We start from the raw sequence: 56,736 nt of genomic DNA on the forward strand, positions 1-56,736 counted from the left end.
TCCGGTCGACCTGTCGCGGGAAGGAAGGATCACGGACCGGGTGGGGGCCCTCGGCGACCGGGAACCCGAGGTGGCCCAGGCGCTCGCCCGGCTGGCCGATGAACACGGACTTCAGCTGTTCGTGGTGTACGTGCGCGACTTCTCCGGCCGCCACCCACAGCAGTGGGCGAATCAGACGGCTCTGAGGAACGGGTTCGGCGCCGACGACGCGTTGCTCGCCGTCGCCACCGGCGCCCGGCAGTACTCCTACTACGTCGACGCCGCCTCCCCGCTGACGCGACAGGAGCTCGCCGAGGTCGACACCACGGCCGTCGCCCCGGCGCTCCGGCAGAACGACTGGGCGGGAGCGGCGATCGGCGCGGCCCGCGGATACGGCGCGGTGCTCTCGGGTCAGCCCGTGCCCACGGTGGCCGTGACGCCCGGGGAGGCGGACCCGGGGCAAGGCGAGGGGACGGGTCTCGCCGGAGGCGGCTGGCTCTTCCTGCTGCTGATACCGGCTGCGCTGGCCCTGTTCGCGTACGCCCTGATCAGGCGTAAGGCGCGCAGGGCGGAGCCAGGGGACGGCGAGGACGGCTGGGGCGGTCCGGCCCCGGACGCGGCGACGGAACTCGACGCCCGGGCGCGGCAGGCCCTGGTGCAGACCGACAACGCGGTACGCACCAGCCAGGAGGAGCTGGGCTTCGCCGCCGCACAGTTCGGCGAGGAAGCCACACGGCCCTTCACCGAAGCCGTCGAAACGGCGAAGCGGGAGCTGACCGCGGCGTTCCGGCTGCGACAGCGACTTGACGACGCCTACCCGGAGGACGAGCAGACGCGCCTGCAGATGATCCAGGACATTCTGACTCGCTGCGCCAGGGCCAATCGGGTGCTGGACGAAAAGGCGGAGGACTTCGACCGCTTGCGTGCCCTGGAACGCAACGCGCCCCAGGCCCTGGCCGCGGCGCAGACCGCTGCCGACACCGCCGGTGGCCGGCTGGCCGACGCGCGGGCCGCATCGGATGCCATGCGTGAGCGGTACGCCGCCTCGGCCACCGCACCGATCGTCACGGACGTCGAGCAGGCGGGCAGCCGGCTGGACTTCGCGCAGGACAGCCTGCGGCAGGCCCGGCACGCGGTGCACAGCGGCGACAACGGCGCGGCCGCGATCCGGGTCCGGGCCGCCGAGGCGGCAGTAGCCCAGGCCGACCGGCTGATCGACGCCGTCGATCGGCGGGCGCGGGAACTGGCGGACGCCGCCGACGCGTTGCCGGGCGCGCTGACCGAGACGAACGCGGACCTGGCGGAGGCGCATGGCCTGCTGCAAGGGGCCCGGGAGCTTCCGACCGCCGCCCTGCAGGGGCGGATCGCCCGCGCCGAGACCGTCGCGAGCGAGGTACGCGAAGCCGTGGAGACAGGCCGTTACGACCCCATCGACGCGCTGCGCAGGGTGGAGGAGGCCGATGCCGGACTCGACGAGGCACTGATGGGGGCGCAGGAGAGCGAACAGGGCGCGCGGCGTGCCGGGGCGCTGCTGGAGCGGGCGATGCTCAGCGCGCGAGCGAGCATCGGCGCGGCCGTGGACTACGTCGTCACGCACAGGGGAGCCGTCGGCAGCGAGGCCCGCACACGGCTGGCGGAGGCACAGCGCAGGCTCGAGCAGGCCGAGACGCTCTCTCGCCGGGACGTCACGGGGAACCCGCACCAGGCCCTCACCGAGGCGCAGCAGGCCGACGTCCTGGCGCAAGATGCTCTGCTCCTGGCCCAGGAGGACGTCGAGGGATTCGGGACAGCCATGGAGCCCGGTGCGTACGCGGTCGGGGCCACCGGGAGCGGACTGGCGGGCGCCATGCTGGGCGGCATCCTGCTCGGTGGCGTGTTCGGCGGCGGCTACGGCCCCAGCCCCGCCAGCTTCGGGGGCGGTGCAACACGCGGCCGGATGGGAGGTGGATATTTCTGACATCGACGGCGACGGCGACGATGTGTCCCACAGCGGTGCGACGGGAGAGATGCCATGGCCAAGCAGACCATCCTGGGACGGGTCACACAGCTGGCGCGTGCCAACATCAACGCGCTCCTCGACCAGGCAGAGGATCCTCAGCTGATGCTGGACCAGCTGATCCGCGACTACACCAACAACATCAACGAGGCGGAGCAGGCGGTGGCCACCACCATCGGCAATCTGCGTCTGATGGAACAGGACTACAGGGAGGACAAGGAGGCCGCCGCCGAGTGGGGCCGCAAGGCACTCGCAGCCAGCAAGAAGGCGGACGAACTGCGAGCCGGCGGGCACACTCCGGAGGCCGACAGGTTCGACGCCCTGGCCAAGGTCGCCCTGAGCAGGCAACTGCAGACCGAAAGGGAGGCCACCGCGGCGGAGCCGACGATCGCCTCCCACACGGCCGTTGTGGACAAACTCAAAGCCGGCCTCGACCAGATGCAGCTCAAGCTCGGAGAACTGCAAGGCAAGCGCGACCAGCTCGTCGCGCGGTCGAAGTCCGCCGAGGCGCAGAACCGCATGCTCGACGCCGTCAAGAGCATCGACGTACTCGATCCGACAAGCGAGATCAGCCGGTTCGAGAACAAGGTGCGCCGAGAAGAGGCCCGGGCCACGGGCAAGGAAGAACTCGCCGCCTCCTCCCTGGACGCGCAGTTCGAACAGCTCGAAGGACTCGGCGACGCGACAGAGATCGAAGCGCGCCTGGCCGCCCTCAAAGCCGCATAGACACCCGTACAGGAAAGGAACGGTTGGTCATGACGCAGGTAGAGCAGCCGCTGACCGACGCGGGCATCAAGGTTCGCCAAGTCAACCACTATCAGTTCAGCTGGGTAGCCGGAGAACCGGGCCGGCGCGGCACCTTCACCCTGCAGCTGGTCCTGGACGAAGGTGCCGGGGAAGAAGTCCTCACGGTCGACGCCGACGACGCCGACGTGCTGAAGGACCTGCTGGAACACAACCAGACCGTCCAATACGACGTCCCCCGCCACACCCTCATGTTCGGCGTGACACCCGCCGGCAGCTGACGCCGAGCAGTCCACCGTCCGGTCGTCGGCTACGCGGGCGGTCCCTCAGGGCGGTCCGGAAGCCTCCGCGGCCTGTGGTCCGGAGGCTTCGTCGTCCCTGGCCTTCGGGGTGATAGGCCCGGCACCGGTCAGGCTCGTCAGGCAAGGGGGGATCGATGGACGGAGCTGCCCCAAACGCCGGCCCGGGGCCGGCGGGGGCCTTGCGCGTGCGGCCCTGACCGGGCACGGCGGCGTCGGGCCCGCCCCCGCTCACGGCTGCGCCAGCACCACGCACGACTCCCCGGGCACCCGCAGGACCCCCTGAGCGTCCGGGACCTCCACCGGCTCCCATGCCGCGAGGATCTCGGCCGGACGGGTGCCCAGGGGGATCGCCGCCGGCTCCGCGGACAGGTTCACGGCCACGCACACGTCGCCGCGCCGGAAGGCGAGCCAGCGGGCCTGCTCGTCGTAGGCCACCTTGATGTCCGAGAGGTCGGGGTCGGTGAGGTCGGGCTGCTGGTGGCGCAGGGCGATGAGGCGGCGGTACCAGGCGAGCACGCGCGCGTGCGGCTCGCGTTCCGGCTCCGACCAGTCCAGGCACGAGCGCTCCCGGGTCGCCGGGTCCTGCGGGTCCGGGACGTCCTCCTCGGCCCACCCGTGCGCGGCGAACTCCCGCCGCCTGCCCCGCCGTACCGCCTCGCCCAGCTCGGGATCGGTGTGGTCGGTGAAGAACTGCCAGGGCGTGCCCGCCGCCCACTCCTCGCCCATGAACAGCATCGGCGTGAACGGCCCGGTCAGCGTCAGCGCGGCGGCGCAGGCCAGCAGCCCGGGGGAGACGAGGGAGGCCAGCCGGTCGCCCTGGGCCCGGTTGCCGACCTGGTCGTGGGTCTGGCTGTAGCCGAGCAGCCGGTGCGCGGCCACCCGGGTGCGGTCCAGCGGACGCCCGTGCCGCCGGCCGCGGAAACTGGAGTACGTGCCGTCGTGGAAGTACCCGCCCGTGAGCGTCTTGGCGAGCGCCTGCATGGGGGCGCGCGCGAAGTCCGCGTAGTAGCCCTGCGACTCACCGGTCAGCGCCGCGTGCACGGCGTGGTGGAAGTCGTCGTTCCACTGCGCCTGCAACCCGAAACCGCCCTCCGCGCGCGCGGTGACCAGCCGGGGATCGTTCAGATCGGACTCCGCGATCAGGAACAGCGGCCGGCCCAGATCGGCCGCCAGGCCGTCCACCGCGGTCGACAGCTCCTCCAGGAAGTGGTACGCGCGCGTGTCCACCAGCGCGTGCACCGCGTCCAGCCGCAGCCCGTCGATCCGGTAGTCCCGCAGCCACGCCAGCGCGCTGCCGATCAGATACGCGCGCACCTCGTCCGAGCCCGGCGCGTCCAGGTTCACCGCGGCGCCCCACGGTGTGTGGTGCGTCTCCGTGAAGTACGGCCCGAACAGCGGAAGGTAGTTGCCCGACGGGCCCAGATGGTTGTGGACGACGTCCAGGACCACGCCGAGGCCCAGTTCATGGGCCCGGTCGACAAAGCGTTTCAGCGCCTCGGGGCCGCCGTACGGCTCGTGCACCGCCCACAGCGACACCCCCTCGTACCCCCAGCCGTGCCGCCCGGGAAACGGGCACAGCGGCATCAACTCCACGTGCGTCACGCCCAGTTCGGCGAGGTGTTCCAGCCGCCCGGCCGCCGCGTCCAGAGTGCCCTCCGGCGTGTACGTGCCCACGTGCAGCTCGTACAGGACCGCCCCCGGCAGCGGACGCCCCGCCCACTCCGTACGCCACGCGTACCGGCCCTGGTCGACGACCGCGCTCAGCCCGTCCGGGCCGTCCGGCTGCCGGCGCGAGCGCGGATCGGGCCGGACGGGGCCGTCGTCCACCGCGAAGCCGTACCGGGTGCCGTCCCGCGCCTCCGCCTCGGCGATCCACCACCCCGCGCGTTCGGGATCGCGCTCCATCGCGCGCGTGACTCCCTCGCAGTGGAGCGTCACTCGGCCGGCCTGCGGTGCCCACACCTCGAACTGCACGGACGGTTCCCCTTCGTCTGCCCACAGTGACGTAGTCCGTCCATGGTGCGTCAAAAGAGATCAATCCGCTTTTGAATCTTCCCTTTTGCGGCGGGTGTCGTCGGATACGCGCGCGGGACGGCCGGTTCCGCGTTTTCTGGACACCCGGAGTTCACTGACCGACAATCACCAGCGTGACGTCGTCTTTCGAGTTCCCGGCCTCTCTGCCGCGCCCTTCGGACGCGGAGCGCGATCAGGCGCTGAAGGTCCTGCGTGACGGCGTCGCCATGGGCCGTCTGTCCCACGACACGTTCATCCGGCGCATGGAGCTGGCCCTGGCCGCCCGCCGCTCCGACGAGCTGGCCGCGCTCACCGCCGACCTGCCCACCGAGAGCCGCTTCTCCCGGGTCGTGTTCGGCACCGTCGAGGCCGTGTCCGGGTTCACCGAGCGGCTGCGCCGGGCCTGGCAGGCCGAGCGGCTGCCGAAGCTGCTGCTGCCGCACCCGTCGGCGGGCAGCTCGCTGCGCATAGGCCGCGACCCCGCGAACGGCCTCAGACTGACCCACGAGACGGTTTCCCGCGTGCACGCCGAACTCAGCCGCCAGGGCGGCATGTGGATCCTCCGTGACCTCGGCTCCACCAACGGCACCACCGTCAACGGCCGCCGCGTCATCGGCGCCACCGTCGTCCGCGAGGGCGACCAGGTGTCCTTCGGACAGGTCGGGTTCCGGCTCGCCACGCACTGAGACGACGGTCAAGTCACGGCTCCTGCGACGGTGTTGACGTACACCTGAAGTCGTGACTGACTGTGCGTACACCACATACGTCAGGTGAACCGACGGCACCACGGAGGTGTGCTCTGCCGCCCCTCCTCCGCTACCCGACCGTCGACGAGCTGGGCGCCCGGGCCGCCGCCCTCGTCGCCCGCCACCCCCGGGACGCCCGGCTGCGCCGCGTCGGCACCTCCCGCGCGGGCACGCCCCTGTGGCTGCTCTCCGTCGGCCACGGCGCCCGTCAGGCGCTCGTCGTGGCCGGACCGCACGCCAACGAGCCCGTCGGCGGGGCCACCGTGCTGCGGCTGGCCGAGCGCGCCATCGCGGATCCACGCCTCACCGAGGGCGCCGACGCCACCTGGAACCTGCTGCTCTGCCTCGACCCGGACGGGCTGCGCCACAACGAGGGCTGGCTGACCGGCCCATACCACCTCGGGCGCTACTTCCGGCACTTCTTCCGCCCCGGCTTCCTCGAACAGCCCGAGTGGCTGCCCGACGGCGCGGCCGGTGCCCGGCTGCCGGAAACCCGCGCCCTGCTCGCCCTCCAGGATGAGCTGAAACCTTTCTTCCAGTGTTCCCTGCACGGCGTCGACGTCGGCGGCGGCTTCGTCGAACTCACCCGTGACCTGCCCGGTCTCGCCCCGCGCGTCGCCGACATCGCCGCCCGGCTGCGCATTCCGCGCGAGCTGGGTCCCTACGACGCCCTGTACTGGCCGAACCTCGGCCCCGCCGTCTACCGCATCCCGCCGCCCCGCCGCGGCGACCGGGCCGCGGCCATCACCGAGGCCGCCGTCGAGTCCACCTGGTTCCACCCGCACCGGTACGGCACCGTCACGGCCGTCGTCGAGGCGCCGATGTGGGGCGTGGCGGCCGTGGAGGACGGCTCCCGGCCCGCCGACCCGGAGGCGCGGCTGCGCGCCGTCAGCCGCACCCTGCGGCACGACACACGGCTGCTGAGGGAGCTGCTGGCCCGCCTGGTCCCGTACGCCGCGGACGCGCCGGACGCGGACCGGCTGCTGGCCCCGGTCGACGACTACCTGCTCGTCGGCCCCGGTCTCGCCGACGCCTGGGACCCCGACAGCGCCGTCCGGACCCGGCCCCTGCCGCCGCGGGACGCCGCCCACCTGACCGCCCTGCGCATCGCCGGACGCCGGCTCGCCCTGCGCACGGGCGGGCTGCTGCACCAGCTCGTCACCCGGGCCGGCCGCGACCCGGCGGGCGTGCTGCCCGAGCTGGACCGGCTCCTCGACGCCTGGTGCGCCGAATACCGCGACGGCTGCGGCGCCGAGTGGATCCCGGTGTCCCGGCAGACCGAGTACCAGTCCCGCGTGGTGCTCGCCGCGTTCGAACTGGCCGCGCGGCAGTCGCCCGCGCGGTTCCGTTCGGGTGAGCCGGACTGGGGTTCCGAGCCCGTCGTGCCGATGCACCGGGAATGACGCACACCATCACAGCGAAGGCCGTACGCCGCAGGCTGCGGGGTACGGCCGCGACGACGGCCGTGTCGACGGCCGCCCTGTTCGCCGTCCTCGCCGCCACGGCGGCACCCGCGCGGGCGATGGCCGAGCCGGTCGGGAACATCGGCCCGAGCACCTGGCTCCAGCTCACCGTCACCCGGGGCGACGTCCTCCCCCCGGGCCTGGGCTTCTCCCTCCGGCCCGGGCCGGGGCCCTTCGGCGACACGCGCGGCACCCTGCTCCTGTGCGACCCGCCCCAGGGCCACACCCGGGCCGCCGAGGCCTGCGCCCAGCTCGACGCCGCGGCCGGCGACATCCGCCGCTTCCCGCTGAGGGACGTCTCCTGCCCGATGGTCTACGCCCCGGTGACCGCGGAGGCGCGCGGGGAGTGGCAGGGCCGCGCCGTCGCCTACCGGGAGACCTTCTCGAACACGTGCGCAATGGAGGCGGTGACGGGGGCGCTGTTCAGCTTCGACGCGTGACGCCCGCCCGCGCGGGCGCGTGCTGACCGCGGTGCCGGACCAGCCGTCCGCGCGGGGCGTGCCGACCGCGGTGCCGGACCAACCGTCCGCGCGGGCTCCAGTTCTGCGCGGTGTCGAACCAGCCGTCCGCGCGGGCGTGTGCCGACCGTGACGTCGGACCAGCAGCCCGCGCGGGCGCCTGTTCCCAGCGATAGCCGACCAGCTGTCCGCGCGGGTGCCTGCTCTCAGCGAAAGCTGACCAGCGGTCCGCGCGGGCGCGCGTTCTCCGCGACGCCTGGCCGCCGCCGCCCGTCCGCGCGGGAGCCCGTCAGGCGGCTCGGTCGCGGGCGTGCAGGGCCGCTGCGACGACCGTGCGGGACTGGTGCTCGACCTGGTGCTCCAGGGGGACCCAGCGGGCGCGGAAGCGGTCCGCGAAGGCCTCGCTCCAGGTGGTCACGAGCCGTTCCAGACGCGGCACCGCGCGGTCGTCGGCCTCGCGGAGCACCCGCAGCAGCATCGCCGCGGCGCGCAGCGGCAACCGCCGGGCGAAGGCGTCCACGCTGCCGACGTACGCCATGGTGTGGTCGGCGGGTGGCGTGTGGATCCAGTCCGCGGCCAGGCCCGGCACCAGCTCCAGCGCCCACCGGGTGGCCCGCAGCAGGGGGCCGTCGAGGCCGTCCAGGCGGGGCAGGGCCTCGGTGAGAACGTCCTCGACCTGCCGCGCGTCCCGCAGCAGCCGGCCCGCCAGCCGCCGCAGCGCCGCCGCCGGGGCGGGATGCGGCGCTGGATCGTCCACCAGGTCGCTCGCCCACATCGGCACCTCAACCACCGCGGTGAGCCCGCCGTACCGGTGCGCGTGGTACCAGGTGCTGTGCCGGGCGTCGTCCGGCATGCTCGGATACGCGATCGAGCCGGGCGCGGGCATCACATGTACCCCGGGGCCGGAGGCGGGCCAGCCGGCGGCGTCCGAGGCGCCCGTCTCGACCGGGATGTGCAGCTCCGCCGCCGACTTGGCGAACGGCTCCGCCAGCCCCGGTATGTCCCGGGTCAACTGCACCCAGCTGCCGCCCAGATCGGTCCCGTGCAGGGTCACCTGGAGGTAGGGGCGCAGCTCGTCGATCACCCCGGTCAGCGCGCGGGTCTCGGGCGGCAGCCGGTCCGGGGGCAGCACCGCCGGCGACCACTCCGGCTGCTCGGGCCCGGCGGGCCGGAAGAAGCCGTGGTGGTAGTCGAGCAGGCTGCGCGGCGCCGGCGTCACATGCAGGCTCGCCCCGTCCGGGTCCGCGCACAGCAGGAAGTGCCAGGACGTCCCCGACCGCAGCGGCTGCTCGGCCACCACCCGCTCGGCGAGCGCGAGGAGCGTCGAACCGCCGGTCGGCTCGTTGGCGTGGGCGCCCGCGACGACGAGCACCGCGCGGCGCGCACGGCCGACGGAGAGCACGTGCAGCGGGCGCCCCGCGCGGGAGGTGCCCACCTCGCGCAGGGAGCACAAGCCGGGGTGCGAAGCGGCCAACGCGCGCGCGGAGGCGACCAGTTCCGCAACAGTGGGATAGCGCAGCTCCGGCAGGTGACTCACCCCCGTTCGTCCGCCCGGCTCGCACCGGCAGTACCGCATGGTCCGGGGGCGGTGTCAAGGACATGGCGGGGGAGCCTCCCGGGGGCGCCCGAGTGCACACCCGGCCTGTGCGCGGGGGCGTGCGCCCCGGTGGTCACTGCTGGTGCAACCCCCGCCCGGCAAGGGTCAGGAACGCCTCGCCGACCGCCTCCGACAGCGTCGGGTGCGCGTGCACGTGCCGGGCGACGTCGGCGGGCTCCGCGTCCCAGCCGACGATCAGCTGGCTCTCGGCGATCATCTCGGACACATGGGGGCCGACCAGGTGGACGCCCAGCACCCGTCCGCCGCCCGCCTCGGCGACGACCTTCACCGTCCCGCCCTGCCCGTGCACCATCCCCTTGGCCACGGCGGTCAGCGGCATCGTGTTGACCTCCACCTCGTGCCCCCGCGCGTGCCTCCGCCTCGCTCAGGCCGACCGCCGCGCTCTGCGGCGACGAGTACGTCACGCGGGGCACCGCCGCGTAGTCCACCGGCGCGGACGCCAGCCCCGCCAGCGTCTCCGCCACCAGCAGGCCCTCGGCGAAGGAGACGTGGGCCAGCCCGAGGGACGGTGGGGGCAGCAGGTCGCCCACGACGTGCACCCCGGGCACGGCCGTCTCCAGCCGGCTCCAGTCCGCCGGTACGACGAATCCCCGCTCGTCCGTCGCCAGGCCCGCGGCGGCCAGGTCCAGGCCGTCGGTGACCGGGACCCGGCCGACGGCCAACAGCAGCCGCTCGGCCTCCACCGCGCGGACCTCCCCGCGGTCGGTGCGCACCCGCGCGCGGACACCGTCCGCCAGCACGTCCGCGTCCAGCAGCCGGGCGCCCGTCCGCACGTCGATACCGCGCTTCTTCAGACCGCGCGTCACATGCCGCGAGACATCGGCGTCCTCCAGCGGCAGGATCCGGTCGGCGGCCTCCACGAGAGTGACCCGCGCGCCCATGCGCCGCCCATGCGCCGCCCGCGCGACCGCCGGCGCGGAGGGCGGCGAGCTGCACGTCGCGGCCGTCCACGCGCTCGCGGTCGGCGTCCTGCCGGAGGTGTTCGCCCACTGGCGCGCCGCCCACCCGGACATCCTGCTGCGCCTGCACGAGTACGCCGAGACCGCGTCCCTGAGGGACGCCGTCGAACGCGGCACGGCCGACCTCGCCATCGGCCCGTCCCCCGCCGACTGGCCCGGCAGCCTGGTGCCCCTCGGGGACGAGGAGATCGTCCTCGTCGTCCCGTTCGACGACCCCTTCGCGGGCCGTACGACGGTCTCGCTGCCCGAACTGGCGGACCGCCCCTGGGTCCGCTGCGCCATGGAACCCGTCGTCCACGGCGAGCGCGTCCTCGACTGGGCCTGCCGCCGGGCCGGCTTCACGCCCCGTACCGCGGTGTGGACCGAACACAGCTCCACGGCGGTGCGGATGGCCGCCGCCGGGGTGGGCGTGTGCGCCGTGCCCTCGCACGTCGTACGCGGCGCCGTCGGCGGGGACTGCGTGGTGCTCTCCCACGAGCGGCCCTGGAAGCGACCGCTGAGCCTGTTCTCACGCGTTCCCCCGACCGGGGTCACGGAGGTCTTCGTCGACCTCCTGCGCACCCACCTCCCGCCCGAGGCGTCCGCGGCACCGACGGCGCCGACACCGGCCGCCCCGGCACCAACGCCCCACACACCGACCGCACAGACCTCCCCGGCGCCGCTCAGCCCCCGTCGCCCACCCGCTCCAGCAGCGCCACCGGAAGGGGCTCGAACAGCTCCTCCACGCGCGCGTGCCCGCTGAACTCCCGCCCCGGGGTGAGCGTGTCGGCCCAGCGGCCCGGCGGCAGTGCCAGCCGGGTGCCGCGCCAGCCGCCCGCCTCGGCCAGCCGGAGCGACAGCCGGGTGACCGCGGTGACCACCTCCCCGGAGCGTGAGAAGGCCAGCACATGGTCCGCCGCGGACCCCTCGGCGGCCAGCGGAGCGTACGTCGCCGCCTCCCCGAACACCTCCGGCCGCCGGGCCCGCAGCCGCAGCGCCGCGGCCGTCACCGCGCCCTTGTCGCCGGGGTCCTCGGGCGGGAACCGCACCGGCCGCCGGTTGTCCGGGTCGACCAGGGTCCGGCACTCGGCCTCCGTGCCCTGGTACACGTCCGGCACGCCGGGCATCGTCAGATGCACGAGCGCCACCCCCAGCAGGTTCGCCCGGATGTGCGGCTCCAGCTCGCGGCGCAGAGCGGCCATCCGCTCGCCCGGCGCCCCGCAGGGCCCCGCCGCCACGAAGGCCGCCACGGCGTCCTCGTACGGCGGCTCCTGCTCGGTCCAGCTGGTGTACATCCCGGCCTCGCGCACATGCTTCAGCAGCGCGGCCCGCACCCGCTCGGGGTCCGCCGGGCCGAGCCCGAAGACCGTCTGCCAGGCCGCCCAGGCGAGCTGCCCGTCCGGTGCGCCCGTATCGGCCCGGCTCACCTCGCCCAGCACCTCCGACCATCGCTCCGGGCACTCGGTGAGCACCGTCAGCGCCGCTCGCACGTCCGCGCTGCGCTTGGTGTCGTGCGTCGACACGACGGTCCCGGTGACGGGCCAGTCGCGCTGCACGCGCGCGCAGTACGCGTGGAACTCCTCCGGGGACAGCGCGGGCCGCCCCGGGTTGCCGCCCACCTCGGTGGCCGACAGCAGCGGGACGTACCGGTAGAACGCCGTGTCCTCCACCGACTTCGCGCGCAGCGCCGACGCCGTCTGCGCGAACCGGGTCCGGAACTCCAGCCGGTCCGGCCCGTCGCCGTACTCCCCGAGCAGCAGCCCACGGACGACGTCGACAGCTCCGGCCTCCTCCGGCACGGTGAAGGCCTGCCGGGCCCCCGCCGCGTGCTCCTCGGTGACGACCAGGGCGGCGTCCTCGGACTCGTAGGGCCGGTACACCTCCAGCCGGACCAGGAGTTCCCGCAGCGCCGTGCGCAGCGCCCAGGGCGCCCGGTCGCGCAGCGCCGGGTCCGGGGAGGCGGCGCACAGCCGGCTCACCACGCGGGTCAGCCGGTCCAGCTCGGTGGCCAGCTCGTGGTCCAGTACCAGGTAGGCCGCGCGCCGCGCGGTGGCCTCCCAGCGGCCGCCCCGGTCCGTCTGCGGGGCCGCGAACCGCCGGTACCGGGAGAGCAGTTCGGCGGCGCCCGCGGGGTCCGTGAACACGCCGTCGACGTGCCGCAGGGCGTCGTAGCCCGTGGTGCCCGCGACCGGCCAGGCGGCCGGCAGCCTTTCGCCGTCCGAGAGGATCTTCTCGACGACCGTCCAGCGCCCGTCGGTCGCCTCGTGGAGCCGCCGGAGGTAGCCGTCGGGGTCGGCGAGTCCGTCGGGGTGGTCCACGCGCAGCCCGTCCACGACCCCCTCGTGCAGCAGCCGCAGCAGCGTCGCGTGCGTGGCGTCGAACACCTCCGGGTCCTCCACGCGGACCCCGATCAGCTCGGAGATGCTGAAGAACCGCCGGTAGTTCAGCTCCGTCCGGGCCAGCCGCCACCACACGGGCCGGTACCACTGGGCGTCCAGCAGTTGCGGCAGCGGCAGGTCCTCGGTGCCCTCGCGCAGCGGGAACTCCTGGTCGTAGTAGCGCAGCACCTCACCGTCGACCGACAGGTGCGCCAGCTCCGTGCCGAGCGGATGCCCGAGCACCGGCAGCAGCACCTGGCCGCCCTGCGCGTCCCAGTCGATGTCGAACCACCGCGCGTACGGCGATTTGGGGCCCTCCCGCAGTACCTCCCACAGGGCGCGGTTGTGCCGCGGGGCCATCGCCATGTGGTTCGGGACGATGTCCACCACCAGACCGAGACCGTGCTCCCGCGCGGTGCGGGACAGCGCGCGCAGCCCGTCCTCGCCGCCCAGCTCGCCGCGCACGCGCGCGTGGTCGACCACGTCGTAGCCGTGCTGCGAGCCCGGGACGGCCTCCAGCACGGGGGACAGGTGGAGGTGCGAGACGCCGAGCGAGGCCAGGTACGGCACGGCCGCCGCCGCGGCGGCGAACGGGAACTCGGGCGTCAGCTGGAGCCGGTACGTGGCCGTGGGCACCGTGGGGTGCGGTCGCTCAGGGGTCATGCAGAGCTACGTACCCGCCCCGCCGGGTTTCGTGTCATCGTCCCCCGGCCGGCGGCGAGGACGTGGGCCGGACGGGGGTACGGCGCGCGGGGCGGCGTACCCCGAACGCGCCGTACCCGAAACCTCGGGCCGGGGCCCTCCCGCCCTGGCCCGCAGACCCGAGCCCTCGGGCCAGAGCCCCGGCCCGCAGAGACCCGAGTGCTCAGACGTCAGACCCGAACCCGCAGGCCCGGACCCTCAGGCCGGCCGCTGCAACACCGTCAGGCTCCGGTCGACGAGCCGCAGCCGCTCCCCGGCCGCCACCTTCGCGCCGGTGCCCGGCGGCACCCCGTCCGGGCGGGCGGTGTCGACGACGACCTGCCACTGGCGGCCGTGGTTGACCGGCACCAGGAAGTCCAGTGCCTTGGGGGAGGCGTTGAACATCAGCAGGAAGGAGTCGTCGGTGATGCGCTCCCCGCGCGGACCCGGCTCGGAGATGGCGTTGCCGTTGAGGAACACCGTCAGGGCCGAGGCCTGCGCCGACTCCCAGTCCCGCTGGGTCATCTCCCGGCCGTCGGGGGTGAACCAGGCGATGTCGGACAGGTCGTCGTGGGTGCCCTCCACCGACCGACCGTGGAAGAAGCGCCGCCGGCGGAAGACGGGGTGGTCCTTGCGCAGCCACACCATCGCCCGGGTGAACTCCAGCATCTCCCGGGGCAGGCCCTCGCCGTCCGGCCATTCCACCCAGGACAGCTCGCCGTCCTGGCAGTAGGCGTTGTTGTTGCCGCGCTGGGTGCGGGCGAACTCGTCGCCGTGGCTGATCATCGGCACGCCCTGGGACAGCATCAGCGTGGCGATGAAGTTGCGCATCTGCCGGGCGCGCAGCTCCAGTACGGCCGGGTCGTCGGTCTCGCCCTCGACCCCGCAGTTCCACGACCGGTTGTGGCTCTCGCCGTCCCGGTTGTCCTCGCCGTTGGCCTCGTTGTGCTTGTGGTTGTACGACACCAGGTCGTGCAGGGTGAAGCCGTCGTGGCAGGTGACGAAGTTGATCGAGGCCAGCGGGCGCCGCCCGTCGTCCTGGTACAGATCGGACGAGCCGGTCAGCCGGGAGGCGAACTCCGCGAGGGTGCGCGGCTCGCCCCGCCACAGGTCACGCACGGTGTCCCGGTACTTGCCGTTCCACTCGGTCCACAGCGGTGGGAAGTTCCCCACCTGGTAGCCGCCCTCGCCCACGTCCCACGGCTCGGCGATCAGCTTGACCTGGGAGACGACCGGGTCCTGTTGCACCAGGTCGAAGAACGACGACAGCCGGTCCACCTCGTGGAACTGCCGGGCGAGGGTCGCGGCGAGGTCGAAGCGGAAGCCGTCGACGTGCATCTCGGTGACCCAGTACCGCAGCGAGTCCATGATCAGCTGGAGCACGTGCGGGGAGCGCATCAGCAGGGAGTTGCCGGTCCCCGTGGTGTCCATGTAGTAGCGGGGATCGTCCGCGAGCCGGTAGTACTGCGGGTTGTCCAGCCCCCGGAAGGACAGTGTCGGGCCCAGGTGGTTGCCCTCGGCGGTGTGGTTGTAGACCACGTCGAGGATGACCTCGATGCCCGCCTCGTGCAGCGCGCGCACCGCCGACTTGAACTCCAGCACCTGCTGACCGCGGTCGCCCCAGGAGGCGTACGCGTTGTGCGGGGCGAAGAAGCCGATCGTGTTGTAGCCCCAGTAGTTGTTGAGCCCCATGTCCACCAGACGGTGGTCGTTCACGAACTGGTGTACGGGCATCAGCTCCAGGGCCGTCACGCCCAGTTCGGTCAGGTGCTCGATCAGTGCGGGGTGGGCCAGTGCGGCGTAGGTGCCGCGCAGCTCCTCCGGCAGCCCCGGGTGGCGCATGGTCAGGCCCTTCACATGCGCTTCGTAGATCACCGTCTTGTGGTACTCGGTGCGGGGCCGCCGGTCGTCGCCCCAGTCGAAGTACGGGTTCACCACGACCGACGTCATGGTGTGCGGGGCGGAGTCCAGGTCGTTGCGCCGGTCGGGGGCCCCGAAGTGATAGCCGTACACCTCCTCGCCCCAGTCGATCGTCCCGCTGATCGCACGCGCGTACGGGTCGAGCAGCAGCTTCGCGGAATTGCAGCGCAGCCCGCGCTCCGGGGCGTACGGGCCGTGCACGCGGAAGCCGTACCGCTGCCCCGGCATCACGCCCGGTACGTACGCGTGCCGCACGAACGCGTCACTCTCCCGTAGTTCCACCGCCGTCTCCGAGCCGTCGTCGTGCAGCAGACACAGCTCTACTCGGTCCGCGGCCTCCGTGAAGACCGCGAAGTTCGTGCCGGCGCCGTCGTAGGTGGCGCCGAGTGGATACGCCTCTCCAGGCCAGACCTGCATGGATACGACTCTTCCAGGTGTGCCGCGCCGCGGGGGTTGCCTTGGCTCCGAGTCTCCTTCGAAAGTGAGGGAACCTTCCCTGCCCTCTTTCCCTCTTACCGGGCGACCAGTGCATACGCGTATGCACGACAAACGGGGCACCAACGTACGTACTCCCAGGTACAGCGGGGGAGTAGGGGGACGATGTGCGCGAGTTAGCGCGCCGCCACCTGGGGAAGGTGGTGGCCGGAACGGGGATCGCGGTCGCGGCGACCGCGCTGATGGTGGGGATCACCCTGCCGGGGACGGCCGGGGCGGAGGACTCGGCCGGGGGGCCGGGATCCGGCCGTACGACCGGACAAGTGGCCGACGGGCAGGTGCCGGGCGGTCGGGGAGAGCAGGCGGCGGTCGCACCGGGCGTCGTCCAGGAGGCGCCGCCCGGGGGCGAGAAGGGCACGGGCCGGGACCCGCTCACCGACGACGAGATCGAACGGGTCGGGAAGCTCGCCCTCAGCCGGCAGCTGCGCGACTCCAGCGAGGACGTCGAGGGCGAACGCGGCCCGCAGACCCTCGCCATCGAGCTCGCCGAGCCGGAGACCGACGAACTGGACGCCGCGGACGCGCCCCGGCGCGCCGACGTCACGTTCTACGACTACCGGGACGACACCGTCGTCACCAGGACGGTGAACCTGGACACCGGGAAGGTGGAGCGGACCGAGACCCGGCACGGCGTCCAGCCGCCGCTGAGCCGCGCCGAGGAGACCGAGGCCGCGCGGGTCCTGCTCGCCGACGCGCTCAGCGCGGGCCTCAAGGCCGACCACAAGGACGCCACCGGCAGGGAGCTGACCTCTCCGGACCAGCTGGTGCTGACCTCCATGGTCTACCGGTCGGTCCCGGGCGCCCAGCCCGCCGTGCTCGACAAGTGCGGCGAACACCGCTGCGCGCGGCTGTTCCCGAAGGTGGTCAACGGACCGTGGATCGACACCCGGCACCTGGTGATCGACCTGAGCGCCCGAAAGGTCGTCGAAATCGACCGCTGACCGCGCGGCCGGACAGCACGCCACCGATTCGGATCAGTCCACTTTTCCAACTTGCTCCTGACGCAAGGGAGTCACTCCGTCATGCGCATGAACAGAATGAGCCGTGCCCGCGCGCGTACGGCCCTGGCCCTCGCCGTGGCCGGGCTCGCGGCGGGCGCCACGGCCGGAGCGGGACCGGCCGCCGCCCAGCCGAAGGCGGCCCCCGCCCCGCCCGCCGACTGCAGCGCGGCCCACCGCATCGAGCAGAAACTCGCGAACGGCACCACCTGGCGGATGTGCTGGCGCCACAGCGGCATGGCCGGGATCGTCCTGGAGGACGTCTCCTACCAGCCGCCCGGCGAGGCCCGCCCGATCACGGTCCTCAACAGCGCGAAGCTCGCCCAGATCCACGTGCCGTACGACGACGGCATCGAGGAGTACGCGGACCTGACGGACCAGTACTTCGGTGACGGTCTGCTGAACCTGACACCGGGCGAGTGTCCCGGCGGCACCATTCGGACCGTCAGGGTCCCCGATGCCCGGCACTCCGACTCCACCGACGTCAAGGGTCTGTGCACCACGACCCGCGCGCGGGGACACGCGTACCACCTGCAGAGCCTGAAGCCCGACATGAGCCTCGGCAAGCTCTACCAGAAGCAGGGCAAGGACCTGCTCGTCTACGCCGTCAACAAGGTCGCCTGGTACGAGTACATCACCGAGTGGCGCTTCCAGGACGACGGCACCATCCACATGAACGTCGGTGCCACCGGCAGCCTCGCGCCCCAGAGCTACGACGCGGGCGACGGCCAGGGCTGGCCCATCGGCAAGGGGGCCAAGGCCAAGGCCCTCAGCCACAGCCACAACGTCTTCTGGCGGCTCAACTTCGGCCTCGACGGCTCCTCCAAGGGCCGGATCGAGCAGTACGACTCCAAGGTCTCCCCGCCCGCCCCGGGGAAGCCGGCGCCCAGCAACAAGACCACCCGCACCAAGGTGACCAAGGAGCTCGCGGGCGACGCCAAGAACATGCGCTGGTGGCGCGTGGTCAGCGCGACCGGCAAGAACAAGGACGGGCACCCCCGGTCGTACGAACTGGTGCCCGGCCCCACCGCCAAGTACCCGGGCCGCGGCTTCACCAAGCACGACGTGTACTTCACCCAGTACAACAAGTGCGAGCAGTACGCGAGCGGCAACCCGCACTGCCCCGACGGCCACCCCACGACCGTGGACAAGTGGGTGAACGGCCAGACCCTGACCAACCCGGTGGTCTGGGTGAACATCGGCTTCCACCACATCGCCCGGGACGAGGACCAGCAGCCCATGCCGGTCCACTGGCAGGGCTTCTCAATCGCCCCGCGCGACGTCACGGCTATGAATCCGCTCACTCCCAAGGAGCTGGCGGGCACGAACGGCCAACTGGACGAGGGAGGTTGAGTAAAGGACCCTGTCCATCAGGCTGCACCGCCGACCGCTCCCGGAGTACCCTTCCTTGATCGTTGACACGGAAGTGGCCGGAAGTGGAAGGCGGTGCGCGGGTGGGCTCGGGAGGGCTGGAGCTGCCCCCTGGTGACGAGGCTGGTCACGAGGGGAACTCCACAGACGTCCCGCCCGGCACGGTGTCCCTGGCCCGACCGATGGAGACCAACTCCATCGGCCCGGAGCTGGACTGGGACGCCGACGCCTGGCGCGAGGTGCGCACCCGCGCCCAGCGGGCGGGCCGGGCGTACATCTGGCTGAACCTGGTGGAACAGCGGATGCGCGCGGTGGTCGCCGCCGTGCTGCGCCCCATCTACGAACCCGTCCACGGCGACGACTGGGTGGTCGCCGCCGCCGGACCGGCCGGCCAGGAGTGGGTCCAGCGCGCGGTCGCGGTCCGCGAGGTCAGCCGCCGCAAGGGCTATCTGCTCGACCCGGCCGACGACAACGTGCTCAGCTTCCTCACCCTGCCGCAGCTGCGCGAGCTGATGGTGCAGCACTGGCCGTGCTTCGAGCCGTACATCGACGAGCGCCGCGACGTCGAACTCGCCCTCGACGAACTGGAGGTGACCCGCAACGTCGTCTCCCGCAACCGGGCCCTGTCCGAGGCCGTGCTGCACCAGGCCGAGCGGGCCTCGGCGCGGCTGCTGGAGATCCTGGGCGCGGGCGGCGACGTGCCGTCGGCGCGCCGGCTGCCCGTCGACGCGGTCGAGGACCTGGTCGGCGACCGGTACGCCGACGTCGTCGCCGTCCACCCCGACCGGGTGCGGCTGCTGCGCCAGTTCCCCGCGGAGGACATCTTCGGCCGGGCCCGCCGCCTCGACGCCATCGGCATCGGCCTCAACCTGCTCGTGCAGAACTTCTCCGGGCGGCGGCTGGTCCGCCTCGCCGAGGCCGGCTGCCGGGTGCGGCTGCTGTTCCTCAACCCGGCCTCCAGCGCCGTCAAGCGGCGCGAGCGCGAACTGGGCATCAAGCGCGGCGAACTGAGCCGGGCCGTCGAGATGAACATCCTGCACATGCGCCGGGTGCGGGCCCGGTTGCGCGACCCCGGCGCCTTCGAGATCCAGGTCTTCGACGAGACGCCGCGCTTCACCGCCTACCTCGTCGACGGCGACGGCTCCGACGGGATCGCCGTCGTGCAGTCCTATCTGCGCCGGACGCGCGGCATGGAGGCGCCGGTGCTGGTGCTGCGCGGCGGCAGCCGGGTGGTCAGGGCGGACGACGCGGACGGGTCGCTCGACGGCGGTCTCTTCTCCACCTACCGCGAGGAGTTCGAGGTGGCCTGGGCGGATTCGCGCCCTGTGTCGTGAATCGCCCTCTGTGCCGGGAAGCGCGGCCCGTGGTGCGGCGGTAAGCGGAAGGCGGTCCGCCGATTGTCAGTGGCGCGTGCGAGGGTGGAGACCACTGGGGGAACGCACCACCGAGGAGGGGGACCGCCCATGGGCTGGCACCGGGAGCTGCTGATCGGCTTCGACCTGGAGACGACGGGGACGGATCCGCACACGGCACGCATCGTCACGGCCGCCGTCATCGAGGTCAGGGACGGACAGCCCCTGGGCCGCAAGGAATGGCTGGCGGACCCGGGAGTCGAGATCCCGGCCGACGCGGTCGCCGTGCACGGCATCAGCAACGAACGCGCGGCGTCCGACGGCCTGCCCGCCGACCGGGTCGCCGACACCGTCGCGGACGTCCTCGCGGGGTACTGGAAGGCGGGCGTCCCGGTCGTCGCCTACAACGCCTCCTTCGACCTGACCCTGCTCTCCGCCGAACTGCGGCGGTACGGCCTGCCGTCCCTGCGCGACCGCCTCGCCGGCCAGGACCCAGCCCCCGTCATCGACCCGTACACCATCGACCGTCGCGCGGACCGCTACCGCCGCGGCAAGCGCACCCTCGAAGCCGTCTGCACGGAGTACGGCGTGGACCTCGACTCGGCCCACGACGCCTCCGCCGACGCCCTCGCCGCCGCCCGGCTGGCCTGTGCGATAGCCGGCCGCCACCCCAAGATCGCGGCCCTCGGCCCGGCGGAGCTGCACCGCCGCCAGATCGAGTGGTACGCCGAGTGGGCGGCGGACTTCCAGGACTTCCTGCGCCGCAAGGGCAACGCGGCGGCGGTGGTGGACGGGGCCTGGCCGGTGCGGGAACCGACCACGGCGACGGCGGGCTGAACGGCCGCTGCGGGAACCGACCACGGCGACGGCGGGCTGAACGGCCGCTGCGGGGGATCCTCGGAGCGCCGGCGCTTCCGGGGCCCTCGAAGCGTGGCCGTCGGCGGAGGCCGCGGAGCGCTGCCGTCGTCGGGACCCTCGGAGCGCTGCCGTCACCAGGGACTCAGAAGGGATACCAGCGCACCGTCGGGTCCCCGTCCCGCAGGGACGCCACCCGCCGCTCGAACTCGGCCAGCGCCTTGGGATTGCCCGGCGCGTGCTGGGCCACCCAGGCGCAGCTCGCGGTCTCCCGGGCGCCGCGCAGCACGGCGCAGCCCTCCCACTCGCGCACATCCCAGCCGTAGGCCTCGGTGAAGGAGTCGTACGCCTCGGCCGGCAGGCCGTAGCGGTCGTGGGAGAGGGCCATCACCACCAGGTCGTGCTCGCGCAGATCGGCGGCGAAGGTCTCCAGGTCCACCAGGACCGGGCCGTCGGGACCGATGTGCACATTGCGGGGCAGCGCGTCGCCGTGGATCGGCCCCCGCGGCAGCCGCGGGCTGAGGGCCGCCGCGGCCGCCGCGAATCCGTCCCGCCGCTCGCGCAGATACGCCGCGTCCGCGGGGTCGATCGCCTCGCCGGCCAGACGCAGCCAGCGCTCCACACCGCCCAGCAGGTCGCGGGGCGGCAGATCGAAGGAGGGAGAAGGCAGTGCGTGGACGATCCGCAGCAGTGCGGCCAGATCCCGCGGCTCCGCGGGCCGTACGGGCTCGGGCAGTCGGTGCCACACCGTCACCGGGTGGCCCGCCGCGAGCAGCGGTTCCGGCTCGGCCGCCCGCACCGCGGGGACACCGGCTTCTTCCAGCCACTCCGCGATGGCCAGCTCCCGGCGGGCCCGGTCCAGCAGCTCGGCGTCGCGGCCCACCTTGACGACCAGGTCACCGGAGGCGAACACGGCGTTCTCGCCCAGGGCGAGCAGCCGGGCGTCCCGCGCCGGGCCGGGCAGCACTCCCGCCCTGGCCAGTACGTCCCGCGCCTGAGCCTCGTCCATCGTCCCGCCTCCGTCTGCCGCCGTCTTCCGCCGTCTTCGTCATCGAGCCGGGGTGGCCGGTTCTCGCCATCCCCCGGTCAGTCTCGCATCCGCACAGGTCGGACCGTGTGCGCGGTGCCTTGACGGCGTATCACGGCTTCACGACCATGACGGAGGCCCGCCGCCGGGCCCAGGCCGTCACGACCCGCGCGAAGGAGCCGATGACGTGACTTTGGTGACCGAGGCGAGGCGCACGGCGAAAAGCCCGCCGAGCCGGGGCCGCCCGAGCCGGGGCGCCGGCCACGGTGCCTGGTTCCTGGTGCTGCCCGCCCTCATCCCGATCCTGGTGCTGAGCGTCGGACCGCTGCTCTACGGCGTCCTGCTGGCCTTCACCGACGCCCAGTCGGGCCGCACGGAGCCCACCCAGTGGATCGGCGGGCTGAACTTCACGGACCTCGCCCGCGACACCCTGTTCTGGGAGTCCTTCCGGATCGGCCTGGTGTGGGCGGTCGGGGTGACGGTGCCGCAGTTCCTGCTGGCGCTCGGCCTCGCCCTGCTGCTGAACCAGGACCTGCGGCTGAGATGGCTCGCCCGCGCGCTGGCGATCGTCCCGTGGGCGATGCCCGAGGTGGTCGTCGGCATCATGTGGCGGCTGGTCTACAACCCGGACGCGGGCATCCTCAACGAGACCCTGCGCGACCTCGGTCTCGGCGACGGCCGCGACTGGCTCAGCGGGCTCGGCACCGCCCTGCCCGCGGTGATCGTCGTCGGTGTCTGGGCCGGTATGCCGCAGACCACGGTCGCCCTGCTCGCCGGACTGCAGAACACCCCGCGCGAGCTGCACGAGGCGGCGGCCCTCGACGGCGCGGGCGCCTGGCGCCGCTTCCGCACGGTGACCTGGCCCGCCCTGCGCCCGGTCGCGCTCGCCATCACCGCCCTGAACTTCATCTGGAACTTCAACGCCTTCGCGCTGGTCTACGTGCTCACCAACGGCGACCCAGGCGGCCGCACCCGCCTTCCCATGCTCTTCGCCTACGAAGAGGCCTTCCGCTACGGCCAGTTCGGGTACGCGGCGGCCATGGGCTGCGTCATGGTCGCGGTGATCTCGGTACTGCTCGCCCTGTTCCTGGCCGGCCGGCTCGAGGGAGGTGACGACGCGTGAGGACCCGTACGGGAGCCCGGATCGGACAGTACGCGGCGCTGCTCGCGTATCTGCTCTTCCTCGCCCTCCCCTTCCTCTGGCTGCTCTCCACGGCCTTCAAACCGCCGCGCGAGCTGGGCAGTCTGCACCCCACCTGGATCCCCGACAACCCCACCCTGGCCAACTTCCGGCAGGCCTTCGACGAGCAGCCACTGCTCCAGGCGGCGCTCAACTCGCTGCTCGCCGCGGCCGGGGCGGCGGTCGTCGCGGTACTGATCGCCACGCCGATGGCCTACGTCATGGCCCGCCACCGCACCCGATTGGCGCGGGCCGCGACCGGGTGGGTCGTGGTCAGCCAGGCGTTCCCGTTCGTGCTGGTGATCATCCCGTTGTTCCTGGTCCTGAAGAACCTGCGGCTGATCAACTCCCTGGCGGGGCTGGTGCTGGTGTACGTGGTGTGGGCGCTGCCGTTCGCGCTGTGGATGCTCGCCGGATACGTCCGGGCGGTGCCCACCGAGCTGGAGGAGGCCGCCGCGGTCGACGGGGCCGGGCGGCTGCGGACGCTGGTGTCGGTGACCGCGCCGCTGCTGGCACCGGGCATCGTGGCGACGGCGCTGTTCGCGTTCATCACCGCGTGGAACGAGTTCTTCTTCGCGCTGGTCCTGCTCAAGTCCCCGGAGAAACAGACCCTGCCCGTGATCCTCACCCACTTCATCGGCGCGGAGGGCGTCGCCGACCTCGGCCCCCTCGCCGCCGCCGCGTTCCTCGCCACCCTGCCCTCGCTGGTCGTCTTCGCGGTCATCCAGCGGCGGATCACGGGCGGCATGCTCGCCGGGGCGGTGAAGAGCTGATGCGCGTCAGGTGCACGGCCGCACTCCTCGCGGTCCTCCTGCTGCTCGCGGGCTGCTCCGGTGACGGCGGGGGCGACGAGGGCCGGGACGGCCGGATCACCCTCCGCTTCCAGTCCCTGGCCTGGCAGCAGGAGTCCGTCGAGGTCAACAAGGAGCTGGTGGCCGAGTGGAACGCGGCGCACCCGGACGTCCGGGTGGAGTACGTCCAGGGCAGCTGGGACAGCGTCCACGACCAGCTCCTCACCTCCTTCGAGGGCGGTGAGGCCCCGGACATCATCCACGACGCCTCCGACGACCTCGCGGACTTCGCGTACGGCGGCTATCTCGCCGACCTGACCGAGCTGCTGCCGCGGCGGCTCAAGGCCGACATCCCGCAGCGCACCTGGGACACGGCGACCTTCGGGGACGGCGTCTACGGCGTGCCGTTCCTCCAGGAGCCCAGGGTCCTCATCGCCAACGCGACCTGGCTGAAGGAGGCGGGCGTCCGCATTCCGACCCCCGAGGACCCGTGGACGTGGGCGGAGTTCCGCGCGGTCACCCGGCAGTTGTCGGGGGACGGGAAGTACGGCGTGGCCTGGCCGCTGAAGGAGCCCGTCTCCGCCACGCTCAACCTGTCCCTGTCGGCGGGCGGGCGGCTGTTCCACCGGGGCGCGGACGGCAAGGTCACCGTCCGTTTCGAGGAGGCCGACGCGGTGATGCCGCGCACGGTCCACGACCAGGTCACCACCGACCGCAGCGCCTCGCCCACCACCCTGGGCAGCGGCGGCTCCGACACCCTGCCCGGCTTCTTCGGCAGCAGATACGCGATGGTCCCGCTGGGCTTCTCCTACCGTCAGCAGATCGTCCAGCAGGCCCCGGAGGGCTTCGACTGGCAGGTGCTGCCCGCCCCGGCCGGCGCGCATGGACTCGCGCAGGGCGTCAGCCCGCAGACGCTGTCCATCGCCGAGGACAGCCCGTACAAGGAGGAGGCCGCCGCGTTCGTCGACTTCCTGCTCCGGCCGGAGAACATGGTGCGGCTCGCCCTCGGCGACTGGATGCTGCCCACCGGCACCGAGGCACTGAAGGATCCGGCCCTGCACACCGCCGAGCACGACTGGGCCACCGGCACCGCCCTCGCCGCCCATCTCCGCTCGGCGCCCGCCCAGGCGGTGCGGGGCTATCCGGAGTGGAAGGACAAGGTGGCGACCCCGGCGTTCCAGGAGTACTACAGCGGCGCGATCGGCCTCGAGGAGCTGCGCGACCGCCTGGAGGAGGACGGCAACCTGGTGCTGGCCCGCTACCAGCGCTGAGCACCGTAAGGACACCGGCGCCGCGCCCTCGCTCCCGCCGACCTTCCTCGCCCGGCTCACCGTGCGGTTCGGATGCCGCCATCACGGTTGCACGAGACGTCTCGTCTCGTCTAGGGTTGCGGGCATGACCTCTCGCGCCCATATCGCCATGTTCTCCATCGCCGCCCACGGCCATGTGAACCCCAGCCTGGAGGTGATCCGGGAACTCGTCGCCCGCGGGCACCGGGTCACCTACGCCATCCCGCCGGTCTTCGCGGACAAGGTCCGGGAGACCGGCGCCGAACCGAAGCTCTGGAACTCCACGCTGCCCGGCCCCGACGCCGACCCGTCGGCCTGGGGCTCCACCCTGCTCGACAACGTCGAGCCCTTCCTGGACGACGCCATCCAGGCCCTGCCCCAGCTGGCCGAGGCCTACGAGGACGACGAACCCGACCTCGTGCTGCACGACACGGCCGCCTACCCGGCGAGGGTCCTCGCCCACCGCTGGGGCGTCCCCGCGATCTCCCTGGCGCCGCACATGGTCGCCTGGGAGGGGTACGAGGAGGAGGTCGCCGCCCCCATGTGGGAGGAGCCGAAGAAGACCGAGCGCGGCCGGGCCTACTACGCCCGCTTCCACGCCTGGCTGGAGGAGAACGGGATCGGCCTCCATCCCGACGACTTCGTCGTCCGCCCCGCCCGCTCGCTCGTCCTCATCCCGAAGGTGCTCCAGTGGAACGCCGACCGGGTCGACGAGAGCGTGTACACCTTCGTCGGTGCCTGCCAGGGCGACCGCACCGCCGAGGGCGACTGGCAGCGGCCCGCCGGCGCCGAGAAGGTGGTCCTCGTCTCGCTGGGCTCGGCCTTCACCAAGCAGCCGGAGTTCTACCGCAACTGTGTGAAGGCCTTCGGCGACCTCCCCGGCTGGCACGTGGTGCTCCAGATCGGCCGGCACGTCGACCCGGCCGAGCTGGGCGACGTACCGGCGAACGTGGAGGTCCACTCCTGGGTGCCGCAGCTCGCCGTCCTGAAGAAGGCCGACCTGTTCGTCACGCACGCCGGGGCGGGCGGCAGCCAGGAGGGCCTGGCCACCGTCACGCCGATGATCGCCGTACCGCAGGCCGTCGACCAGTTCGGCAACGCGGACGTGCTCCAGAGCCTCGGTGTCGCCCGGCACCTGCCCACCGAGGAGGCCACCCCCGAAGCCCTGCGCACCGCCGCCCTCGCCCTCGTCGACGACCCCGAGGCCGCCCGCCGTCTGAAGGACATCCAGGCGGAGATGGCCGAGGAAGGCGGTACGTCCCGCGCGGCCGACCTCATCGAGGCCGAACTGCCCACCGCGCGGCGGCAGTCGTGACCGTCAGGCGTACGCCGTGAAGTCCGCCGGGCGTACCGCCGCAGGCCTCACGGCGGCAGTCGTGACCGTCAGGCGTACGCCGTGAAGTCCGCCGGGCGTACCGCCGCAGGCCTCCGTCAGGCGTACGCCGTGGTGTCCAGACGGGCCTTGTAGATGATCGCGCCCTCCCGCGCCCTTGCCACCCCGCTGACGTTGAAGTGGACGTACTTCGTGCCGAAGACGTTGCCGTCCTCGACCGCGCCCGTCCACATCTGCTCGCCGGAGGAGTGGCGCACGTACGACTTCACGTACCGGCGCGAGTGCAGCCGGGTCTTGGTCATCGACGCCTTGTCGACGGCGTACACCCCATAGGTGTCGGTGACCAGCAGGCGGCCCGGGCGCTGGTGGTCGGGCTGGAGGTCGTGGGCGCGGGTGAAGGCGTCCAGACGGCGCGCGGTGTCCTCCACCAGCTTCGCCGAGTTCGCCGTCGTCACGATCCGGTAGGCGGTCAGCCGCTTGCCCCCGCTCACCCACATCCGCTCCAGGTGCGGGTCCCACAGCAGACCGTGCGCCTGGTGGAACGGGATCGGGCTGCCCGCCCGCACCAGCGAACTCGCATGGCTGTTCGTCGGGCGGAACACATGCAGGCTGCCGCCGGTCGCCGCGCCGGCCCCGCTGCCGTAGCTGCGGCCCGCGACGACGACCACGCCGGTGCCGCGGGCGCGTTCGATGCAGTGCGGGTAGTTCCTCACGTCCGACACCGACCACAGCAGCTTCTTGTCGCGGCGCCGGTAGACGCTCGCCGTGCCGGTGGTGGCGGTGCCGGTCACCGCGAGCAGGATCTCACCGTCCCCGTCGGTGGCGCGGAAGCGGTGCTCCATCGGGTGGCCCGAACCGGCCGGATTCAGCTGCCACTTGATGTCGCGGTCGGTGAACGGCTTGTTCCGGTCGAACAGGAAGATCCTCCCGGAGTTCACATCCCCGACGAGCACGTTGAACGCGGCCGGCGCGGCGCTCGCCTCCGGCGCGGTCAGCAGTCCCGCCGCCGGTACGGTCACGGCCCCGGCGAGCGCGCCCTTCACCAGGCTTCGTCTGTCCACGAGTCGTCCTCCCCCTGGTCGACGACCGGTCGTCGCTCGGTCAGCCAGACGGAAGTGAGGGCCCGTCGGTTCCCCCGTGACCGACGGGCCCTCTGACCAAGGTGCGGGAATCAGACCCTCCGCAGGCCCGCCTCGGACCGGCCATCCGCCCGCCTCGGACCGGCCGTCCGCCCGCCTCGGACCGGGCTCAGACCTTCAGCGGCTCGGGGTCGCCGTCCTCGTCCCGCGCCGGCCGCGCCGTGATCGCCTCGGGCGCCTCGTCGTGGGTGAGGTCGGGCAGCCGGTTCAGCCACCGCGGCAGGTACCAGTTGCGCTCGCCCAGCAGCGCCATCACCGCGGGCAGCAGCACACCCCGGATGATCGTCGCGTCGATCAGCACCGCCGCCGCGAGGCCCACGCCCATCTGCTTCATGGACTGCATGGACAGCGTGCCGAAGATCGCGAAGACGGCGACCATGATGACCGCGGCGCTGGTGACCACCCCGGCCGTGGTGACCACGCCGTGGGTGATCGCCTCCTTGGTGGTCCGGCCGCGCAGCCGCGCCTCGCGGATCCGCGACACCACGAACACGTGGTAGTCCATCGACAGACCGAAGAGGATCACGAACAGGAACAGCGGGAGCCAGCTCACGATCGCGCCGACGCCCTCCGCGCCCACCAGGGAGGCGCCCCAGCCGTGCTGGAAGACGGCGACCAGGATGCCGTAGGCGGCCCCCACCGACAGCAGGTTCAGCACGATCGAGGTGACCGCCACGGTCAGTGACCGGAACGACAGCAGCATCAGCACGAACGCGAAGAGCACCACGAAGACGAACACCGGCACGACCGAGCCGACGAGCTGGTCGTTGAAGTCCTTCGACCCCGCGACCTGCCCGGTGATCGGCGCCTCGACGCCGTCGACCTCGCCGAGCGTGGCCGGGCGGACCTCGTCGCGCAGCTTGTCCAGGCTGGCGCCCGCCTTGTCCAGGTCGGAGCCGCCGACCAGCGGGACGTAGACGAAGGCGATGTTCCGCTCGTCGTGCAGCTTGATCTCGACCGGGCCGCGCGAGGCACCCGAACTCACCGCGCGCTCCCGGAACGCGGCGAGCGCGTCGCGCACCTCGGGCGCGTTGATGTCGTCCGCCTTGACGACCACCTCGGCCGGGTCGGAGCCGCCCGGGAAGGCCTCGTTGACCCGGTTGTACGTCTGCACGATGGGCAGCGAGTCACCGAACTCCTGGTCCAGGGTGAGGTTCTGCGTCTTCATGCCGAGCGCCGGGGCCGCGACCGCCAGCAGCGCACCGCACGCCACCACCACGGACACCACGGGCCGCGCGAGCACGCCCTTCAGTACGGCGGTCCAGAACCGGCTCCCGTCGGAGCCGCCCCCGTCGCGGCGCCGACGGGACAGGAACGGGATCCGGCCCTTGTCGACCCGCTCGCCCAGCAGCGACAGCAGCGCCGGCAGCACGGTCACCGACCCGACCATCGCGACGGCCACCACCATCAGCGACGCCAGGCCCATCGCCTCGAACTCGGCGATACCGGTGAACAGCATGCCCGCCATCGCCACGCACACCGTCACACCGGAGACGACGATCGCCCGGCCACTGGTCGCGGCGGCGATCCGCAGCGCCGTCTGCGCGTCCCGCCCGGCGGCCCGCTCCTCGCGCTCACGGCGCAGATAGAACAGGCAGTAGTCGACCCCGACGGCCATGCCCACCAGCAGCATCACCGAGTTGGCGGTGTCGCTCATCGGCATCACATGACTGACAAGCCCCATCAGACCCATCGTCGCCATGATCGCGGTGATGGCCAGCAGCACCGGCAGCAGCGCCGCCACCACCGCGCCGAACGCGATCAGCAGGATGCCGAGGGCGACCGGGACGGCGGAGTACTCGGCCTTCTTGAAGTCGTCGCCGAACGCGTCGTCGAACGTCTTCATCATGCTCGCGCCGCCGATCTGCTCGATCCGCAGCGCTTCGTGGCCCTCCTGGACCTTCTCGACGGCCTTCAGCACGGGCTCGACGCGCTCGCCCGCGGTGTCCGCGTCGCCGCGCATGTCGAACTGCACCAGCGCGCTGCGGCCGTCCGCCGAGATCGTCTTCGTGTCGTACGGCGAGCTGATGTCGGTGACCCGGCCGGTCGCGTCGACCGCCCGCACCACGGCGTCGACGGCGGCGCGGAACTCCGCGTCGGTCGCCTTCAGCCGGCCGTCCTTCGACTGGATGAGGACCGTCTCACCGGCCGGTTCCTCGATCCCCGCGTCTTCGATGATCTTCGCCGCGGTGTGCGTCTCGCCCTTGATCTGGTCGCTGTCCTTGACATCGACCCGGCCCGCGGCCGAGCCGAGCCCCATCGCCAGGACGACGAACAGCACCCATATGCCGATCGCCGCCCAGCGGTGGCGGGCGCTCCAGCCGCCCGCACGGGCGGCGAACCCCCGTACCCGTGTCTCTCCGTTGGACATGACGGTCCCCCTGCCGGTCTTCATGCCGGGCTGCCCCTCGTGTGCGGCGACGGCCCCCTGCCGCCCCCTGTCGCTACCGACCGTAGGGGCCGGACGAAGCCATCTCGTCGTGCTGCCCGGTGAAGCGCGGCGCCCCCGTGTCCTCCCCTCGGCCCCCCGCCTCTCACCACTGAGGAGGACACCGGCCCCTTACATCTATCGGGACATCCCCGAACCGACGGCCGGTCGGCGCACCCCTGTTGTGGATTACGCAACCTTGTTGAATAAGTCACAGAGGCGTGTAGCTGTTGATCCACACCCCGTGTTTCGGCCAGAGTTTCGCGCAACCCCCACCCCGAGACGGCGGCCGTCGTGCCCGCCCCCACGGGGCACGACGGCCGCTTAGGGTGGGGGCGTGACGACGTATGCGGCGCTGCTGCGCGGAATCAACGTGGGTGGCAGCAAGAAGATCCCGATGGCCGATCTGCGCACCCTGATGGAGGGCCTCGGCCACGACGGCGTACGCACCTACCTCCAGAGCGGCCAGGCCGCCTTCACCACCGGCCGCGGCGACGAGGACTCCCTGGCCGCGGAACTCACCCGGGCGATCGAGCAGCGCTACGGCTTCACCGTGGACGTCATCGTGCGCGACCACGCCTATCTGAAGGCGATCGCCGACGCCTGCCCGTTCCCCGCCGCCCACCTGGAGCCCAAGCAGCTCCACGTCACCTACTTCTCCGCCCCCGTCGACGAGGACCGCTTCGCCGAGATCGACCGCGAAGCCCATCTCCCGGAGGAGTTCCGCCTCGGCGACCGCGCCCTCTACCTGTACGCCCCGAACGGCCTCGGCCGCTCCAAACTCGCCGAGGCCCTCTCCCGGCCCCGCCTGACCAAGGGCGTCATCGCCACCACCCGGAACTGGAACACCGTGCTGAAGCTGGTGGAACTCACCGCGCCGCGGTGACCGGAACTTCCGGGAGCGCGTCGGCGTCCTCACAGGTGGCAGGCCGGCCACCCCGGACGGCGTGACGGAAGCGAGGGGCGATGCGGACCGACGACCCGACCAAGCTGGAGACGACGCTGGCCGACGGACGGCGTGTCACGCTGTCGCTCCCGCCGACCGACGCGCCCTGGGCCGCGGACGGCATCCGCGGCCTGCGTCCCGTGCTCCCCACCCACACCGGCCACGGCGAGGAACCCCCGCCGCTCCCGTCCCGCCCCGCACTGCCTCTGGAGGTGGCTCTGCTGGGGCTGGGCGCCTGAACCCGACCGGCCGTTCCCGGCTGCCCCCGGTGTGGGCGGCGGCAACGGCCGGACAGGCCGGGGCGGTTCACGCCCGGGCGCAGGTGTGGGTGGTCATCCCGCCGGGCTCGATGTGGCGGATGCGCAGGACGCCGCTCTTCTTGTCGTAGTTCACATCGAGCCGCTGCTCGTCGTCCAGGCCAGCGAGCCCCGGGGCCTGCCAGGGCAGGAAGAGCGAGACGGAGTCGCCGACCGTCGCCGGGACGTTCTCGGCGGCGGCCTCCTCGGTCTGTCCGTCGGCGAGGTCGCCGCCCGCGAACCGCTCGGGTACGCCCAGCACCAGCCGGCCGCCCTGGAGCGCCCAGGTGCCCGCTCGGTCGCGCCCTGGCCGAAGTCCAGTGTCCAGACGCCGTCGCCGACGGTCGCGGTGTAGGTGAAGCGTTCGTCGTTCGTCGACTCGCTGGTGATCTTCCAGGAGCCCCGGACGAAGGCCGCGAACGACTGGGCGGCCACGCCACCGGTCCCGGTGCCGCCGTTGCCGCCGCTGCCGCCAGTGCCGTGGTCGCCCCCGCCGCCTGCGGCGTCGCTTCCCCCGTCTCTCTTCCCGGGCTTCGACTCGTCGCCGCCCTTGCAGGCCGCCAGCAGGGAGGCTCCGACGCCGACGGCGAGGCAGCGCAGGGCCGTACGACGGCCGACCAGGCGGGATGCGGCCCGCAGCGCTTCAAAACTCACGATTCCCCCGTCATGCCACGTTGGTGATCAACGGGCAGCCTACCGGGACCGGTTGGCCGGGGGACGGCCCTCCGGGGAGGAGTCAGGCGCCGACCGCCGCCGGCATCGGCGCCCGCGCCCCGTCGTAGCGCTCCAGCAGCAGCCGGGCCACCTCCGGTGCCGGGCCCAGGACGTCGGCGAGGACGTCGGCGTCGGCGGCGCCGCGGGCGATGCGGTCCGGGAGGAAGCCGGGGGCCAGGACGTAGGGGGCGACGGCGACGCGGGCGCAGCCGGCGGCGCGCAGCTCGCGGACCGCGTCCTCCGTGCGGGGAAGGGATGCGGAGGCGAACGCAGGCCGCACGGCGCACCAACCGGTGTGCCGCCACTCCCGCGCGATTTCTGCGATCACTGCGATCGCCTCCGGGTCGGTGGACCCCGCCGAGGCCAGCACGACCCCGGTCGAGGACTTGTCGGCGGGGGTGAGCCCCGCCTCGTACAGCCGCCGTTCCAGCGCGGCCAGCAGCAGCGGCGACGGGCCCAGCACCTCGGCCTGGTGGATGCGCAGCCGGCTCGGTGCCTCCCGCAGGACCGCGGGGATGTCCGCCTTCGCGTGGAACGCGCGGTTCAGCAGCAGCGGCAGCGCGACCACGTCGCGCACGCCCTCCGCCGCAAGGGACTCCAGCACCCCCTGCACGGACGGGATGTTGAAGTCAAGGAAGCCGGTCTCCACCCGCAGCCCCGGCCGCTCGGCGCGCACCCGCTCCACGAGGGCGTGCACGGTCGCGGCGTGCCGCGGGTCGCGGCTGCCGTGGGCGACGACGACAAGGACGGGGCGCACCGGCTTCATGGGAGTCAGCCCTTCACCAGCAGACCGCGGCTGCGCAGCACCCGCCGCTCCAGCGGGCTGAAGATCAGCAGGTCGATCGCGATACCGACGATCAGGATGAGCAGGATGGCGAGGAACACCATCGACATGGAGCTGGTGTTGCGGCCGTTCTCCAGCAGCTGGCCGAGCCCCACGCCGAGGTCGGGGGAGGAGGCGATGATCTCGGCGGCCATCAGGGACCGCCAGGAGAACGCCCACCCCTGCTTCAGTCCCGCGAGATAGCCGGGCAGCGCGGCCGGCATGACGATGTGCCAGGTGCCCCTCAGACCCGTCGCGCCCAGGGTGCGGCCCGCGCGCAGATACAGCGGCGGCACCTGGTCGACGCCCGACACCAGGCCGTTGGCGATGGACGGGACGGCGCCGAGCAGGATCACGGCGTACATCATCGAGTTGTTCAGGCCCAGCCAGATCACGGCCGGCGGCACCCACGCCACCGACGGCAGCGACTGGAGGCCGGAGAGGATCGGGCCGATCGCCGCCCGCACGAACTTCACCCGGGCGACCAGCAGTCCCAGCGGGGTGCCGATGGCGAGCGCCAGCAGGAAGCCGAGCAGGCCGCGGGAGACGGAGGTCCAGATGTAGTCGAGGAGAGTGCCCTGCAACCAGGCGGTGCGGACCTCGGCCCACACGTCGGCGGGGGCGGGCAGCTTGGTCGGGTCGTCGACGATCCCGAAGGCGACCAGCGCCTGCCACACCAGCAGCACCAGCGCGATCGCGGTGACCGGCGGCAGCACCTTGCGCAGCAGGGTCTCGCGCAGCGGGGTGCGGCCCGACTCGACCGTCTCCAGGGCGTCCAGACCGGCCTCCAGGCCGGCCAGGTCGCCGCCGTCCTTGACGGGTGCGTCGACGGAGGTGTCAGTGCTGGCCATGGCGGCGGATCTCCCCACGCAGTTCTTCGGTGATCTCCCGGGACAGCTCGGCGACGTCGCTGTCCTCGATACGGCGCGGCTGCGGGATGTCCACCGTCCACTGGCGCGCGATGCGGCCCGGGCGGGACGACAGCAGCACCACGCGTTGCGCGAGCCGCACGGCCTCGCGCACGTTGTGCGTCACGAACAGCACCGACAGTCCGGTCTCGCTCCAGATGCGGGTCAGTTCGTCGTGCAGTACGTCCCGGGTGATGGCGTCCAGTGCCGCGAACGGCTCGTCCATCAGCAGCAGCCTGCTGTCCTGGGCCAGGGCACGCGCCATGGCCACGCGCTGGCGCATACCGCCGGACAGCTCGTGCACCCGCTTGCCGTACGCGCCCTTCAGCCGGACCAGTTCGAGCAGTTCCTCGGCCCGCTCGCGGCGCTCGGCCTTGGCGGCGACGCCGCGCAGCTTCAGCGCCAGCTCGATGTTCTTGCCCGCGGTCAGCCACGGGAACAGCGCGTGCTCCTGGAACATCAGCGCCGGGCGGCCGTCGGTGGCGATCGACCCGGCGGACGGCCTGTCCAGCCCGGCCACCAGGTTGAGCAGGGTGGACTTGCCGCAGCCCGAGGCCCCGAGGAGGGTGACGAACTCGCCCGGCGCGACATCGAGGCTGATGTCGTCCAGGACGAGCTGCTGCCCGGCGGGGCCCGGGAACGACTTCGAGACGTGCTCGATGCGGGCGGCGTGCGCGGCGGCCGTCGTCTCGGTACCGTCGGCGGCCTTGGCGAGCGTCGTGGCCATGGTCGTCACCTCCTGGATCTCTCGGAATTCGGTTACTGGGCGCCGAGTCCGGCGTCGTCGACGGTGGCCTCACCCTCGGCCTCGAGGACCTTGTTGAGCAGCGTGAGGTCGTAGATGCCCTTCAGGTCGGGCCGCTCCAGCAGGCCGGCCTTGACCGCGTGTCCGGCCTGGGCGTCGAGGGTGGCGGCCAGCGGATCGTCGAGGAAGGTGATCGACTTCCAGGCCGGGCCGATGACCTCGGCGGGCAGCGGCTTGCCGGTGTCGGCCGCCAGCCGCTCGTTCGCGGCGGCCTTGGCCTGCTCCGGGTGGGCGTTGATCCACTCGTTGGTCCCGACCGACGCCCGCAGCACCGCCTCGACGACCTTGGGGTGCTTTGCCAGGAACTCCTGCGACACGATGATGTTCGTGATCACGAACTTCTTGTCCGGCCACAGATCGGACTCGTCGAGCAGCACCTTCGCGCCCTCGGCGACCAGCTTCGACGCGGTCGGCTCCGGCACCCACGCGCCGTCGATCGAACCGGACTTGTAGGCGTCCGGCGCGATCTTGTTGTCGGTGCGGACGACGGACACGTCGCCCTCGCCGCTCTCGGCGTCGACCGACCAGCCCTGCTCCGCGGCCCAGTTGAGGAACGCCACGTCCTGCGTGTTGCCGAGCTGCGGGGTGGCGATCCGCTTGCCCTTGACGTCCTTCAGGGACTTGATCTTCTCCGGGTTCACCACCAGCTTCACCCCGCCGGACGCCGAACCGCCGATGATCCGCAGGTTCTTCCCGTTCGCCTTCACATAGCCGTTGATCGCGGGGGAGGGGCCGATCCAGCCGATGTCGATGGACCCCGAGTTCAGCGCCTCGATCTCCGAGGGGCCCGCGTTGAAGGTGGCGTACTTCGCGACCGTGGCGCCGAGCTCCTTCTGGAAGAAGCCCTGTTGACGGCCGACCAGCGCGGTGGCGTGCGTGAGGTTGCCGAAGTAGCCGATCCGGACGGAGTCCAGGCCGTCGATCCTCTTCGCCCCGGCGGCGATCCGCACGGTGTCGTCGTCCTTGGCCTGGGAGCCGTAGCCGCACGCGGCGAGCGCGAGCAGCGGGAGGGCGGCGATCACCGCGAAGGCGCGGTGCAGGACGGGGGTGGCAGGCACGGGGGTGTTCCTCTCGGAGACCCGGCGGTCACGGAGTCGGTTCAGTCCGTGGCCGGGAGGTCGGCGGGTTTTCGGCGGCGGCACGCGCCGGCGGCTGCGGCGAGGTCCGCGGACGTCACCGCGAACATCGCCGTCCGCCGGCGAAGAACCGTCCACCAGCGAAGAACCGTCCACCGGCGAGGAGCCGTCCGCCACCGAAGAAGGGGGATTTCATGCTCAGAAGTCCCACCCGTCGTCCTCGGCCTCGTCCTTGACGGGCTCCGGGGCGGCGAACGACTCGCCGACCATTCCGGCGGTGAGGGTCGTACCGTCGTTCGGGTCGATCAGGATGAACGAGCCCGTACGCCGCGAGTCGGCGTAGGAGTCGACCGGCAGCGGCTCGGCGGTACGGATCTTCACCCGGCCGATGTCGTTGGCGACGAGCCGGCCCGGGTGCGGGTGCAGGGACAGATCGTCCAGCGTCAGCCGGGACGGGATGTCCTTCACGATGGCCTTGACCGTGCGGGTGCCGTGCTTGAGCAGCACCCGGTGGCCGACGGTGAGCGGGGCGTCGGCGACATGGCAGACGGTCGCCTCGACGTCCTGGGTGGTCGGCGGGGCGTCCTTGCTCGGCACGATCAGGTCGCCGCGCGAGATGTCGATGTCGTCGGCGAGCAGCAGCGTCACCGACTGCGGCGTCCAGGCCACGTCGACCGGCTCGCCGAGCAGGTCGATGCCGGTGATGGTGGTCGAACGGCCGGAGGGCAGCACGGTGACCTGCTCGCCGACGCGGAACGTGCCGGCGGCGATCTGGCCGGCGTAGCCGCGGTAATCGGGGTGCTCGGCGGTCTGGGGGCGGATCACGTACTGCACGGGCAGCCGGGCGTGGCAGTGCGCCAGGTCGTGGCTGACCGGGACGGTCTCCAGGTGCTCCAGGACGGTCGGGCCGCCGTACCAGTCCATGTTCGCCGACGGCTCCACGACGTTGTCGCCGGCGAGCGCGGAGATCGGGATGGCGGTGACCTCGGGGACGCCGAGCTCGAGGGCGTAGGCGGTGAACTCCTCGGCGATCGCCGCGAAGACCTTCTCCTCGTAGCCGACGAGGTCCATCTTGTTGACCGCCAGCACCACGTGCGGCACCCGCAGCAGCGCGGCGATCGCCGCGTGGCGGCGGGTCTGCTCGACGACGCCGTTGCGGGCGTCGACGAGGATCACGGTCAGTTCGGCCGTCGAGGCGCCGGTGACCATGTTCCGCGTGTACTGCACATGGCCCGGGGTGTCGGCGAGGATGAACCGGCGCCGGGGCGTGGCGAAGTAACGGTACGCCACGTCGATGGTGATGCCCTGCTCCCGCTCGGCGCGCAGGCCGTCGGTCAGCAGCGCGAGGTCGGGGGCGTCCTGGCCGCGGCTGCGGGAGGCGTGCTCGACGGCCTCCAGCTGGTCGGCGAGGACCGACTTGGAGTCGTGCAGCAGCCGTCCGACCAGGGTGGACTTGCCGTCGTCGACGGAGCCCGCGGTGGCGAACCGCAGCAGGGTGGTGGCCGAGAGCTCCTCGGTCGTGGTCGTGCTCATGCTTAGAAGTACCCCTCGCGCTTGCGGTCTTCCATCGCGGCCTCGGACAGCTTGTCGTCGGCGCGGGTCGCGCCCCGCTCGGTCAGCCGGGAGGCGGCGATCTCGGCGATCACGGCGTCCAGCGTGGTCGCGTCGGAGTCGACGGCCCCGGTGCAGGACATGTCGCCGACGGTGCGGTAGCGGACGAGCCGCTTCTCGACCACCTCGCCGTCCTTCGGCCCGCCCCACTCACCGGCCGTCAGCCACATGCCGCCCCGCTGGAACACCTCGCGCTCGTGGGCGAAGTAGATCTGCGGCAGCTCGATGCCCTCGCGGGCGATGTACTGCCAGACGTCCAGCTCGGTCCAGTTCGACAGCGGGAAGACACGGACGTGCTCACCGGGCGCGTGGCGGCCGTTGTAGAGGTTCCACAGCTCCGGGCGCTGGCGGCGCGGGTCCCACTGGGAGAACTCGTCGCGCAGGGAGAACACGCGCTCCTTGGCGCGGGCCTTCTCCTCGTCGCGGCGCCCGCCGCCGAACACGGCGTCGAACTTCTCGCTCTGGATCTTCTCCGTCAGCGGCAGCGTCTGGAGCGGGTTGCGGGTGCCGTCCGGGCGCTCCTTGAGCACCCCGCGGTCGATGTAGTCCTGGACCGAGGCGACGTGCAGCCGCAGGTTGTACTTCGCGACCGCGCGGTCCCGGTACTCGATGACCTCGGGGAAGTTGTGCCCGGTGTCCACGTGCAGCAGCGAGAACGGCACCGGCGCGGGCGTGAACGCCTTCAGCGCCAGGTGCAGCATGACGATGGAGTCCTTGCCGCCGGAGAACAGGATCACCGGCCGCTCGAACTCGCCCGCCACCTCGCGGAAGATGTGGACGGCCTCCGACTCGAGGGCGTCGAGGTGCGAGAGGGCGTACGGGGTGTCGGTGCCCTCGTCGATCGTGGCGACGGTCGTCATGCCAGTCCCCTCTCGGTGAGCAGCGCGTACACGGACGCGGCGGACTCCTGCACGGTCTGGTTCTGGGACTCGATCCGCAGATCGGGCGACTCGGGCTCCTCGTACGGGTCGTCGACGCCGGTGAGCCCCTTCAGCTCGCCCGCCGCCTGCTTGGCGTACAGGCCCTTCACATCGCGTACGGAGCACACCTCGACCGGGGTCGCCACGTGCACCTCGACATACGGCGTCGAGTTGGCCTCGTGCCGCTTGCGCACGGCGTCACGGCTGTCGGCGTACGGCGCGATGACCGGGACGAGGACGAGCACGCCGTTGCGGGCGAGCAGTTCGGCGACGAAGCCGATGCGCTGCACGTTGGTGTGCCGGTCCTCGCGGCTGAAGCCGAGGCCCGCCGAGATGAACTCGCGGATCTCGTCGCCGTCGAGCACCTCGATACGGTGGCCCTTCTCGCGGAGCCGTCCCGCCAGCTCGTAGGCGATGGTGGTCTTGCCGGCGCTCGGCAGACCCGTGAGCCAGACGGTGGCTCCGGTCGTCACGTCAGTCTCCTGAATCGTCGTGGTCATCCGTGCAGTCCGCACTCGGTCTTGGCGCGGCCCGCCCAGCGGCCGGCGCGCGCGTCCTCGCCCTGAAGGACACGGCGGGTGCAGGGGGCGCAGCCGATGGAGGCGTAACCGTCCATCAGCAGCGGGTTGGTGAGGACGCCGTGCTCGGTGACGTAGGCGTCCACGTCGTCCTGGGTCCAGCGGGCGATCGGGGAGATCTTCACCTTCTGCCGCTTCTCGTCCCAGCCGACGACCGGGGTGTTCGCCCGGGTCGGGGACTCGTCGCGGCGCAGCCCCGTGGCCCAGGCCGCGTAGCCCTTCAGGCCCTCCTCGAGGGGCCGGACCTTGCGGAGCTTGCAGCACAGGTCGGGGTCGCGGTCGTGCAGCTTCGGGCCGTACTCGGCGTCCTGCTCGGCGACCGTCTGGCGCGGGGTGAGCGTGATGACGTTGACGTCCATCACGGCGTCCACCGCGTCGCGGGTGCCGATGGTCTCCTCGAAGTGGTAGCCGGTGTCGAGGAACACGACGTCCACGCCGGGCATCACCCGGGAGGCGAGGTGGGCGACCACCGCGTCCTCCATCGAGGAGGTCACACAGAACCGCTTGCCGAAGGTGTCGGCCGCCCACTTGAGGATCTCCAGCGCGGAGGCGTCCTCCAGGTCGCGGCCCGCCTGCTCGGCGAGCGCCCTCAGCTCCTCGGCCGTGCGCTCCTGCTGAGCCGTCGTCATATCCCGTCCCCTCCCGTGGTGTCCTGCCGAACCCCGCGGGCCAGCAGCCCGAGGAACTTCAGCCGGAAAGCGCGATTGCAGGCCGCGCACTCCCAGGCGCCGTGACTGTCCTCGATGGCCTCACTCGGACGGAGGTCCTCGTCGCCGCAGTACGGGCAGTAGAAGGGCGCCGCGCGCTCGCTCACGACAGCGCCTCCTCGGAGGCGCGGGCCGCCCAGGCGGCGAACCGCTCGCCGTCCTCGCGCTCCGCCTGGAAGCGCTTCAGGACCCGCTCGACGTAGTCGGGCAGCTCCTCGGCGGTGACCTTCAGACCGCGCACCTTGCGGCCGAAGCCGGCCTCCAGGCCCAGCGCGCCGCCGAGGTGCACCTGGTACCCCTCGACCTGCTCGCCCCGGTCGTTCAGCACCAGCTGCCCCTTGAGACCGATGTCCGCCACCTGGATACGGGCACAGGCGTTCGGGCAGCCGTTGAGGTTGATGGTGATCGGCTCGTCGAAGTCCGGGATACGGCGCTCCAGCTCGTCGATGAGGGAGGCGCCGCGTGCCTTGGTCTCGACGATGGCGAGCTTGCAGTACTCGATGCCGGTGCAGGCCATGGTGCCGCGCCGGAACGGGGAGGGCTTGGCGGTGAGGTCCAGCGCCTCCAGGGCGTCGACCAGCGAGTCGACCTGGCCCTCCTCGACATCGAGGATGATCATCTTCTGCTCGACGGTGGTACGGACCCGGCCCGAGCCGTGCGCCTCCGCCAGATCGGCGATCTTCGTCAGCGTGGTGCCGTCCACGCGGCCGACGCGCGGGGCGAAGCCGACGTAGAAGCGGCCGTCCTTCTGCCGGTGCACACCGACGTGGTCACGCCAGCGCTCCACGGGCTGGGCGGGCGCCGGGCCGTCGACCAGCTTCCGCTTCAGGTACTCGTCCTCCAGCACCTGCCGGAACTTCTCCGCACCCCAGTCGGCGACCAGGAACTTCAGGCGGGCGCGGGTGCGCAGCCGCCGGTAGCCGTAGTCGCGGAAGATCGAGATGACGCCCTCGAAGACGTCCGGGACCTCGTCCAGCGGCACCCAGGCGCCGAGCCGGACGCCGATCTTCGGGTTGGTGGAGAGACCGCCGCCGACCCACAGGTCGAAGCCGGGGCCGTGCTCGGGGTGGACGACACCCACGAACGCCACGTCGTTGATCTCGTGCGCCACGTCCAGCAGCGGCGAGCCGGAGATCGCGGACTTGAACTTGCGGGGCAGGTTCGAGAACGCCTTGTTGCCGATGACCCGGCGGTGGATCTCCTCGATGGCGGGGGAGCCGTCGATGATCTCGTCCTCGGCGATGCCCGCGACGGGCGAGCCGATGATCACGCGGGGCGTGTCGCCGCAGGCCTCGGTGGTGGACAGGCCGACCGCCTCCAGGCGGTTCCAGATCTCGGGCACGTCCTCGATCCGGATCCAGTGGTACTGGACGTTCTGCCGGTCGGTGATGTCGGCGGTGCCGCGCGCGAACTCCTGCGAGATCTCGCCGATCACACGGAGCTGCCGCGTGGTGAGCCGGCCGCCGTCGATGCGGACGCGCAGCATGAAGTACTCGTCGTCCAGCTCCTCCGGCTCCAGGATCGCCGTCTTGCCGCCGTCGATCCCGGGCTTGCGCTGGGTGTACAGACCCCACCAGCGCATCCGGCCGCGCAGGTCGTTGGGGTCGATGGAGTCGAAGCCGCGCTTGGAGTAGATCGTCTCAATGCGTGTCCGCACATTGAGACCGTCGTCGTCCTTCTTGAACTGTTCGTTGCCGTTGAGCGGGGTGAAGTGACCCGCGGCCCACTGACCCTCACCGCGGTGACGGCTCACCTTGCGGCGGGGAGTCGCGGCGGCAGGGTTCTGCGGGGTGGCGGCCATGGTGGATACGTCCTTCGGGACAGGCGGAAGCGGCTCTGACCTGCGCGTATGGCGCTTCTAGGCATACGTGCGCATCGTCGCGCAGGGGCAGACAGAAGAGGGGGAACCGGGATGCTGGCTTGCTGTCAGCGCGCCGGACAGATGGCGCTGGACATGCGGCCGAGGTCGACGTGCCGTCGACTCACCAAGGCGATTCCAGTTCCAGACATGACGGAAGCGTGTCATGGCGATCTGGACACAGTCCAGCTTCGTCCAAGATGCGGACACCCCTGTCTCGCACAGCAAGACAGGGGTGTCGTCGGTCACATCGGCCGCAGAGGGCCTTGTCGTCCCAGGTCAGGCACGGTATGCCGTCGCCCGGGGCGCAAGCGGTGCGCCCAGGCCGGGAGGGGCTGCGCCCCGTTCATGCAGGGTACGCGCCCGGCCAGGGACCAGGCGTGGCGACCTCCGCCTCCTCCTCGACCTTGGTGTCGAACAGCTTGAAGCCCCGGCGCAGGTAGTTCTCCATCGCGAACTCGCCGTCCTTGCTGCACGTGTGCAGCCACACCCGCTTCGTCGGCGGCCGCTGCGGCCAGCGGTCGGCGAGGTCCCAGGCGCGCGCGGTGCCGTACGACAGCAGGTATCCGCCGATCCGGCGGCCCCGGAAGGCCGGGATCAGCCCGAAGTAGAGGATCTCGACCACGCCGTCGTCCTGCGGGTCCAGCTGGACGTACCCTGCGGGCGTGCCCCGGTCGTAGGCCACCCAGGTCTCCGCGCCCGGCCGCTCGAGCTCCGCCTGCCACTGGGCGTACGTCCAGCTCAGCCGGTCCGTCCAGCGGATGTCCCCGCCCACCGCGGTGTACAGGAAGCGGCTGAACTCGGGCGAGGGCACCTCGGCGCGCACGATCCGGATGTCGCCCTCCGGCTCGGCGGCGGGCAGCAGGTCGCTCTGAGCGGTCTGCTCCAGGGACCAGGTGGTCACGGGGATGTTCGGCATGCCCCTCAGAGAACCATCTACTCCAGCGACCTGTCGATCGTGTTCAGTCCCAGCGAAAACAGCGTCCGCCCCGACTGCGACCAGACCTCCCCGGTCTCCTCCCAGTAGGACAGGGCCCCGGCCGGTCCGCTCCAGCACTGGTACGTCCCGTCCGGCCCGCACTGCGCCGACTCCGCGCGGTCCCCGTCCAGCCGGACCAGCGTCCCGTGCCCCTCGAAGGCGCCGTCGCCCCGGGCCAGGTACCAGCGGGAGCGGTGGGCGAGCACGCCGTGCACACCGGCCGCCGCCTCCGTCTCGTACGCCTCGACCGGCGTGGGCTCCGGCAGTCCGGCGCCGGGGCCGACCGTGTCGGTCTCCAGGGCGTACCGCCACAGCCGGGCGGGCCGGTCGGCGTCCGCCGGGACCGCCTCGCTCACCGCGAGGCTGTCGGGCGCGGTGCTGCGGTCCAGGGACAGCGCGCCGATCCGGGCGTCACCGGTCAGCCGGTACGCGGCCACGGCGGCCAGCGTGAAGCCGCCGCCGTCCCGCCGGACGCGGTCCATGTCGTAGACGTAGAGGGTCCGGCCGCCGTTCCCGGTGGCCAGCAGCTTGTCCTGGTACCAGACCAGCCCGGACAGCGGCGAGACGAGCGGGCGCACCGCGCGCCCGCCGTCCGCGGGCACCACGGGGGTCACCCAGGCGTACGTCATGCGCTCGGCGTCGACCACGGCGATCCGGGCGCGGCCCCGCGCGTCGCTCCAGCCGGACAGCAGCACCCGGTGCTCGCCCCAGTGGCCGTCGTCGTCGGCGTCCCCGGAACCGGTCACCGCCCCGGCCCGCGCGTCACCGGTGTCCGCCTCGGCCCAGCACCAGGCGCGGCCGGCCTCCGGTGTGACCGGAAGTGCCGCGCGCTCGGCGGCGGCGCAGTCGGCGGCGGGGCGCAGCGCTCGGTCGGCGTCCGCGACGACGTCCGCGATGCGGACAGCGGGACCCGGTGCCGCCGGATACCTCTCCTCGTGCAGACGCAGCTCGTTCAGCGCGGTCGCCGAGGTGAGCGGCTTCAGCGGTCCCGGGCGGGCCCCGTCCGTCGCCTGGGAGGCGCTGATCATGGTGGCGGCGGCGGTGAGGGCGAGCGCGGTCCCGGCCAGGGTCGCGCGCAGCGCCCTGCCCTGCTTGCGTCTGCGGTGTCGGCCGCGTTGCTTCATCAGTCCTCCCGAGGGGCCAACTGCGCCGCGCGTTCCGCACGTTGGGCATGGCGCAGGTGGGGCGGCCCGTAGGGGGATGCTACGGCAGGGGTACGGGGTCGCGGACGAAGACCCCGTAATTGACCCCTAGGGGGCCAACGTCCCTGCGCTGGGTTTAGGGCCGCTTTCGTCGTGCTCGGAGCGGCGCTCGGAGCACTCAGAGCGCTCGGGCCGCTCAGGGCGTTCATGGGACGCCGGCGCGTTCACGGCACGGCATCCCGTTCACGGCACGGCGGCGCGTTCACGGCAAGGCAGCCGCCTGCCGGGCTCTGATCACCGCCGGGGCGGTCGAGTGCGGCAGCAGGTCCCGTGGATCGGCGGGCGGCAGCACGGTCACCTCGACGTCGTCAGAGAAACGATACGGCCGGTGTTCCAGCAGCCCCCCGAGATACCGCCGCACCCGCGACAGCTCGGCGCGGACCGTCACCCTCCGCCGGGCGTCACCGAACATGTCCTCGGCCAGCCCCGCCGCGCTGCGCCCGGAGCGGTGCACGGCCAGCAGATACAGCAACTCCGCGTGCCGGGGACTCAGTTCGTGCGTCCACGAGCCCAGGCTGCCGGAGACCGTCACCGTCCAGCGGCGCGGCTGCGCCAGGTCCAGCACGACCCGGGTGGTGCCGCCCCTGGGGACCGGCTCGTCCTCGGCGGGCCGCACCAGCCACCCCCCGGCCAGCGGCTCCACCACGCACGACCCCAGCCCCGGCAGCCACCGGCGGCCCGCCGACAGCGACTTGGGCAGCGCGATCCGGTTGGTGTACGGCATCCCCGTCACCGCCGCTGTCCAGCCGTCCCGGTCCACGACCACCGCCCGCCCGCCGAGCCGGGCCAGCGCCGGCGCCGCCACCGCGCGCAGCCGCTCCAGTGCCGTCAGATGCAGCTCGCGCAGCCGGGCCTCGGCGAGCTTGGCCACCGAGTCCACCCAGGCGAGGGTGGCCGGATGCATGGTCTCCAGCGGGCCGCTCACGTCCACCACGCCTATCAGCCGCCCGTCCCGCGGGTCGGTGATCGGCGCGCCGGCACAGGTCCAGGTGGCGTGCGACCGTACGAAGTGCTCGGCGGCGAACACCTGCACGGGCCGCCGGACGACCGCGGGGGTGCCCACGCCGTTGGTGCCGACCGTGTTCTCGTGCCAGTCGGCGCCCAGCAGGAACCCCAGGGCGTCCGCCTTGCGCAGCACCGCCGCGCTGCCCTCCCGCCACAGCACCCGGCCGTCCGCGTCGGCGACCACCATGATGTGGTGCGCGGCGTCCGCCACCGACACCAGTCCCTCCCGCAACACCGGCAGCACATGTCGCAGAGGTGACTCCTCGCGCCGCCGCCGGACCTCCTCCGCGGTGAGCAGTCGCGACCGGAAATCGTGCTCGGGATCCACGCCGCTGCGCAGCATGCGCCCCCAGGACTCCTCGATGACCGGTCGGGGAGTGAAGGGCGCGCGCTGTCCGGAAAGGGTGGCGTCGCGCACCTCGCTGAGCACCCGCGCCGCGCGGGCGGCGTCGGTGGCGGCGAGTCGCGTCATGTTCAACGGCGAGTTCGCCACAGTCGTCCTCCGGGGAATTGCCTCTCGGGCAACCGGTGTCAAGCCTTCCGGCCAGCGGTTTCCGGTCGCATGGTGATGGGGGACCCATACTGCCGTTCACCGGGGACGGAGGGGCACAGTCCGGTCAGTGAGCCCCCATAAGTTGCAACCCCTTGCAACCCTGGTGAACACGTATACGTTGATTGAAACTTGAGCGACGTCGCCCGTGCGGCGCTCTTGGCCTCAACAGGCCACAAGCGGCAGGGGTGGTGCCGTGTCGGCGCAGCACCACCCCTGCTGACGTACAAGGACGTACGCGGGCGTACGCGGGCGTACGAAGACGTACGGAAAAGGTCAGTCGGCGGGCCGCGCCCGCTCCACGATCGACGCCAGATCCAGCGTGTGCGGCAGCGTCCCGAACGACGCCCCCCAGTCCCCGCCCAGCCGCGAGGCGCAGAACGCGTCGGCGACCTCCGGCGGCGCGAACCGCACCAGCAGCGAGCCCTGAAGCACCAGCGCCAGCCGCTCCACCACGCGCCGGGCGCGCGCCTCCACGCCCTCCAGATCGGCGAGTTCGGTGAGCAGGTTCTTGATCGCCCCGTCCAGCCGGTGATCGGCGCCGCGCGCCCGGCCGATCTCCGTCAGCGTGGCGTTCAGCGCGGCCGGCTCCCGGCGCAGCGCCCGCAGCACGTCCAGCGCCTGGATGTTGCCCGCGCCCTCCCAGATCGAGTTCAGCGGCGACTCGCGCACCAGCCGGGGCAGCCCGGACTCCTCCACATAGCCGTTGCCGCCCAGGCACTCGGCGGCCTCGACCGCCACCGCCGGGCAGCGCTTGGTCACCCAGTACTTCGCGGCGGGCACCGCGAGCCGCAGGAAGGCGCGCTCCTCCTCGCCCCCGTCGTCCCAGGCGGCGGCCAGCCGCAGCGCCAGCGTGGTCGCCGCCTCCGACTCCAGCGCGAGATCCGCCAGGACGTTGCGCATCAGCGGCTTGTCGACGAGCTTCCCGCCGAACGCCTCCCGGTGCGAGCAGTGGTGGATCGCCTGTACGACGGCCTGCCGCATCAGCCCCGCCGAGCCGAGCGCACAGTCCAGACGGGTCGCCGCGACCATCTCGATGATGGTCCGCACCCCGCGGCCCTCCTCGCCGACCCGGCGCGCCCACGTCCCGTCGAACTCGACCTCCGCTGAGGCGTTCGACCGGTTGCCCAGCTTGTCCTTCAGCCGCTGGATGCGGAACACGTTGCGGCTGCCGTCGTCCAGCACCCGCGGCACGAGGAAGCACGTCAGCCCGTCCGGGGCCTGCGCGAGCACCAGGAACCCGTCCGACATCGGCGCCGAGCAGAACCACTTGTGCCCGGTCAGCTCGTACGTCCCGGCCTCGGCCAGCGGCGTCGCCGCCGTCGTGTTCGCGCGGACGTCGCTGCCGCCCTGCTTCTCCGTCATCCCCATGCCGAACAGCACGCCCGCCTTGCGCGCCGCGGGCCGCAGATCACGGTCGTACACGGTGGACGTCAGCCGCGGCTCCCACTCGGCGGCCAGCTCCGGGTCGGCGCGCAGCGCGGGCACCGCCGCGTGGGTCATCGACAGCGGGCAGCCGTTGCCCGCCTCGACCTGCGTCCACACCAGGAAGGCCGCCGCCCGCCGGACATGCCCGCCGGGCCGGTTCCAGGCCGCGGTCAGCCCCGCCGAGACGCCCTTGCCGAGCAGCCGGTGCCACGCCGGGTGGAACTCCACCTCGTCGATCCGGTTGCCGTAGCGGTCGTGGGTGCGCAGCCGGGGCGGATGCTCGTTCGCCAGCACCCCCCACTCCTGCACCTGCGCCGACCCGGAGGTCCGGCCGAGGCCCGACAGCTCCGCGCGCGCCTCGTCGAGCGGCTCCGGACCGAGATGACCGAGGTGCCGCTCGACGGCCGCCACCAGCGCCCGGTCGGCGGCATAGACGTCGTAGCCGGCCAGCGGCGGGGCCTGATTGGTCACGGTGTGGGTGCTGCGTGCCATGACTGGGAACCTACCCCGCGGTACGCCCCTGGTCACCCCGCGGATCCGGTGCGCTCTCCCGCCGGGCGGGTCCCGCCGGGCCGTCCCGTCGGACCATGGTGAACGTCACCTCCTACGGCGGATACCTTTGGGTCGTGCAGCCAGCAAGTGAAATCCCCCAGCGGCCCTCCGGCCGTCTCCACCGTGCGCGTGCCCTCTACCGGAACGTCTCCAAGCGCAGGACCGCCTGGCTGTTGCTCAAGGACACCGTCAACTCCTGCATCGAGTACCGCATCCTCGGTCTCGCCGCGGAGGCCGCGTTCTTCACGCTGCTGTCCGTGCCGCCGCTGCTGCTCAGCATGATCGGTCTGCTCGGCTACGTCGACGACTGGACCGGCACCGACACCATCAGCAGCCTGGAGACCAACCTCCTGGAGGCCTCGCGGACCGTCCTGTCCGACAAGGGCGTCACGGAGATCGCCCAGCCGATCCTGGACGACGTGATGAACGGCGGCCGGCCCGACGTCATCTCGATAGGTTTCCTCTTCGCCCTCTGGTCGGGCTCCCGCGCGGTGAACGTCTTCATCGACACGATCACCGTCATGTACGGCCTCGACGGGGTGCGCGGCATCGTCAAGACCCGGCTGATGGCGTTCCTGCTGTTCATCGTGGCCCTGCTGATCGGCTCGGTCGCGCTGCCGCTGATGGTGGCCGGGCCGGACGCGGTGGTGCGCATCCTGCCCTGGTCGACGACGGTGGTGCAGGTCCTGTACTGGCCCGTGGTGATCGTCCTGTCCATCGTCTTCCTGACGACGCTCTACCACGTGTCCGTCCCCGTCCGCTCCCCCTGGATCGAGGACGTGCCGGGCGCCCTCGTCGCCCTCGGCATGTGGGTCCTCGGCAGCTTCCTGCTGCGGATCTACCTGACCAGCACCATCGAGGGCGCGACGATCTACGGCTCGCTCGCCGCCGCCGTCGCCGTCCTGCTGTGGATCGGCGTCTCCGCGTTCGCCGTCCTCGTCGGCGCCGCCGTCAACGCCGCCATCGACCGGGTCTGGCCGGCCGCCGCCACGGCCGCTGCCCGCGAGGCCAACGAGCGGATGCGCGAGGCGCAGGTCGCCGAGTACGTCGCCCGCGCCGCCGCGGCCGCCCGCGAGGCCGACCCCGACGACCCCGACATGCCCTCGGAGTTCCCGGAACGCTGGTCCCGCTTCCTCCCCCCGGAGGACGTCACGGCCCGCCTCCGGACCCACGCGAAGACCGCACCGAAGGGCGACACGACGCCGGAGGAGTGAGGCGGGGGTGCCGCCGCTCCGGGCTTGGACCGGGGATGGAGGGCACCGCCGTTGGGTCGGGCGCCGGGGGCCGGGAGACGGGAGCAGAGGGCCGGGCCGTGGCGGGACGGTGGCGCGGCCGTCGTGCGGACCGGCCGGAGGTCTGAGCCGGCCCAGGGTGCGCGCCGGCCGGAAGCCGGCCGGGGCCTGTCGTCCGGGTCGGCCGAGGACCTGCCCGGAACCTGCCGTCCGGGCGGCCGAGGACCGGTGCGGAACCCATCGCCCGGGCCGACCGAGGACCGGGCCCGAACCCATCGCCCCGGGTCGGCCGAGGACCGGAATCCGTCGTCCGGGTCGGCCGAGGACCGGAATCCGTCGTCCGGGTCGGCCGAGGACCTGTCCGGAACCTGCCGTCCGGGCGGCCGGGGACCGGTCCGGAACCCATCGCCCGGGCCGACCGAGGACCGGAATCCGTCGTCCGGGCCGGCCGCGGACCGGTCCGGAACCCGTCGCCCAGGCCGGGCGAGGACCGAGCCGAGGCCCTCGTCCCCGCCACCCAGGCCGGCCGAGGACCGAGCCGGGCCCCCTCGTCCCCGCCCCACCAGAGGACCGGCCGCCGGGTCAGTCAGCCATCCAGGCACCCGCCGCCGCGGCCTCCTCCGCGTACGCGGCGAAGTCGCGGGGCTCGCGGCCCAGAACCTGCCGGACGCCGTCCGAGAGGTGGGCGTTGCGCCCGTCCAGGAGGGAGTCGAACAGGTCGACGAGGTAGGCCACCTCCTCGGGCGGCAGCCCGAACTCGGCCAGCCGCTCGCCGTACGCCCGCGCCGCCACCGGCCGGTACGCCAGCTCCCGCCCGGCCGCCCGGGCGACCTCCGCCACCGCCTCCCCGAAGGTCAGCAGCCGCGGCCCCGACACCTCCAGCACCTGCTCCACGTACCGGTCGCCCGCCGTCAGCGCGGCCACGACCACATCCGCGACGTCCCGCACGTCGACGAACGGCTCCGGCACCCCGTCCCCGGGAAACACCAGCTCCCCGCTCTGCCGCAGCTCCTCCGCCAGCGGCCCCTCGCTGAGGTTCTGGGCGAACCAGGCCGCCCGTACGACCGTCCACCGTGCGCCCGGCACCCGCAGCGCCTCCTCGGTGGGCTTCGCCTGCTCCTCGCCGCGCGCCGACAGCAGCACCAGCCGCCGCAGCCCGAGCGCGACCGCCTCCCGGGCCAGCCGCCCGACCGCCTCGGTGGCCGCCGGGGCGCCCACGTCCGCCGGGTGCGCCAGATACACGGCGTCCGCGCCCCGCAGGACGTCCGCCCAGCCCGCGGGGGAGTCCCAGTCGAACCCATGGGCGCGGGAGGCGGGCCGCACGGTCAGGCCCGCGGCCCGCGCCGCCTCGGCCACGCGGCGTCCGGTGCGGCCGGTGGCGCCCGTCACCACGACGGTCATGTCCTCGGTCTGCATCGCCCTGTTCGCTGTCATGCCGTCAGTCAACCGCCGCCGCCCGCCCGGTCCCATCGCCCAACGGCTCATTCCCATACGCGTGCGTCCACCGGCGGGCGCGCGTCTACGCTGACCGCATGGACGCCCTCGCAGCCCTGCTCGCGGGACCCCGCGCCCGCGGCGCCTTCATGATCCGGGCCTGCTTCGATCCGCCGTGGGCGGTGCGGGTGGCGGACCGGGCGCCGCTGACGGTGATGGTGATGGCCCGCGGTGACGCCTGGATCACCCCGGCGTCGGGCGAGCCGGTGCGGCTGACCGACGGCGACCTGGCCATCGCCCGCGGCCCCGACCCGTACACCTGCGCCGACCACCCCGACACGGCCCCGCAGGCGCTGATCCTGCCGGGCGGCGAGTGCCGGTACCCCGACGGCCGCCCGCTGAACGGCTCCATGGACCTGGGCCTGCGCACCTGGGGCGACCGGATCGACGGCAGCACCGTGATGCTCATCGGCACCTACCAGTGGCCCGGCGAGGTCAGCGCCCGGCTCCTGGACGCGCTGCCGCCCCTGCTCACCCTCACCGCCGACGTCTGGGACTGCCCGCTCACCCCGCTGCTCGCCGAGGAGATCACCCGCGACGAGCCCGGGCAGGAGGTCGTCCTCGACCGGCTGCTCGACCTGCTGGTCATCGCCGCGCTGCGGGCCTGGTTCGCCCGCCCGGAGGCGGAGCCGCCCGGCTGGTACCGGGCGATGGCGGACCCGGTGGTCGGCCGGGCGCTGCGGCTGCTCCAGGACGACCCGGCGCACCCCTGGACGGTCGCCACCCTCGCCGCCAAGTGCGGCGTGTCGCGCGCCGGACTGGCCCGCCGCTTCACCGACCTGGTCGGCGAGCCCCCGATGAGCCACCTCACCGGCCGGCGGCTGGCCCTCGCCGCGGACCGGCTGCGGGAGACCGACGACACCCTGGAGGCCATCGCCCGGCAGGTCGGCTACGGCAGCGCCTTCGCGCTCTCCAGCGCCTTCAAACGCGTGTACGGAGTGAGCCCGCAGGAGCACCGCGCACGGCCCCGGACCGGGGCAAGGGCGGGGGCGGCGCGCGCGTAGGCTGGCCGCGTGTACACGGAGCGGGTGTCGTCGCTGGTCGAGGCGACGGTGTGGACGAACATCCCGGCCGGGACCGGACTCGGGCGGGTGCTGCCCGACGGCTGCATGGACCTGCTGTGGGGCGAGGGCCGGCTGTCGGTCGCCGGACCCGACACCCGTGCGTACGTCCCCGACGGCCCGCCCGTGCCCTGGGCCGGCGTCCGCTTCCCGCCCGGCGTCGCCCCCGCCCTGCTCGGCGTCCCGGCGCACGAGCTGCGCGACCGGAGGGTGGACCTGGCCGAGCTGCGCCCGGCGGCGCAGGTACGGCGGCTGCGCGCCCTCGTCGAGGCGGCGGCGGACCCGATGAGCGGCCTGGAGGCGGCGGCAGCGCGGCTCGCCGCGGCAGCGGACCCGCCGGACCCGCTGCTGCGCCGCCTGGTCGCGGTCCTGGCCGCGGGCCGCCCGGTCGCCGCCACCGCCGACGAACTCGGCCTCGGCGCCCGCACCCTGCACCGCCGCTCGCTCGCCGCGTTCGGCTACGGCCCCAAGACGCTGGCCCGTGTGCTGCGGCTCCAGCGCGCCCTGGCGCTGGCCCGGGCCGGGGTGCCGTACGCGGAGACGGCGGCCCGGGCGGGCTTCGCCGACCAGGCTCATCTGGCGCGGGACGTCAAGGAGCTGACGGGTGTCCCGCTGGGGCGGCTACTGGGCGGGTAGCGGCGCGAACAGGTCGACGCCGTTGCCGTCCGGGTCGTGCACGACGGCGTACCGCTGCCCCCAGACGGCGTCCCACGGCTTCAGCTCGCCGTGATATCCCGCGCCCACCAGCTCCTCGTACACCGCGTCGACCTCGGCGGGACCGTCGCAGCGCAGCGCCAGCGACGCCCGTGAGGCGTTCCCGGACGGCGGCTGCCACCCGGGGTTGAAGGACTTCACGGTCTCCTCGCCGTCCAGCATCAGCCGCAGCCCGCCGGGCAGTTCGGCCTCCGCGTGCGGCAGCTCCTCGGCCCCTTCGGGGAAGGCGAAGCCGAGGCGGCGGTAGAAGGCGACGGAGGCGGCCATGTCGGAGACGACCAGACCGATGGCATCGAATCGTGGACTCATGCGGTCACCGTAGGCGGGGCGACGGCGCACCGTATTGAAGGAATCGGACAGCCGGCCCGCGCAGGCGCGACAGGAAAAACGCGACAGGAAAAACAAGAGCCCCTGTCCCTCCGACCGGAGGGACAGGGGCTCTTCTCGGAGCGCCGGGCAGGCCTTGCACCTGCATCTCCCCGCAGGAAGCGGGGCGTCTTTCCTTGGACCACCAACGCCTGACCGGTACCGGTGTTCTCCGGCGGCCGGGCAAGATCGACTATACCCCAGGGATGCGGCGCCGTCCAACGAAGAGCAACCCTCTCTACGTTGTGGAACACCTGTGCGGAAAGATGGGGTGCATGATCCGTCTGTCGCGTGCCCTGCCGTACGCCTCCCTGTTGGCACCCGCGCTGCTCCTGACCGGCTGCGGTCAGGAGGGGCAGGCCGCCGACCCGGCGGATGTCGCCTCCCGCGCCCGGGCGATGGGCATCGCGCCCGAGCACGTCTACGCCATCGAGGCCGACGGCTTCAGCGTGGCCCAGCAGTCCGTCGGCGTGTACGGCGGCGACGGCTTCTCCGCGGTGTACGTCTCCCAGTCCACCGGAGGGCAGATCCAACTCCGCGTCGACCGGGCCGGGATGACCGCCACGACCTGCCCGAAGCTTCCGGTCGGCGACTCCTCCGGCGGGCGGACGGAGTGCCGGAAGGACGGCGAGGCCTGGTACCGCAGCTCCGGCGACCAGCGCGAGTACGCCGTCCCCAGGGACGGTCACGTCGTCCGCGTCGGCGCCGGCCCCGACGTCCCCCGTGACGTGCTGCGCGAAGCCGCCCTCGGCGCCCACCGCCCCACCGCCGGCGAACTCGACACCCTCCTGCCGGAGGGCCGGGGCGGAGCCGAGCCGGTCGAGCGCGGGGACCTTCCTCCGGTGGGCGACGGGGCACCGGACAACGACGTGGACGCGGGCGGCTGAGCCGGGGCCGCGGCGCTGAGCCAGGGCGCGGGCGTGGGTCTTCGTACCTCGCTTGCTTCCCGCCCCGCGCCCGGCAGCCTCAGTCCCGCGGCGCGGCCGTGCTCTCGCGCACGATCAGGCGGGTGGACAGCTCCGTGCGGGTGCTCTCGGGGCGTTCGCCGTCCATCATGCGCACCAGCAGGCGCAGGGCCGTCGCCGCCATCTCCGAGACCGGTTGGCGGACCGTGGTGAGGGCGGGCGCGGCCCAGCGGGCCTCGGGGAGGTCGTCGAAGCCGACGACGCTCATGTCGTCGGGTACCCGCAACCCCCGCTCGGCCAGGGCCTCGTAGGCGCCCAGGGCCATGCCGTCCGAGCAGGCGAAGACGGCCGTCGGCGGCTGCGGCAGGTCGAGGAGTTCCCGCATCTGCCGCCGGGCGGCGGCCTCGTCGAACCCGGCGTGCCGGATGTACTCGGGCCGGTGCGGCAGCCCCGCCGAGGCGAGTGCCGACCGGTAGCCCGCCAGCCGGGCCCCGCCGCACATCGAGCGCCGGCGGCCGGTGAGCACGGCGATCCGCTCATGGCCGAGGGACAGCAGATGCTCGGTCGCCATCACCCCGCCCTGCCAGTTGGCGGCGCCCACCGACACCACCCCGGGCGGCGGTTCGAGGACCGGGTCGATCAGCACGAACGGGATGCGGTGCTGCTCCAGCCAGGCGAACTGGGCGTCGGTCAGCTCCGGCAGGTTGAGCAGCACCCCGGCCGAGCCGCGCGCGGAGAGCTTGTCGAGCCAGCCGCGCTCGGGGCGCGCGGCCCGGTTGCGGGAGAGCGCCGCCGAGACGACGACGTCCAGCCCGGCGTCGTGCGCCGCCTCCTCCGCCCCGTGCAGCACCGCCCCCGACCAGGAGCCGGCGAGCGACTGCACGACGAGGTCCACCATGCCGGGGGTCCGCGCCGGGTCGAAGCGCGGCCTGCGCACGTAACCGAGTCGGTCCAGCGCCTCGGTGACCCGGCGGCGCGTCTCGGGTGCCACGTCCTCACGGCCGTTGACCACCTTGGACGCGGTCGGCACGGACACGCCCGCCTCCCGGGCCACCACCGCCAGCGTCGGACCGGCCGTCGCGCTCGAACGTGCCGTACGGCCCATCGGAACCACCCCTCCGGCCCGCCCGAGGGCCCTCGAAAGTTGCGACCAGCACTCAGCTCCCGGGGCGCCGGGACGACGCCGTAGAAAGCGCTTCCTACCCTAGGTGTGCGGCAGGAAGACGTGAAGAGACGGGAATCGGCGGAGTAGGCCTGTACGGACTGTCGAAACGCCGGTGCGGTGGGGCGAGGGTGTCAGGCCATCCGGACCAGGTCCGCGTGCCGGACTTCGTGCGCCGGCGGCAGGCCCCGCGCCAGTCGCTCCAGCTCCTCCACCACGATCCGGCCCAGCCGCTGAAGCTCGTTGCCGAGCGATCCCGCGATGTGGGGGGTGAGGAACACATTGGGGAGCGTGTAGAGCGGCGAACCGGGCGGCAGCGGTTCGGGGTCGGTGACGTCGAGGACCGCGCTCAGCCGCCCCGACACCAACTCGTCGGTGAGGGCGTCCTGGTCGACCAGGGCACCCCGGGAGGTGTTGATCAGCACGCCGCCGTCCCGGATCAGGGCGAGCGCGGCCCGGTCCAGCATGTGACGGGTCTCGGGGAGGTCGGGCGCGTGCAGGGTGACGGTGTCACTGGCGTGCAGCAACTCCTCCAGCGCCACCGGGCGGGCGCCGAGCGCGGCGGCCTCGGCGGCGTCCACATACGGGTCGTACAGCAACACCTCGAAGTCGTACGGCCGCAGCAGTTCCAGCAGCCGGCGGCCCACCCGCGAGGCGCCGATGACGCCGACGCGGCGGCCGAGGTTGCCGATGGCGGCGGTCTCGGCGTGCGGAGGCTGGGAGTGCCGGGCACGGTAGCGCTCGCGGTGGCCGAAGGCGTCCTTCCCGGTCAGCAGGATCATCGCGAGGGTGTACTCGGCGACCGGCACCGCGTTGCCCGTGACCGCGCTGGAGACGGTCACGCCGCGCCGCCACAGGGCCTCGTCCACCAGCGAGCGCACCGAGCCCGCCGCGTGCAGCACCGCGCGCAGTCCGGGGACGGCGGTCAGGGCGCGCTCGTCGAGGCGGGGACAGCCCCAGCCGGTGATGAGGACGTCCGCGCGGGCCAGCGCGCCGGCCGCCGCCGGATCGGTGAAGTCCCGTACGACGAGCGCGGGATCGACCTCGGCGGTCCGCCGCAGCCGGGCCATGAGCGGATCGGGGAAGAGCAGCGGGAGGTGCACCGGATCCATGGCGAACACGGCCCTGGGCAGCCGGGCGCTGGGCATGTCTCTCCTGTCTCTCCTGACGGAAGCGCGAACACGCGGGACTGAAACGTTTCTCGAAAGCGCCTTCTACCGTAGGTCCGCTGTACGGCGAGGGGCAATCGCCCGGACGGGGCGGGGCGTCCGCACGGGCTCCCCCGGAATAGATCCACTCGATGCGATGCTCTGGTGGGAGCGGAGCGTCAGCGGACGAGGAGCTGGTGGCGGATGGCGGCAGCGGACGGGACGGGAGACCGGGCAGGGGACCGGACGGGAGACCGGGCAGGGGACCGGGCCGGAGACCGGAAGGGCCCCGTGGTCCACACGCCGTACGGGGCCGTACGCGGCGCTTACGAGGACGGCGTCGCGGTCTTCCGGGGAATCCCCTACGCGGCGCCCCCCTTCGGCCCGAACCGCTTCCGGCCGCCCGTCCCGCCCGAGCCCTGGCACGGCGTCCGGGACGCCCTCACCTTCGGGCCCACCCCGCCGAAACCGCCGTACTCCGAGGCCTTCGCCCAGTACCTGTCCGACCCGGTGGTGCCCGGCGACGATTGCCTGAACCTCAACGTGTGGACGCCCGAACCGGGCCCCGGAGCCCGGCTCCCGGTCCTGGTATGGCTGCACGGCGGGGCGCTGACCAGGGGCTCATCAGGCGTACTCGTGTACGACGGACGTACGTTCGCACGGGATGGCGTGGTCTGCGTGTCCATCAACTACCGGCTGGGCGTCGAGGGCTACGGACTGTTCCCGGACGCCCCCGCCAACGCCGGCCTGCGCGACCAGCTCGCCGCGCTGCGCTGGGTGCGCGAGGCGATCGAGGCCTTCGGCGGCGACCCGGACCGCATCACCCTGGCCGGGCAGTCCGCCGGCGCCATCAGCATCGGCGCCCTGGTGGCAGCCCCGCAGGCCCAGGGCCTCTTCCGGCGAGCCGTGCTGCAGAGCGGGGCGCCCGAGGCCGCCGACCGGGACAAGGTACGGCGCATGGTGCGCCGGATGGCCGCCCGGCTGAGGATCCCCGCCACCGCCGAGGCGTTCGCCGCCGTCGACCGCGAGCTGCTGCTGCGCACCCAGGCCGAGGTCGGCCGGCTCAGCAGCCCCGTCCTCGGCGGGCCCGCCTTCGGGATCGTCGTCGACGGCGACCTGGTGCCCCGCGACCCGCTGCAGGCGCTGGTCGACGGCGAGGCCGCGCCCGGCGCGGAACTGCTCATGGGCTGGACCCGCGACGAGTACCGCCTCTGGCTGGTCCCCGGCGGCCTGCTGGAGCGCGTCGACCGGCTCGGCGCCGTCGCCCTCGCCGGTGCCATGGCCCGCTGCCACGCCGGCCACGAGGTACCCCGCGGCTACCGAGCCCTGCGCCCCGACGCCGGCACCGCCGAGATCGTCGGCCAGATGGTCACCGACCACCTGCTGCGCCGCCCGCTGCACCGCCTGGCCGACGCCCGCCCCGGCACTTCGTACGTCTACGAGTTCGCCTGGCCCTCCCGGCTGCCCGGCCTCGGCGCCTGCCACGCCCTGGAACTCGGCTTCGTCTTCGACAGCGGCGACGTCCCCGAGTCGGCCAAGCTGGCCGGCCAGGGCGCCCCGCAGGAGCTGGCCGACCAGATGCACCAGGCCTGGGTGCGGTTCGTCACCGACGGGGACCCAGGCTGGGAGCCGTGGAACACCGCCCACCCGGTGCGGATCTTCGGCGAGACCACCGAGCCAGGGACGGACGGCACTCGCCAGGCGGTCCGCGCGGCGCTGACAGCCGGGGAACCACTCACGGCCGCGGAGCCGATCGCAGGCACGCAACCGATTACGGGCACGGTCATGGAATCGGCGGGCCGTTCCCCCGCGCTCCGCGCGCCCTACACGGCGTACGGTCCGCGGGACGCCGAGCTGGCGTTGTGGGCCGCCGCCGACGTCATCGCTCGGGAACCCACACCCGCGTCGGGCCCGGCTCCCGATTCGCCCACGCGTCGTACGGAACTGCGGTCAGCGGTACGGCGGCTCCGTCGCTCCGCTGGCGTCCGTCGGCACTGATCACCCGCACCCCGCCCAGCAGCTCCGGCTCCGCCCGTACGGTGCGACCGGCCCCGCGGGAAGTCTCACCAGCCGCGCCGACCTGCGCCGCTCGCCGAAGGCGCGGCGAGCGGCACCGAGTCACGGCTTCCGCCGCGCCGCCCGACGGCAGCCCTGGCTCTCAGCGCAGCAGGAGGCGGCGCACCGCACGCAGCGCATCCCGCA

At 72.9% G+C, this 56,736-nt stretch carries 50 protein-coding genes and 2 pseudogenes (2 of these 52 running past the window's edge); 22 read left to right on the forward strand and 30 right to left on the reverse strand.

All coding sequences use genetic code 11. From position 1 onward, the window contains the following. The 3 genes in view from ACIG0D_RS25375 to ACIG0D_RS25385 are tightly spaced (at most 54 nt apart) and all read left to right on the forward strand, a layout consistent with a single transcriptional unit that may run on beyond the window. A protein-coding gene (locus ACIG0D_RS25375; protein WP_399805294.1) for a TPM domain-containing protein crosses the window boundary here: on the forward strand, positions 1-1,936 show its 3' portion. Its footprint begins 59 nt before the window's first position; the window shows 1,936 of its 1,995 coding nt (coding positions 60-1,995); its start codon lies off the left edge, out of view; its stop codon occupies positions 1,934-1,936. Between the two features lie 54 nt (positions 1,937-1,990). Then, positions 1,991-2,701: a PspA/IM30 family protein gene (locus ACIG0D_RS25380; protein ID WP_399805036.1), complete on the forward strand. Its 711-nt coding sequence runs from the start codon at positions 1,991-1,993 to the stop codon at positions 2,699-2,701. A 29-nt stretch (positions 2,702-2,730) separates the two neighbouring features. Further along, entirely contained in the window at positions 2,731-3,000 is a 270-nt protein-coding gene (locus ACIG0D_RS25385) for a hypothetical protein (RefSeq protein ID WP_399805039.1), read from the forward strand. A gap of 249 nt (positions 3,001-3,249) precedes the next feature. Here the strand turns inward: ACIG0D_RS25385 and treZ are convergent, their stop codons facing one another. After that, the gene (gene treZ, locus ACIG0D_RS25390) at positions 3,250-4,995 is read right to left on the reverse strand and encodes a malto-oligosyltrehalose trehalohydrolase (protein ID WP_399805042.1); all 1,746 of its coding nucleotides are present in this window, start codon (positions 4,993-4,995) and stop codon (positions 3,250-3,252) included. A 173-nt stretch (positions 4,996-5,168) separates the two neighbouring features. Here treZ and ACIG0D_RS25395 point away from each other — a divergent pair, with 173 nt between their 5' ends. The 3 genes from ACIG0D_RS25395 (at position 5,169) to ACIG0D_RS25405 (ending at position 7,683) form a co-directional block, all read left to right on the forward strand. After that, positions 5,169-5,720: an FHA domain-containing protein gene (locus ACIG0D_RS25395; protein WP_399805045.1), complete on the forward strand. Its 552-nt coding sequence runs from the start codon at positions 5,169-5,171 to the stop codon at positions 5,718-5,720. A 62-nt stretch (positions 5,721-5,782) separates the two neighbouring features. After that, positions 5,783-7,183, forward strand: a complete 1,401-nt coding sequence (locus ACIG0D_RS25400; protein ID WP_399805048.1) for a M14 family zinc carboxypeptidase — start codon at positions 5,783-5,785, stop codon at positions 7,181-7,183. Then, positions 7,180-7,683: an SSI family serine proteinase inhibitor gene (locus ACIG0D_RS25405; protein WP_399805051.1), complete on the forward strand. Its 504-nt coding sequence runs from the start codon at positions 7,180-7,182 to the stop codon at positions 7,681-7,683. Before ACIG0D_RS25400 ends, ACIG0D_RS25405 begins: the two co-directional genes overlap by 4 nt. 307 nt (positions 7,684-7,990) lie before the next feature. Here the strand turns inward: ACIG0D_RS25405 and ACIG0D_RS25410 are convergent, their stop codons facing one another. After that, positions 7,991-9,238, reverse strand: a complete 1,248-nt coding sequence (locus ACIG0D_RS25410) for a M14 family zinc carboxypeptidase (protein WP_399805053.1) — start codon at positions 9,236-9,238, stop codon at positions 7,991-7,993. Positions 9,239-9,371: 133 nt separating this feature from the next. Further along, positions 9,372-10,209, reverse strand: a pseudogene (locus tag ACIG0D_RS25415) (FAD-dependent oxidoreductase); the annotation flags it as partial. Here ACIG0D_RS25415 and ACIG0D_RS25420 point away from each other — a divergent pair. Further along, positions 10,199-11,020, forward strand: coding sequence for a LysR family transcriptional regulator substrate-binding protein (locus ACIG0D_RS25420; protein ID WP_399805056.1), 822 nt, complete (start codon positions 10,199-10,201; stop codon positions 11,018-11,020). The pseudogene ACIG0D_RS25415 and the gene ACIG0D_RS25420 overlap by 11 nt on opposite strands. On the opposite strand, the gene treY is transcribed toward ACIG0D_RS25420, so the two are convergent. Both treY and glgX read right to left on the reverse strand, forming a co-directional pair. Further along, positions 10,941-13,298: a malto-oligosyltrehalose synthase gene (treY, locus tag ACIG0D_RS25425; protein WP_399805059.1), complete on the reverse strand. Its 2,358-nt coding sequence runs from the start codon at positions 13,296-13,298 to the stop codon at positions 10,941-10,943. The genes ACIG0D_RS25420 and treY overlap by 80 nt on opposite strands. Before the next feature lie 237 nt (positions 13,299-13,535). Then, positions 13,536-15,653: a glycogen debranching protein GlgX gene (gene glgX, locus ACIG0D_RS25430; protein WP_399805062.1), complete on the reverse strand. Its 2,118-nt coding sequence runs from the start codon at positions 15,651-15,653 to the stop codon at positions 13,536-13,538. A 185-nt stretch (positions 15,654-15,838) separates the two neighbouring features. Between glgX and ACIG0D_RS25435 the strand changes: the two genes are divergently transcribed. From ACIG0D_RS25435 to ACIG0D_RS25450, 4 genes are all read left to right on the forward strand, one after another. Beyond that, complete coding sequence (locus ACIG0D_RS25435; protein ID WP_399805065.1) at positions 15,839-16,672, forward strand: Tat pathway signal sequence domain protein; 834 nt, start codon at positions 15,839-15,841, stop codon at positions 16,670-16,672. Between the two features lie 81 nt (positions 16,673-16,753). Next, positions 16,754-18,082: a copper amine oxidase gene (locus ACIG0D_RS25440; RefSeq protein ID WP_399805068.1), complete on the forward strand. Its 1,329-nt coding sequence runs from the start codon at positions 16,754-16,756 to the stop codon at positions 18,080-18,082. Positions 18,083-18,183: 101 nt separating this feature from the next. Then, positions 18,184-19,434, forward strand: coding sequence for an SAV2148 family HEPN domain-containing protein (locus ACIG0D_RS25445; protein ID WP_399805071.1), 1,251 nt, complete (start codon positions 18,184-18,186; stop codon positions 19,432-19,434). 129 nt (positions 19,435-19,563) lie between these two features. Beyond that, complete coding sequence (locus ACIG0D_RS25450; RefSeq protein WP_399805074.1) at positions 19,564-20,289, forward strand: 3'-5' exonuclease; 726 nt, start codon at positions 19,564-19,566, stop codon at positions 20,287-20,289. Positions 20,290-20,452: 163 nt separating this feature from the next. On the opposite strand, the gene ACIG0D_RS25455 is transcribed toward ACIG0D_RS25450, so the two are convergent. Further along, the gene (locus ACIG0D_RS25455) at positions 20,453-21,316 is read right to left on the reverse strand and encodes a phosphotransferase enzyme family protein (RefSeq protein ID WP_399805077.1); all 864 of its coding nucleotides are present in this window, start codon (positions 21,314-21,316) and stop codon (positions 20,453-20,455) included. A gap of 205 nt (positions 21,317-21,521) precedes the next feature. On the opposite strand from ACIG0D_RS25455, the gene ACIG0D_RS25460 reads away from it, so the two are divergent. The 4 genes and pseudogenes from ACIG0D_RS25460 (at position 21,522) to mgt (ending at position 25,909) form a co-directional block, all read left to right on the forward strand. Further along, positions 21,522-22,457, forward strand: coding sequence for a carbohydrate ABC transporter permease (locus tag ACIG0D_RS25460; RefSeq protein ID WP_399805080.1), 936 nt, complete (start codon positions 21,522-21,524; stop codon positions 22,455-22,457). Next, the gene (locus ACIG0D_RS25465) at positions 22,454-23,287 is read left to right on the forward strand and encodes a carbohydrate ABC transporter permease (protein ID WP_399805083.1); all 834 of its coding nucleotides are present in this window, start codon (positions 22,454-22,456) and stop codon (positions 23,285-23,287) included. The genes ACIG0D_RS25460 and ACIG0D_RS25465 overlap by 4 nt, the downstream gene beginning before the upstream one ends. Beyond that, a complete protein-coding gene (locus ACIG0D_RS25470) occupies positions 23,287-24,576 on the forward strand; it encodes an ABC transporter substrate-binding protein (RefSeq protein ID WP_399805086.1) in 1,290 nt (429 codons plus the stop codon). The genes ACIG0D_RS25465 and ACIG0D_RS25470 overlap by 1 nt, the downstream gene beginning before the upstream one ends. A 72-nt stretch (positions 24,577-24,648) precedes the next feature. After that, positions 24,649-25,909: pseudogene (gene mgt / locus ACIG0D_RS25475) on the forward strand (macrolide-inactivating glycosyltransferase). A 116-nt stretch (positions 25,910-26,025) separates the two neighbouring features. Here mgt and ACIG0D_RS25480 read toward each other — a convergent pair. Together ACIG0D_RS25480 and ACIG0D_RS25485 are read right to left on the reverse strand one after the other, a co-directional pair. Then, positions 26,026-26,988: a hypothetical protein gene (locus ACIG0D_RS25480; protein ID WP_399805089.1), complete on the reverse strand. Its 963-nt coding sequence runs from the start codon at positions 26,986-26,988 to the stop codon at positions 26,026-26,028. Between the two features lie 187 nt (positions 26,989-27,175). Further along, entirely contained in the window at positions 27,176-29,437 is a 2,262-nt protein-coding gene (locus ACIG0D_RS25485; RefSeq protein WP_399805092.1) for an MMPL family transporter, read from the reverse strand. Between the two features lie 394 nt (positions 29,438-29,831). On the opposite strand from ACIG0D_RS25485, the gene ACIG0D_RS25490 reads away from it, so the two are divergent. Together ACIG0D_RS25490 and ACIG0D_RS25495 are read left to right on the forward strand one after the other, a co-directional pair. Further along, complete coding sequence (locus tag ACIG0D_RS25490) at positions 29,832-30,380, forward strand: DUF1697 domain-containing protein (protein ID WP_399805095.1); 549 nt, start codon at positions 29,832-29,834, stop codon at positions 30,378-30,380. Positions 30,381-30,460: 80 nt separating this feature from the next. Continuing rightward, on the forward strand, positions 30,461-30,679 hold the full coding sequence (locus ACIG0D_RS25495) for a hypothetical protein (RefSeq protein WP_399805098.1): 219 nt from the start codon (positions 30,461-30,463) through the stop codon (positions 30,677-30,679). 67 nt (positions 30,680-30,746) lie between these two features. On the opposite strand, the gene ACIG0D_RS25500 is transcribed toward ACIG0D_RS25495, so the two are convergent. From ACIG0D_RS25500 to ACIG0D_RS25575, 16 genes are all read right to left on the reverse strand, one after another. Beyond that, the gene (locus ACIG0D_RS25500; protein ID WP_399805101.1) at positions 30,747-30,998 is read right to left on the reverse strand and encodes a hypothetical protein; all 252 of its coding nucleotides are present in this window, start codon (positions 30,996-30,998) and stop codon (positions 30,747-30,749) included. Positions 30,999-31,472: 474 nt separating this feature from the next. After that, complete coding sequence (locus ACIG0D_RS25505) at positions 31,473-32,216, reverse strand: sirohydrochlorin chelatase (RefSeq protein WP_399805104.1); 744 nt, start codon at positions 32,214-32,216, stop codon at positions 31,473-31,475. Positions 32,217-32,221: 5 nt separating this feature from the next. Further along, positions 32,222-33,124 (reverse strand): ABC transporter permease, encoded by a 903-nt coding sequence (locus ACIG0D_RS25510; RefSeq protein ID WP_399805107.1) that lies wholly within the window; start codon positions 33,122-33,124, stop codon positions 32,222-32,224. Continuing rightward, positions 33,111-33,908 (reverse strand): ABC transporter ATP-binding protein, encoded by a 798-nt coding sequence (locus ACIG0D_RS25515; protein WP_399805110.1) that lies wholly within the window; start codon positions 33,906-33,908, stop codon positions 33,111-33,113. Before ACIG0D_RS25515 ends, ACIG0D_RS25510 begins: the two co-directional genes overlap by 14 nt. 32 nt (positions 33,909-33,940) lie before the next feature. Further along, the gene (locus ACIG0D_RS25520) at positions 33,941-35,044 is read right to left on the reverse strand and encodes an aliphatic sulfonate ABC transporter substrate-binding protein (RefSeq protein WP_399805113.1); all 1,104 of its coding nucleotides are present in this window, start codon (positions 35,042-35,044) and stop codon (positions 33,941-33,943) included. Positions 35,045-35,260: 216 nt separating this feature from the next. Then, a complete protein-coding gene (locus tag ACIG0D_RS25525; RefSeq protein ID WP_399805116.1) occupies positions 35,261-36,595 on the reverse strand; it encodes a sulfate adenylyltransferase subunit 1 in 1,335 nt (444 codons plus the stop codon). A gap of 2 nt (positions 36,596-36,597) precedes the next feature. After that, complete coding sequence (gene cysD / locus ACIG0D_RS25530) at positions 36,598-37,533, reverse strand: sulfate adenylyltransferase subunit CysD (RefSeq protein ID WP_399805119.1); 936 nt, start codon at positions 37,531-37,533, stop codon at positions 36,598-36,600. Then, positions 37,530-38,066 carry an adenylyl-sulfate kinase gene (gene cysC, locus ACIG0D_RS25535; protein WP_399805122.1) on the reverse strand — a complete coding sequence of 179 codons (537 nt, stop codon included), beginning with the start codon at positions 38,064-38,066 and terminating at the stop codon, positions 37,530-37,532. The genes cysD and cysC overlap by 4 nt, the downstream gene beginning before the upstream one ends. Before the next feature lie 23 nt (positions 38,067-38,089). Continuing rightward, a complete protein-coding gene (locus ACIG0D_RS25540) occupies positions 38,090-38,800 on the reverse strand; it encodes a phosphoadenylyl-sulfate reductase (RefSeq protein WP_399805125.1) in 711 nt (236 codons plus the stop codon). Beyond that, positions 38,797-38,985 carry a hypothetical protein gene (locus ACIG0D_RS25545; RefSeq protein ID WP_399805128.1) on the reverse strand — a complete coding sequence of 63 codons (189 nt, stop codon included), beginning with the start codon at positions 38,983-38,985 and terminating at the stop codon, positions 38,797-38,799. The genes ACIG0D_RS25540 and ACIG0D_RS25545 overlap by 4 nt, the downstream gene beginning before the upstream one ends. Next, positions 38,982-40,679: a nitrite/sulfite reductase gene (locus tag ACIG0D_RS25550; RefSeq protein WP_399805130.1), complete on the reverse strand. Its 1,698-nt coding sequence runs from the start codon at positions 40,677-40,679 to the stop codon at positions 38,982-38,984. The genes ACIG0D_RS25545 and ACIG0D_RS25550 overlap by 4 nt, the downstream gene beginning before the upstream one ends. Positions 40,680-40,804: 125 nt before the next feature. Beyond that, positions 40,805-40,888, reverse strand: coding sequence for a putative leader peptide (locus ACIG0D_RS25555; RefSeq protein ID WP_310591794.1), 84 nt, complete (start codon positions 40,886-40,888; stop codon positions 40,805-40,807). Between the two features lie 194 nt (positions 40,889-41,082). Continuing rightward, a complete protein-coding gene (locus ACIG0D_RS25560) occupies positions 41,083-41,655 on the reverse strand; it encodes a GNAT family N-acetyltransferase (protein ID WP_399805133.1) in 573 nt (190 codons plus the stop codon). A gap of 17 nt (positions 41,656-41,672) precedes the next feature. Further along, entirely contained in the window at positions 41,673-42,839 is a 1,167-nt protein-coding gene (locus ACIG0D_RS25565) for a hypothetical protein (protein WP_399805136.1), read from the reverse strand. A gap of 280 nt (positions 42,840-43,119) precedes the next feature. Next, positions 43,120-44,394 (reverse strand): GAF domain-containing protein, encoded by a 1,275-nt coding sequence (locus ACIG0D_RS25570; protein WP_399805138.1) that lies wholly within the window; start codon positions 44,392-44,394, stop codon positions 43,120-43,122. Between the two features lie 354 nt (positions 44,395-44,748). Next, positions 44,749-46,392: an acyl-CoA dehydrogenase family protein gene (locus ACIG0D_RS25575; RefSeq protein ID WP_399805141.1), complete on the reverse strand. Its 1,644-nt coding sequence runs from the start codon at positions 46,390-46,392 to the stop codon at positions 44,749-44,751. A gap of 134 nt (positions 46,393-46,526) precedes the next feature. Between ACIG0D_RS25575 and ACIG0D_RS25580 the strand changes: the two genes are divergently transcribed. Next, the gene (locus ACIG0D_RS25580; RefSeq protein WP_399805144.1) at positions 46,527-47,666 is read left to right on the forward strand and encodes a YihY/virulence factor BrkB family protein; all 1,140 of its coding nucleotides are present in this window, start codon (positions 46,527-46,529) and stop codon (positions 47,664-47,666) included. 600 nt (positions 47,667-48,266) lie between these two features. On the opposite strand, the gene ACIG0D_RS25585 is transcribed toward ACIG0D_RS25580, so the two are convergent. Next, a complete protein-coding gene (locus tag ACIG0D_RS25585; RefSeq protein ID WP_399805146.1) occupies positions 48,267-49,118 on the reverse strand; it encodes an NmrA family transcriptional regulator in 852 nt (283 codons plus the stop codon). 98 nt (positions 49,119-49,216) lie between these two features. On the opposite strand from ACIG0D_RS25585, the gene ACIG0D_RS25590 reads away from it, so the two are divergent. Both ACIG0D_RS25590 and ACIG0D_RS25595 read left to right on the forward strand, forming a co-directional pair. Next, entirely contained in the window at positions 49,217-50,182 is a 966-nt protein-coding gene (locus ACIG0D_RS25590; protein WP_399805149.1) for a cupin domain-containing protein, read from the forward strand. Between the two features lie 9 nt (positions 50,183-50,191). After that, complete coding sequence (locus tag ACIG0D_RS25595) at positions 50,192-50,875, forward strand: helix-turn-helix domain-containing protein (protein WP_399805152.1); 684 nt, start codon at positions 50,192-50,194, stop codon at positions 50,873-50,875. Here ACIG0D_RS25595 and ACIG0D_RS25600 read toward each other — a convergent pair. Continuing rightward, entirely contained in the window at positions 50,861-51,262 is a 402-nt protein-coding gene (locus ACIG0D_RS25600; RefSeq protein WP_399805154.1) for a VOC family protein, read from the reverse strand. The two genes, ACIG0D_RS25595 and ACIG0D_RS25600, sit on opposite strands and share 15 nt — an antisense overlap. 332 nt (positions 51,263-51,594) lie before the next feature. On the opposite strand from ACIG0D_RS25600, the gene ACIG0D_RS25605 reads away from it, so the two are divergent. Next, on the forward strand, positions 51,595-52,206 hold the full coding sequence (locus ACIG0D_RS25605) for a hypothetical protein (protein WP_399805157.1): 612 nt from the start codon (positions 51,595-51,597) through the stop codon (positions 52,204-52,206). Positions 52,207-52,285: 79 nt separating this feature from the next. Here ACIG0D_RS25605 and ACIG0D_RS25610 read toward each other — a convergent pair whose 3' ends face one another. Next, a complete protein-coding gene (locus ACIG0D_RS25610; protein ID WP_399805160.1) occupies positions 52,286-53,329 on the reverse strand; it encodes a LacI family DNA-binding transcriptional regulator in 1,044 nt (347 codons plus the stop codon). A gap of 191 nt (positions 53,330-53,520) precedes the next feature. Further along, positions 53,521-54,534, reverse strand: coding sequence for a hydroxyacid dehydrogenase (locus ACIG0D_RS25615; protein ID WP_399805163.1), 1,014 nt, complete (start codon positions 54,532-54,534; stop codon positions 53,521-53,523). 291 nt (positions 54,535-54,825) lie between these two features. On the opposite strand from ACIG0D_RS25615, the gene ACIG0D_RS25620 reads away from it, so the two are divergent. Then, positions 54,826-56,532, forward strand: coding sequence for a carboxylesterase/lipase family protein (locus tag ACIG0D_RS25620; protein WP_399805165.1), 1,707 nt, complete (start codon positions 54,826-54,828; stop codon positions 56,530-56,532). On the opposite strand, the gene ACIG0D_RS25625 is transcribed toward ACIG0D_RS25620, so the two are convergent. Beyond that, positions 56,414-56,656 carry a hypothetical protein gene (locus tag ACIG0D_RS25625; RefSeq protein ID WP_399805167.1) on the reverse strand — a complete coding sequence of 81 codons (243 nt, stop codon included), beginning with the start codon at positions 56,654-56,656 and terminating at the stop codon, positions 56,414-56,416. The genes ACIG0D_RS25620 and ACIG0D_RS25625 overlap by 119 nt on opposite strands. A 36-nt stretch (positions 56,657-56,692) precedes the next feature. Continuing rightward, positions 56,693-56,736 carry the 3' portion of a hypothetical protein gene (locus tag ACIG0D_RS25630; RefSeq protein WP_399805169.1) on the reverse strand. 169 nt of this gene lie beyond the right edge of the window, so 44 of the gene's 213 nt are visible here — the last part of the coding sequence; the start codon falls outside the window, past its right edge — the gene reads right to left on this strand; its stop codon occupies positions 56,693-56,695.

The organism is Streptomyces sp. NPDC052773 (genome assembly GCF_044547145.1).
Lineage (GTDB): Bacteria > Actinomycetota > Actinomycetes > Streptomycetales > Streptomycetaceae > Streptomyces.

Bases quoted from the DNA above. Each gene is read 5' to 3' on its own strand.
- ACIG0D_RS25495 (WP_399805098.1), top strand. From the start codon at position 30,461: ATGCGGACCGACGACCCGACCAAGCTGGAGACGACGCTGGCCGACGGA.
- ACIG0D_RS25570 (WP_399805138.1), bottom strand. From the start codon at position 44,394: ATGACGCGACTCGCCGCCACCGACGCCGCCCGCGCGGCGCGGGTGCTC.
- ACIG0D_RS25470 (WP_399805086.1), top strand. From the start codon at position 23,287: ATGCGCGTCAGGTGCACGGCCGCACTCCTCGCGGTCCTCCTGCTGCTC.
- ACIG0D_RS25450 (WP_399805074.1), top strand. From the start codon at position 19,564: ATGGGCTGGCACCGGGAGCTGCTGATCGGCTTCGACCTGGAGACGACG.
- ACIG0D_RS25440 (WP_399805068.1), top strand. From the start codon at position 16,754: ATGCGCATGAACAGAATGAGCCGTGCCCGCGCGCGTACGGCCCTGGCC.
- ACIG0D_RS25605 (WP_399805157.1), top strand. From the start codon at position 51,595: ATGATCCGTCTGTCGCGTGCCCTGCCGTACGCCTCCCTGTTGGCACCC.
- treY (WP_399805059.1), bottom strand. From the start codon at position 13,298: ATGACCCCTGAGCGACCGCACCCCACGGTGCCCACGGCCACGTACCGG.
- ACIG0D_RS25590 (WP_399805149.1), top strand. From the start codon at position 49,217: ATGGACGCCCTCGCAGCCCTGCTCGCGGGACCCCGCGCCCGCGGCGCC.
- glgX (WP_399805062.1), bottom strand. From the start codon at position 15,653: ATGCAGGTCTGGCCTGGAGAGGCGTATCCACTCGGCGCCACCTACGAC.
- ACIG0D_RS25525 (WP_399805116.1), bottom strand. From the start codon at position 36,595: ATGAGCACGACCACGACCGAGGAGCTCTCGGCCACCACCCTGCTGCGG.
- ACIG0D_RS25385 (WP_399805039.1), top strand. From the start codon at position 2,731: ATGACGCAGGTAGAGCAGCCGCTGACCGACGCGGGCATCAAGGTTCGC.
- ACIG0D_RS25610 (WP_399805160.1), bottom strand. From the start codon at position 53,329: ATGGGCCGTACGGCACGTTCGAGCGCGACGGCCGGTCCGACGCTGGCG.
- ACIG0D_RS25540 (WP_399805125.1), bottom strand. From the start codon at position 38,800: ATGACGACGGCTCAGCAGGAGCGCACGGCCGAGGAGCTGAGGGCGCTC.
- ACIG0D_RS25565 (WP_399805136.1), bottom strand. From the start codon at position 42,839: ATGAAGCAACGCGGCCGACACCGCAGACGCAAGCAGGGCAGGGCGCTG.
- ACIG0D_RS25585 (WP_399805146.1), bottom strand. From the start codon at position 49,118: ATGACAGCGAACAGGGCGATGCAGACCGAGGACATGACCGTCGTGGTG.
- ACIG0D_RS25555 (WP_310591794.1), bottom strand. From the start codon at position 40,888: ATGTCTGGAACTGGAATCGCCTTGGTGAGTCGACGGCACGTCGACCTC.
- ACIG0D_RS25560 (WP_399805133.1), bottom strand. From the start codon at position 41,655: ATGCCGAACATCCCCGTGACCACCTGGTCCCTGGAGCAGACCGCTCAG.
- ACIG0D_RS25405 (WP_399805051.1), top strand. From the start codon at position 7,180: ATGACGCACACCATCACAGCGAAGGCCGTACGCCGCAGGCTGCGGGGT.
- ACIG0D_RS25455 (WP_399805077.1), bottom strand. From the start codon at position 21,316: ATGGACGAGGCTCAGGCGCGGGACGTACTGGCCAGGGCGGGAGTGCTG.
- ACIG0D_RS25380 (WP_399805036.1), top strand. From the start codon at position 1,991: ATGGCCAAGCAGACCATCCTGGGACGGGTCACACAGCTGGCGCGTGCC.
- ACIG0D_RS25615 (WP_399805163.1), bottom strand. From the start codon at position 54,534: ATGCCCAGCGCCCGGCTGCCCAGGGCCGTGTTCGCCATGGATCCGGTG.
- ACIG0D_RS25420 (WP_399805056.1), top strand. From the start codon at position 10,199: ATGCGCCGCCCATGCGCCGCCCGCGCGACCGCCGGCGCGGAGGGCGGC.
- ACIG0D_RS25515 (WP_399805110.1), bottom strand. From the start codon at position 33,908: ATGGCCACGACGCTCGCCAAGGCCGCCGACGGTACCGAGACGACGGCC.
- cysD (WP_399805119.1), bottom strand. From the start codon at position 37,533: ATGACGACCGTCGCCACGATCGACGAGGGCACCGACACCCCGTACGCC.
- ACIG0D_RS25600 (WP_399805154.1), bottom strand. From the start codon at position 51,262: ATGAGTCCACGATTCGATGCCATCGGTCTGGTCGTCTCCGACATGGCC.
- ACIG0D_RS25550 (WP_399805130.1), bottom strand. From the start codon at position 40,679: ATGGCCGCCACCCCGCAGAACCCTGCCGCCGCGACTCCCCGCCGCAAG.
- ACIG0D_RS25510 (WP_399805107.1), bottom strand. From the start codon at position 33,124: ATGGCCAGCACTGACACCTCCGTCGACGCACCCGTCAAGGACGGCGGC.
- ACIG0D_RS25505 (WP_399805104.1), bottom strand. From the start codon at position 32,216: ATGAAGCCGGTGCGCCCCGTCCTTGTCGTCGTCGCCCACGGCAGCCGC.
- ACIG0D_RS25575 (WP_399805141.1), bottom strand. From the start codon at position 46,392: ATGGCACGCAGCACCCACACCGTGACCAATCAGGCCCCGCCGCTGGCC.
- ACIG0D_RS25485 (WP_399805092.1), bottom strand. From the start codon at position 29,437: ATGTCCAACGGAGAGACACGGGTACGGGGGTTCGCCGCCCGTGCGGGC.